Source organism: Marinimicrobium sp. (genome assembly GCF_002695945.1).
Classification (GTDB): Bacteria; Pseudomonadota; Gammaproteobacteria; order Pseudomonadales; family Cellvibrionaceae; genus Marinimicrobium; species Marinimicrobium koreense.
The window spans coordinates 1-57671 of record NZ_NZQP01000064.1 but is presented as its reverse complement, the minus strand read 5'-3'; the positions used below and the strand labels follow the sequence as shown (position 1 = coordinate 57671).

The 57671-nt window shown below is 60.0% G+C and carries 42 protein-coding genes (1 of these 42 running past the window's edge); 19 read left to right on the top strand and 23 right to left on the bottom strand.

The features are described 5' to 3' along the window. Positions 1 to 210, bottom strand: the start of a protein-coding gene (gene prlC / locus CMG77_RS14825) for an oligopeptidase A (protein WP_286805807.1). It extends 1848 nt beyond the left edge of the window; the window shows 210 of its 2058 coding nt (coding positions 1-210); it begins with the start codon at positions 208 to 210; its stop codon lies beyond the left edge, outside the window. A gap of 169 nt (positions 211 to 379) precedes the next feature. Here prlC and CMG77_RS14820 point away from each other — a divergent pair, with 169 nt between their 5' ends. The 4 genes from CMG77_RS14820 (at position 380) to CMG77_RS14805 (ending at position 4167) form a co-directional block, all read left to right on the top strand. Beyond that, positions 380 to 943, top strand: coding sequence for a gamma carbonic anhydrase family protein (locus CMG77_RS14820; protein WP_123638806.1), 564 nt, complete (start codon positions 380 to 382; stop codon positions 941 to 943). Positions 944 to 978: 35 nt separating this feature from the next. Next, positions 979 to 1203, top strand: a complete 225-nt coding sequence (locus CMG77_RS14815) for a putative signal transducing protein (RefSeq protein ID WP_024461832.1) — start codon at positions 979 to 981, stop codon at positions 1201 to 1203. Positions 1204 to 1444: 241 nt separating this feature from the next. Then, a complete protein-coding gene (locus CMG77_RS14810; protein ID WP_286905017.1) occupies positions 1445 to 2833 on the top strand; it encodes an alanine/glycine:cation symporter family protein in 1389 nt (462 codons plus the stop codon). Between the two features lie 1037 nt (positions 2834 to 3870). Further along, positions 3871 to 4167 carry a c-type cytochrome gene (locus CMG77_RS14805; RefSeq protein ID WP_502691957.1) on the top strand — a complete coding sequence of 99 codons (297 nt, stop codon included), beginning with the start codon at positions 3871 to 3873 and terminating at the stop codon, positions 4165 to 4167. A 68-nt stretch (positions 4168 to 4235) separates the two neighbouring features. Here the strand turns inward: CMG77_RS14805 and rep are convergent, their stop codons facing one another. Further along, positions 4236 to 6245: a DNA helicase Rep gene (gene rep, locus CMG77_RS14800; RefSeq protein WP_286905013.1), complete on the bottom strand. Its 2010-nt coding sequence runs from the start codon at positions 6243 to 6245 to the stop codon at positions 4236 to 4238. A gap of 312 nt (positions 6246 to 6557) precedes the next feature. Between rep and CMG77_RS14795 the strand changes: the two genes are divergently transcribed. The 5 genes from CMG77_RS14795 (at position 6558) to CMG77_RS14775 (ending at position 17773) form a co-directional block, all read left to right on the top strand. Further along, positions 6558 to 8300, top strand: a complete 1743-nt coding sequence (locus CMG77_RS14795; RefSeq protein WP_502691953.1) for a putative bifunctional diguanylate cyclase/phosphodiesterase — start codon at positions 6558 to 6560, stop codon at positions 8298 to 8300. A gap of 74 nt (positions 8301 to 8374) precedes the next feature. Beyond that, positions 8375 to 8611: an accessory factor UbiK family protein gene (locus CMG77_RS14790; RefSeq protein ID WP_265366503.1), complete on the top strand. Its 237-nt coding sequence runs from the start codon at positions 8375 to 8377 to the stop codon at positions 8609 to 8611. A gap of 479 nt (positions 8612 to 9090) precedes the next feature. Next, a complete protein-coding gene (locus CMG77_RS14785) occupies positions 9091 to 14757 on the top strand; it encodes a PQQ-dependent sugar dehydrogenase (RefSeq protein ID WP_286805797.1) in 5667 nt (1888 codons plus the stop codon). Positions 14758 to 14772: 15 nt separating this feature from the next. Further along, positions 14773 to 16161: a DUF1552 domain-containing protein gene (locus CMG77_RS14780; protein WP_286805796.1), complete on the top strand. Its 1389-nt coding sequence runs from the start codon at positions 14773 to 14775 to the stop codon at positions 16159 to 16161. A gap of 106 nt (positions 16162 to 16267) precedes the next feature. Next, on the top strand, positions 16268 to 17773 hold the full coding sequence (locus tag CMG77_RS14775; protein WP_286905008.1) for a YifB family Mg chelatase-like AAA ATPase: 1506 nt from the start codon (positions 16268 to 16270) through the stop codon (positions 17771 to 17773). Between the two features lie 128 nt (positions 17774 to 17901). Here CMG77_RS14775 and CMG77_RS14770 read toward each other — a convergent pair whose 3' ends face one another. The 8 genes from CMG77_RS14770 to hemF all read right to left on the bottom strand — a co-directional run bounded on the left by CMG77_RS14770 (position 17902) and on the right by hemF (position 25812). Beyond that, the gene (locus CMG77_RS14770; RefSeq protein WP_286905007.1) at positions 17902 to 18756 is read right to left on the bottom strand and encodes an SMP-30/gluconolactonase/LRE family protein; all 855 of its coding nucleotides are present in this window, start codon (positions 18754 to 18756) and stop codon (positions 17902 to 17904) included. 60 nt (positions 18757 to 18816) lie between these two features. Continuing rightward, positions 18817 to 20391 carry a sodium/sugar symporter gene (locus CMG77_RS14765; protein WP_286905005.1) on the bottom strand — a complete coding sequence of 525 codons (1575 nt, stop codon included), beginning with the start codon at positions 20389 to 20391 and terminating at the stop codon, positions 18817 to 18819. A gap of 289 nt (positions 20392 to 20680) precedes the next feature. Next, positions 20681 to 21448: an SDR family NAD(P)-dependent oxidoreductase gene (locus tag CMG77_RS14760; protein ID WP_286905003.1), complete on the bottom strand. Its 768-nt coding sequence runs from the start codon at positions 21446 to 21448 to the stop codon at positions 20681 to 20683. After that, positions 21448 to 22155, bottom strand: a complete 708-nt coding sequence (locus CMG77_RS14755) for an IlvD/Edd family dehydratase (RefSeq protein ID WP_286905001.1) — start codon at positions 22153 to 22155, stop codon at positions 21448 to 21450. The genes CMG77_RS14760 and CMG77_RS14755 overlap by 1 nt, the downstream gene beginning before the upstream one ends. Then, entirely contained in the window at positions 22152 to 23189 is a 1038-nt protein-coding gene (locus CMG77_RS14750; RefSeq protein ID WP_286905000.1) for a dihydroxy-acid dehydratase, read from the bottom strand. The genes CMG77_RS14755 and CMG77_RS14750 overlap by 4 nt, the downstream gene beginning before the upstream one ends. Before the next feature lie 27 nt (positions 23190 to 23216). Beyond that, a complete protein-coding gene (locus CMG77_RS14745) occupies positions 23217 to 23942 on the bottom strand; it encodes a FadR/GntR family transcriptional regulator (protein WP_286804342.1) in 726 nt (241 codons plus the stop codon). Between the two features lie 94 nt (positions 23943 to 24036). Further along, positions 24037 to 24873: a shikimate dehydrogenase gene (gene aroE, locus CMG77_RS14740; RefSeq protein ID WP_286804343.1), complete on the bottom strand. Its 837-nt coding sequence runs from the start codon at positions 24871 to 24873 to the stop codon at positions 24037 to 24039. An 18-nt stretch (positions 24874 to 24891) separates the two neighbouring features. Beyond that, on the bottom strand, positions 24892 to 25812 hold the full coding sequence (hemF, locus tag CMG77_RS14735; protein ID WP_286804344.1) for an oxygen-dependent coproporphyrinogen oxidase: 921 nt from the start codon (positions 25810 to 25812) through the stop codon (positions 24892 to 24894). A 412-nt stretch (positions 25813 to 26224) separates the two neighbouring features. Here hemF and CMG77_RS14730 point away from each other — a divergent pair, with 412 nt between their 5' ends. Further along, positions 26225 to 27328, top strand: coding sequence for a Gfo/Idh/MocA family protein (locus tag CMG77_RS14730; RefSeq protein WP_286804345.1), 1104 nt, complete (start codon positions 26225 to 26227; stop codon positions 27326 to 27328). 172 nt (positions 27329 to 27500) lie between these two features. Here CMG77_RS14730 and CMG77_RS14725 read toward each other — a convergent pair whose 3' ends face one another. The 3 genes from CMG77_RS14725 to tsaC form a co-directional block, all read right to left on the bottom strand. Then, on the bottom strand, positions 27501 to 31082 hold the full coding sequence (locus CMG77_RS14725) for a 3-keto-alpha-glucoside-1,2-lyase-like domain-containing protein (RefSeq protein WP_286804346.1): 3582 nt from the start codon (positions 31080 to 31082) through the stop codon (positions 27501 to 27503). 248 nt (positions 31083 to 31330) lie between these two features. After that, positions 31331 to 31930: an outer membrane beta-barrel protein gene (locus CMG77_RS14720; protein WP_286804347.1), complete on the bottom strand. Its 600-nt coding sequence runs from the start codon at positions 31928 to 31930 to the stop codon at positions 31331 to 31333. An 87-nt stretch (positions 31931 to 32017) separates the two neighbouring features. Continuing rightward, positions 32018 to 32590, bottom strand: coding sequence for an L-threonylcarbamoyladenylate synthase type 1 TsaC (tsaC, locus tag CMG77_RS14715; protein ID WP_286804348.1), 573 nt, complete (start codon positions 32588 to 32590; stop codon positions 32018 to 32020). Between the two features lie 603 nt (positions 32591 to 33193). On the opposite strand from tsaC, the gene CMG77_RS14710 reads away from it, so the two are divergent. After that, on the top strand, positions 33194 to 33502 hold the full coding sequence (locus CMG77_RS14710) for a type II toxin-antitoxin system RelE/ParE family toxin (RefSeq protein ID WP_286904997.1): 309 nt from the start codon (positions 33194 to 33196) through the stop codon (positions 33500 to 33502). 73 nt (positions 33503 to 33575) lie between these two features. Here the strand turns inward: CMG77_RS14710 and dprA are convergent, their stop codons facing one another. Next, positions 33576 to 34706 (bottom strand): DNA-processing protein DprA, encoded by a 1131-nt coding sequence (gene dprA, locus CMG77_RS14705; RefSeq protein WP_286904995.1) that lies wholly within the window; start codon positions 34704 to 34706, stop codon positions 33576 to 33578. An 87-nt stretch (positions 34707 to 34793) separates the two neighbouring features. Next, positions 34794 to 35828 carry a LysM peptidoglycan-binding domain-containing protein gene (locus tag CMG77_RS14700; RefSeq protein ID WP_286904994.1) on the bottom strand — a complete coding sequence of 345 codons (1035 nt, stop codon included), beginning with the start codon at positions 35826 to 35828 and terminating at the stop codon, positions 34794 to 34796. A gap of 284 nt (positions 35829 to 36112) precedes the next feature. On the opposite strand from CMG77_RS14700, the gene def reads away from it, so the two are divergent. The 5 genes from def to CMG77_RS14675 all read left to right on the top strand — a co-directional run bounded on the left by def (position 36113) and on the right by CMG77_RS14675 (position 41886). Next, the gene (gene def, locus CMG77_RS14695) at positions 36113 to 36622 is read left to right on the top strand and encodes a peptide deformylase (RefSeq protein WP_286904992.1); all 510 of its coding nucleotides are present in this window, start codon (positions 36113 to 36115) and stop codon (positions 36620 to 36622) included. Between the two features lie 30 nt (positions 36623 to 36652). Continuing rightward, a complete protein-coding gene (gene fmt, locus CMG77_RS14690) occupies positions 36653 to 37639 on the top strand; it encodes a methionyl-tRNA formyltransferase (RefSeq protein WP_286904990.1) in 987 nt (328 codons plus the stop codon). Then, on the top strand, positions 37636 to 38952 hold the full coding sequence (gene rsmB, locus CMG77_RS14685; RefSeq protein ID WP_286904989.1) for a 16S rRNA (cytosine(967)-C(5))-methyltransferase RsmB: 1317 nt from the start codon (positions 37636 to 37638) through the stop codon (positions 38950 to 38952). The genes fmt and rsmB overlap by 4 nt, the downstream gene beginning before the upstream one ends. Positions 38953 to 39038: 86 nt before the next feature. Beyond that, positions 39039 to 40427, top strand: coding sequence for a Trk system potassium transporter TrkA (gene trkA, locus CMG77_RS14680; RefSeq protein WP_286904987.1), 1389 nt, complete (start codon positions 39039 to 39041; stop codon positions 40425 to 40427). Between the two features lie 13 nt (positions 40428 to 40440). Further along, positions 40441 to 41886: a TrkH family potassium uptake protein gene (locus CMG77_RS14675; protein WP_286904986.1), complete on the top strand. Its 1446-nt coding sequence runs from the start codon at positions 40441 to 40443 to the stop codon at positions 41884 to 41886. Here the strand turns inward: CMG77_RS14675 and CMG77_RS14670 are convergent. Further along, a complete protein-coding gene (locus tag CMG77_RS14670; RefSeq protein ID WP_286804355.1) occupies positions 41861 to 43237 on the bottom strand; it encodes a GGDEF domain-containing protein in 1377 nt (458 codons plus the stop codon). The two genes, CMG77_RS14675 and CMG77_RS14670, sit on opposite strands and share 26 nt — an antisense overlap. 88 nt (positions 43238 to 43325) lie before the next feature. Here CMG77_RS14670 and CMG77_RS14665 point away from each other — a divergent pair, with 88 nt between their 5' ends. After that, the gene (locus tag CMG77_RS14665) at positions 43326 to 44267 is read left to right on the top strand and encodes a carboxylesterase family protein (protein ID WP_024461799.1); all 942 of its coding nucleotides are present in this window, start codon (positions 43326 to 43328) and stop codon (positions 44265 to 44267) included. On the opposite strand, the gene CMG77_RS14660 is transcribed toward CMG77_RS14665, so the two are convergent. Both CMG77_RS14660 and CMG77_RS14655 read right to left on the bottom strand, forming a co-directional pair. Then, positions 44256 to 44807 carry a gluconate 2-dehydrogenase subunit 3 family protein gene (locus CMG77_RS14660; protein ID WP_024461798.1) on the bottom strand — a complete coding sequence of 184 codons (552 nt, stop codon included), beginning with the start codon at positions 44805 to 44807 and terminating at the stop codon, positions 44256 to 44258. The genes CMG77_RS14665 and CMG77_RS14660 overlap by 12 nt on opposite strands. A gap of 9 nt (positions 44808 to 44816) precedes the next feature. Then, on the bottom strand, positions 44817 to 46538 hold the full coding sequence (locus tag CMG77_RS14655; protein ID WP_286875564.1) for a GMC oxidoreductase: 1722 nt from the start codon (positions 46536 to 46538) through the stop codon (positions 44817 to 44819). 157 nt (positions 46539 to 46695) lie between these two features. Here CMG77_RS14655 and CMG77_RS14650 point away from each other — a divergent pair, with 157 nt between their 5' ends. Beyond that, positions 46696 to 47619 carry a sugar phosphate isomerase/epimerase family protein gene (locus CMG77_RS14650; RefSeq protein ID WP_286805788.1) on the top strand — a complete coding sequence of 308 codons (924 nt, stop codon included), beginning with the start codon at positions 46696 to 46698 and terminating at the stop codon, positions 47617 to 47619. A gap of 111 nt (positions 47620 to 47730) precedes the next feature. Here CMG77_RS14650 and CMG77_RS14645 read toward each other — a convergent pair whose 3' ends face one another. The 4 genes from CMG77_RS14645 to leuA all read right to left on the bottom strand — a co-directional run bounded on the left by CMG77_RS14645 (position 47731) and on the right by leuA (position 54647). After that, positions 47731 to 47985, bottom strand: coding sequence for a YidH family protein (locus CMG77_RS14645; protein ID WP_286805786.1), 255 nt, complete (start codon positions 47983 to 47985; stop codon positions 47731 to 47733). A gap of 51 nt (positions 47986 to 48036) precedes the next feature. After that, complete coding sequence (locus tag CMG77_RS14640) at positions 48037 to 49755, bottom strand: sensor domain-containing diguanylate cyclase (protein ID WP_286805784.1); 1719 nt, start codon at positions 49753 to 49755, stop codon at positions 48037 to 48039. 171 nt (positions 49756 to 49926) lie between these two features. Next, positions 49927 to 52647, bottom strand: coding sequence for a TonB-dependent receptor (locus tag CMG77_RS14635; protein WP_502691956.1), 2721 nt, complete (start codon positions 52645 to 52647; stop codon positions 49927 to 49929). Positions 52648 to 52979: 332 nt separating this feature from the next. Continuing rightward, positions 52980 to 54647 carry a 2-isopropylmalate synthase gene (leuA, locus tag CMG77_RS14630; protein WP_286904982.1) on the bottom strand — a complete coding sequence of 556 codons (1668 nt, stop codon included), beginning with the start codon at positions 54645 to 54647 and terminating at the stop codon, positions 52980 to 52982. A 295-nt stretch (positions 54648 to 54942) separates the two neighbouring features. Here leuA and CMG77_RS14625 point away from each other — a divergent pair, with 295 nt between their 5' ends. Beyond that, on the top strand, positions 54943 to 55413 hold the full coding sequence (locus CMG77_RS14625) for an Lrp/AsnC family transcriptional regulator (protein ID WP_286904980.1): 471 nt from the start codon (positions 54943 to 54945) through the stop codon (positions 55411 to 55413). 17 nt (positions 55414 to 55430) lie between these two features. Here the strand turns inward: CMG77_RS14625 and CMG77_RS16250 are convergent, their stop codons facing one another. Further along, positions 55431 to 56141, bottom strand: a complete 711-nt coding sequence (locus CMG77_RS16250) for a sialate O-acetylesterase (protein ID WP_502691955.1) — start codon at positions 56139 to 56141, stop codon at positions 55431 to 55433. Positions 56142 to 57671: the final 1530 nt, after the last annotated feature.

The window sequence follows — 57671 nt, the reverse complement described above, 5'->3', positions numbered from 1 at the left end:
GACCGGGGACCAGGCCTGCTCCAGGCGGTCCTCTTCGGCTTCCAGCGGAGCGACGAAATTGTCCCAGGTCGGTTGATCCAGCCCGTCCAGCAGCCGCTCGCGATGGGCGCGGTTTTCGTCGATCAACTGCCGAATGGCCGGTTCCACGTGCTCCGGCTTGATGGCTGAAAACGGGGGCAATTCGTGGGTTTCCAGCAGGGGGTTGGCCATAAGGTTATCGCTCCAAAACTCTGTGTCTGTGACTCAAAAAACGGGGTTATCGCGTTGAACATTCGCGCTCGGCGGCCCGGGACGCTACCATGATACATCGTTACGCGGCGGCGGGTAGACGCCCGCTCCAGCCGACGCTCCGTGTCCGATGCCCTGTATGAGGTAACCCATGACCGCATCTGCTCCCTCTTCGCCCGCTCTGCGCCGCTACCAGGGCGTCGCCCCGACGTTGGGCGAGCGCGTCTACGTTGACCCGGCCGCCGTGGTAATCGGCGACGTGACCCTGGGCAGTGATACGTCCGTCTGGCCCTGTGCGGTCATTCGCGGCGACATGCACCGTATACGTATAGGCGAAAGGACCAGTATTCAAGACAACAGCTGCCTGCACATCACCCACGCCGGCCCCTTCAACCCGGAAGGCTACCCGCTGACCATCGGCGACGACGTCACCGTAGGCCACTCGGTCACCCTGCACGGCTGCACCCTGGGCAACCGCATCCTGGTGGGCATCGGCTCCACCATACTGGACGGCGCCGTGGTGGAAGACGAAGTGGTAATCGGCGCCGGCACCCTGGTACCGCCGGGCAAACGCCTGGAAAGCGGCTACCTCTATATGGGCTCACCCTGCAAACAGGCCCGCCCGCTCAAAGACAGCGAGCGGGAATTCTTCAAATACTCCGCCAGCAACTACGTGGCGCTGAAAGACCAGTATCTCCAAGAACAACAGAGCTGATCGCCCAACCACCAACACCCACGAGGCACTCCGCCATGCAAGAAGTCTATTTGCCGGAAAACAACATTGAGGCGCACCTGGTACAAGGGTTGCTCGAATCCGAGGGGATTGATTGCGAAATCCGCGGTGAATATTTGCCCGGAGCCGCGGGGGAGTTGCCGGCGGGAAGCACGGTGTCGTTGTGGGTGCACGAAGCGCAGTTTGAAGACGCCAAGCGGGTTTTGGCGCGGTATGAGGCGGGGGAGTTTGCGGCCGAGTAGCGTTTTAATTTTAGGATCGATTCAATCTTTACCTTTGGTTACGGCGGATGCGCGCTTTGCGCTTATCCGCCCTACGCGAGCTGCGGACGTGAATCAGACTATGAGGCCGGGATAGGGGTTCACCCTTTCAAGACCGTGGAGCGGGGGACCCGCGATGCGAGCCCCCAGGGATGGGTTTACGGCGTGTCTTGAAAGGGTGAACCCCTATCCCGGCCGGACTCAGACAAACATTAGAGGATCTATGGAAGCGGCATTTACAGCGTTTGCGAATTTTATGTGGGGCATGCCCCTGGTGATACTGCTGGTGGGAGGTGGCGTCTTCTTCGTCGCCTACTCCCGTGGCCTCCCCTACCGACACTTCAAACACGCCCTGCAGATCCTCAGTGGCCGCTACGACCACCACGACGACGAAGGCGACATNCCCCACGCCCAGGCACTGAGCACCGCCCTCTCCGGCACCCTNGGCCTCGGCAACATCGCCGGCGTCGCCCTGGCGCTCACCATGGGCGGCCCCGGCGCCATCTTCTGGATGTGGGTCACCGCCGTCATCGGCGTCGCCACCAAATTCTATACCTGCTCCCTCGCCGTCATGTTCCGGGGCAAAGACAGCCTCGGTCGGCTGCANGGCGGCCCCATGTACGTCGTTCGCGAAGGCCTGGGAAAACGCTGGTGGCCGCTCGCCGCATTGTTCGCCGTCGCCGGTTTGATGGGCACCATGCCCGCCTTTCAGGTCAACCAACTCGTACAGATTGTGCGTGATGTGGTGGCCATCCCCGCCGGGNTCGCCAGCGAAAGCAACCACTTCGCCTTTGACCTCACGCTCGGGCTGATCATCGCCGCCCTGGTGCTGCTGGTCATTACCGGACACGTCCAGCGNGTTGGTAAAGTGACTTTGAGAATGGTGCCGGTCATGGTCCTGCTCTATTTGGGGATGACCCTNCTGTTGNTGNTCCAGTACNTGGGCGAAATTCCGGCCGCACTNCACCTGATCGTCACCGACGCCTTCAGCGGCCAGGCCGCCGCCGGTGGCGCCATCGGNACCGTCATACTGATGGGCGTGCGCCGGGGCGCCTTCTCCAATGANGCGGGNATCGGCACCGAATCNATGGCCCACGGCGCCGCCAAAACCAAGGAGCCCATTCGCGAGGGCCTGGTGGCCATGATGGGCCCGGTGATCGATACCCTTCTGGTCTGTACCTGCACGGCACTGGCCATACTGGTGACCGACGCTTGGCAGGTGGACGGAAGTATNGACGGAGTGACCCTCACCGCCCGGGCCTTCGAAACCGCCTTCCCCAACGTCGGCGCCTANCTGTTGGTGCTGGTGGTGGCCCTGCTNTCGCTGAGTACCGTGTTCACCTTCTGGTATTACGGCAGCAAATGCCTGGGCTTTCTGATCGGGGCTCANCATCAACATCACTACATCTGGATTTACGCCACTCTGGTNGTGCTCGGTAGCGTGGTGAGCCTGCGCGCGGTGGTGGGTNTGGTGGACGGGCTCTATGCCACCATGGCCATTCCCACCATGGTATCCGCCCTGNTGCTCGCNCCCCGGGTGAACCGGGCNGCNCGNGATTANTTCGCCCGGCACCGCNAGGGCGACCATGAACCGGCTTCTACAAATTCATAACGGTTTTTTACGCAACNATACCACCCGGGCGACGTCTAACCGACGTAGTATGGCGTATTCACNGTTANGCGATTGGGGAGGTCTNNATGACACATCNGCGCGTTATCTCACTCCGTTTCTGGNCGAGGGCCGCNCTNCTGGCCNTNGNGACNTTNTGGCTGGCNGCCTGCGCNCAGCANTCGCCCCTNCCGCTGGCNGANGANTCANTGCGCCCGGCTCAGCCNGGCAACTTNGANCATGTNTTTCTNCCCCCNGGCGANCGNCTGCCCCGGATCACCACACTTTATATCGAACCGNNCCAGGTCGCCCTGAGCGATTACTNGCTGCGCGACCGAAGGGCTGATTACACCCAACGGGACCTGGATCGCATCTACGAGGATTACGGTCGCTTCCTCGACGAAGCGCTCCGTGAGGGGCTGAGTGAGCAAACCGGNGTTACNCTCACCGAGAACCGCGAAGAGNCGGACATGATTTTNCGCCCTACCCTGCGCAANCTGAACATCTACGCNCCGGACCTGAGCCGGCCGGGNATCACCCGCNACTACACGCGNGANGCCGGAAACGCCACCTTTGACCTGGTACTGGAAGACCCNANCGGCAAGGTACTGGCGCAGTTCATCGACCACCGGGAAACCCAGAACCTGACCGGACAGGCNATGGANTGGACCAACCGGGTCACNAACTACCGNCACTTNAGNCGCNTGATGGACCGCTGGACCCGCAACCTGGCCGTTTACCTGCTGATTGCCGGGGCCGTGCCCGAGCCCGCCGANTGACGGGCTTTGGTTCACCTGAGCGACGGTTTGTGGCTATAATGCGCCCTCGCGGTTGGCGGGCTACGCCCGNTGATCGCCCCAAATAGTCCAAAGAGGCACTGCCTCTCACAACGAGGATGAAGCACCGTGAGTCTAGTCAAGAAACGCATCGGCCTGTTGTTGGCTGCCAGTCTGGGTCTGCTCTCCGCTCTGGCGGTGGCTCAGTCCAGTAACGTGTCCAAAGAAATCGANAACCGCCTGGCCCCGGTAGGCAAGGTGTGCATGGCCGGTGACGATTGCGCGGCAGCGCCCGTGGCCAGNGCCAGCAGCGGTGANCCGCGCTCCGGTGAAGAAATTTACGGCTCGGCCTGCGCCACCTGCCACGATGCTGGCGTGTCCGGTGCGCCGATGCTCGGTTCCGTGGACGACTGGGCAAGCCGCATTGAGAAGGGCTCCGAGACACTGTACGACCACGCTATCAACGGTTTCAATGCCATGCCGGCCATGGGCTTGTGCAGCGACTGCTCTGATGAAGAGATTCAGGCGACCGTCGATTATATGGTTGAAGAGAGCAGTTAATCGTTTAGCGGAAGGTTACGGCGGATGCGGCCTGCGGCCTTATCCGCCCTACGCGCCACTAGGGCGATCTAATCAAACATCCCCANCANACTGCTCAGCGTCTCTTCGCCCTTGGCNACATTTTTCTCCGGACTGAGCTCACCGAATCCTTCACTCTCCACATCCTCCGGCGGTAANTCCTCCAGAAACCGACTGGGCGTGGTTTCAAAGATTTCCCCNAACTGCTTGCGCTTGTGGGCCANNGTCATGGTCAGGGTTTTCTGGGCGCGGGTGATGCCCACGTAGGTCAGGCGCCGCTCTTCCTCGATATTGCCATCTTCGATACTGTTCCGGTGGGGCANCAGGTCTTCTTCCANNCCCACCATGAACACGTGNGGAAACTCCAGCCCCTTGGACGCGTGNAGGGTNAGCAGCTGCACCTGNTCCAGNTCGTCCTCNTCTTCCTGNCGCTCGAGCAAGTCCCGCAGNACCAGCTTGGCAATGGCTTCCTTGATGGTGGTCTCATCGTCGTCATCCCCCGGCGCCAGAGTCTTGCCCAGGGAGTCCACCAGGTACTGAACGTTTTCCCAGCGCCGCTCGGCNGCCTTGGGGGTACTGGCGTTCTGNTGCAGCCAGGCCTCGTANTCCATGTCTTCGAGCATTTCCCGAATCGCGCCGATCGGGTTGTCGCCGTGGGAGCGCTGATGCACGCCCTCCATCCAGTGCACAAACCGGCGNAGGCGTTCGAGCGCCTTGTCGTTGAGCTGNCTCTCCANCCCAAGTTCATTCACCGCGCTGAACAGCCCGATATGCCGCTCNGTGGCGTAACGCCCGAGGGCTTCCAGGGTACTGGTGCCGATCTGCCGGCGCGGGGTGTTGATCACCCGCAAAAAGGCGTTGTCGTCGTCCGGGTTTACCAGCAGGCGTAAATACGCCATCACATCCTTGATTTCGGTTTTGGAGAAGAAGGACGAGCCGCCGCTGATTTTGTAGGGAATCTGGTGTTGCTGCAGTTTGATTTCCAGCAGCCGGGCCTGGTGGTTGCCCCGGTACAGTACCGCGTAGTCGCGGAACTTGCGCTGGTAGCGCAGCCGGCTGGTGAGAATTTCCGTGGCCACCCGCTCGGCCTCCGCCTCTTCATTGGCGCAGCGGATCACCCGGATCGGGTCGCCCANGCCCATTTCACTCCACAATGCCTTGTCGAATTCGTGGGGGTTGTGGGCAATCAGGTGGTTGGCCACTTTCAGNATGCGNCTGGTGGAGCGGTAGTTCTGCTCCAGCTTGATCACATTCAGGGCCGGGAAGTCCTGCTTGAGCAGGCTCATGTTCTCCGGCCGGGCGCCGCGCCAGGCGTAGATCGACTGGTCGTCATCCCCCACCACGGTGAGCGAGCCGCGCACGCCCACGATCAGCTTGACCAGCAGGTACTGGCTGGAGTTGGTGTCCTGGTACTCGTCCACCAGCAGGTAGCGGATTTTGCGCTGCCAGCGGGCGAGAATGTCCGGATGGTCCTGGAACAGGCGTACNGGAATCAGGATCAGGTCGTCGAAATCCACGGCGTTGTAGGCCTTGAGNGCCTGGTTGTAGCGCTCGTACACCCGGGCGATGGTCTGCTCGCCCGGGCTNTGGGCCATGGCCAATACCTCGGCCGGATCGGTCAGGTCGTTCTTCCAGTTGGAAATCTGATGCTGAACCCGGTTCAGGTGGTCGNTGTCCAGCTCGCCGTCTTTGAGCAACAGNTCCTTGAGCAGGGCNCGGGCATCTTCGGCGTCAAATATCGAAAATCCGGGTTTGAAGCCCAGGGCTTTATACTCCCGACGTATGATATTCAGGCCCAGATTGTGAAAGGTCGAGACCGTCAGCCCCTTGGCGGCGCTGCCTTTGACCAGCGAGCTGACCCGCTCCTTCATCTCCCGGGCGGCCTTGTTGGTAAAGGTCAGGGCGGCGATATGGCGAGCCGGCAGGTCGCACTGCTCGATCAGATAGGCAATCTTGCGGGTGATCACACTGGTTTTGCCACTNCCCGCCCCGGCCAGCACCAGGCAGGGGCCATCAATATAGTGTACGGCTTCTCGCTGACGGGGATTGAGCTTGGGCACAGTACCTCACCAATTCAGTGCGTGGCGTCATCAGGCGTGGCTGACACAGGGGGCCGGCATTGTAGCAGGGCGCCAAGGGCACGCAAGCACCCGCACAGACGCACGTGTCACTGCCCGACCAGCGGCCATTGGCACCCCGCGAAAGTGGTTTATTATGGGGTATAGGTGGTGTAAAGTCCTCAACTGGCGCGGATTTCTTCATGCTGTGTGGTCCGTCAAGGTNGATGAGTATTGGGTCATAAACAACGAGAACCGGATCGCCTCGNGCGGCCGGGTCGGCGGCGTCAAGGTTGAGCGCACTGAAGCCCTGCGATGCCCCCAACGATACCAAAGGAACCATGGAATCGGGCAATGGACAGAATCGTAAAGATCCTCTTTATTGACGGCGAGGAAGGCGAGTACCTGNTNCTGGCCGACCTGTTGTCAAAGATTCACCACACCGACTATCAGCTGGTCTGGCACGACCGGCTGGATGGCGCTTTGCCCGCCATTTTTGGNGANGACTACGACCTGGTGCTGCTGGACTATTACTGGGGTANTGGCCANACCGCTCAGGACCTGCTGACCGCCGCCAAAACCCAGGCNTGCACCACCCCGATCGTGGTCATGACCAGCGAGATGGAAACNGAGGTGGACCGGGAAGCCATTCGCGCCGGCGCCGCCGACTACCTGATCAAGGGCCATATCGATACCCAGCTGCTCGAGCGCACCCTGCGCTATGCCATCGAGCGTAAGCGCACCGAGCAACACCTGAGTCGCCTGGCGCACTACGACACCCTCACCGACATCCCCAACCGCATTCTCTTTCGCGACCGGCTCGAACACGCCATCCGCCTGGCGGACCGGGATCAGGGCCAGTTCGCACTGATGTTCATAGACCTTAACGGCTTCAANCAGGTGAATGACAGCTTCGGCCACGACACCGGCGACACCATGATCCGGGTGTGCGCGGACCGCCTCAAGGAATGCATGCGCCGCAGCGACTCGGTTGCCCGCATGGGNGGCGATGAATTTACNNTGNTGCTGGAAAACACCGATAATGGCGCCAACATCGCCCATATNGCCGAGAAAATCATCGAACGTATCGGTGCACCCTATCATATCGGCGGCTACGAAATGCGCATCGGCTGCAGCATCGGCATCGCGGTNTACCCGGANGNCGGCCGCGATGCCGANAGTCTGCTCAAGAACGCCGATATGGCNATGTATCAGGCCAAGCAACAGGACGACAGTAGCTACCGCTTTTTTACCGAGGCCATGAACAAGGCCGTGCGCCTGCAACTGCGAATGGAGTCCGACCTGCGGGCCGCCCTGCGTCTGAATCAGCTCAGCCTGGAATACCAACCCCGCATCGACCTCAATACCGGGGACATTGTCGCCATGGAGGCACTGCTGCGCTGGCAGCACCCGGAGCGCGGCCTGCTCGATGCCAAAGAATTCATCAGTGTTGCCGAAGATACCGGCCTGATCAACGACATTGGCTACTGGATTGTGGAGTGCGCCTGCCAGGACCTGCGCCTGCTGCAGCGCGAGTGTCACTTGGAATTGCGTATGGCGGTCAATCTGTCAGTGCGCCAGTTCCGGGATGAACAGTTGGTGCACCGGCTGGCGGGGACCCTGAATGAGCTCGATGTGCCCGGCCGGAATCTGGAGTTTGAGCTCACCGAAGCCAGCCTGATGGACAACCTCGATCTGGTCAGCCTGTGCATGCGGCCACTATCGCACCTGGGCCTGGAATTCTCCCTGGACCAGTTTGGCAGTGGTAGCTGCTCCTTCCTGCACCTGCAGCGCCTGCCCATCCGCGCGGTTAAAATTGATTCCCGGTTTTTGGCCGCTCTGAACCACAGCGTGGACGACCAACGCCTGGTCACCGCCATGATCAACCTCGCACATAATCTGGGCAAAGTGGTGATCGCCGAAAGCGTGGAAACCCAGGAACAGAGAGATTGGCTGCAGGCCGCCGGCTGCGACCAGATGCAGGGCTATCTGTTCTGCGCCCCCCAACCGGTGGACAAGGTGTGTCGCACCATCAAGCAATGGCACAGTATCGCCTGAACCCCCAGTAACCACTGACAAGGATATCCCGGCGCGCTACACTGGGGTTTTCCCCAGCATGATCGAGTGCCCCTATGATTAACGACTTTGCCCAGAAATTCTTTCAGGAAATTGACCGCAAATTGCCGGGCTTGCAGGACATGCTTCCCAAGCAGGAAATCAAAGCCGCCGTACAGTCCGCGCTCGGCAAAATGGATCTGGTCACCCGAGAAGAGTTCGACGCCCAAACCGCCGTACTCCAGCGCACCCGCGAGCGTCTGGAACAACTGGAAAAACAACTCGCCGAGCTGGAAAATTCCTCCCGTAGGTAGGATCGGTCCGATGCTTTGGAATGAAGCGTAATCCAACAATCCCGCCAAACTCCGCCACCGGGGATCCAGGGCGTGCTCGCTCCGAAACCCGGAGATTCTCCGATCTAAGCTCCCATTAACACTGTGATTCACTCCCGCCTTTATGACAATTCGGCGGTGCTGCATACGTATTCATATTGCCACCGTCATGAATCCGTCTCTAGACTTCCTCCAAACATCAGTTGATGTAAATACGTAAACAACGCCGAATGTGAAGTCTCTGATAGTCGCGTTCCCAAAGAACGCCACTCCCTCCAAACGCGGTATCGGCGCCGGGCTTGCAACCCATTTCAAATAATAAACCGATGCGGTATCGCCCACTCCCGGGCAAACGGTTCTGACCCTGTGGGCAAGATGCCAACACGTTTTTCAGTCAGACACGGACGAAAAATTCACACTAACGATAATGATTTTTTACCGTCAAAAACGGAAAGACTTTTATGTTCAGCATCCATAGACTTGTGATAAACAAGGTGATGGCGCTCGGTATTGGCGCTCTGCTTTTCGGCAGCTTTCACCCCGCACTCGCCCAGGAGTGGTCCGACGCCTATTTTCGCGGCACGCCCAATGACTGGGGGCTCACCCCCATGACCTACAATCCGGACAGCGGCCACTGGGAAACCACCCAGACCTTCGACGATGACAATCCCCGCTTCAAAATCAGCCGTTACGACAACTGGAGCCAAGCCTACCCGGCCGAGGACTATCCGATCGTCGATGGCGCGGGCACCTACGATATCGCGTTCGACGATACCGATCATTCCATTGAGGTCAGCATTGCCGACACCACGTCCGACGATACCAGCTCCGAAAATACCCGACTCTGTTTCGACAATGCCCAGGGATACAGCGAACCGCATCTGTACTACTGGAATGCATCCCCTGCCGATGCGCTGAACGAGGGCACCGATTGGCCTGGTCTGGCAATGAACAAAGAGAAGGGCTTTTATTGTGTCGACCTTGTCAATCGATTGAACAGCAATCAGTTGCCAGACTCTCTCAACGTTATTTTCAACGATAACGGTGCGGCACAAACCGCCGACCTGCTGTTTGACGGAGCGCCCTGCTTCGCCGGCGATCAATGGCAGAGCCTTACCGATTGTGGACTTGATGAGCATCCGGACGACGCCCCGCCGCCCATCGGGCAAACCCCCGATGATCTTGATCAACGCCCCACGCTGAACGAGCCCCACGCCCTGCCAGTGGAAGGTAATGTGTCCGAGGGCAATTATCGTTTTGAGATCGCCTACCCCGGATTGATCGATCAGTTTGCCTCGCCGGTGATGACCCTGCCCGACCCGGTCAGTGGCCTGATGATGGTGGTCGACAAGTCCGGGCAGGTCTACGCTTTTCCCGACGATCCCGAGGTAGCGCCCGATCAGGTTCGCTCTCTGATCGACATTGAAGATCAGGTCAAGAATTATCACGAACAGGGTCTGCTCAGCATGGCTCTGGATCCGGATTACGCCAGCAACGGTTTTATCTACCTGTATTACATTCAGGGCGCCGACGATAACGAACGTACCCCCGACGGTCAGTACGGCGATGCCGTGCTTGAGCGCTGGACCATCGACAATCCAGCCAACCCCGCTGCCGTGCTGGATGACTCCGCCCGGGAACTACTGCGCGTTGAACAACCCGGTCCAGATCACAAGGGCGGCATGATGCAGTTTCATCCCGAAGAAGGCTATCTGTATTTGGGCATCGGCGACGGCGCTTACGGACATAGCGCCACCACCTCGTTCGACGAAGATCCGCGTACCAACAACAATGCTCAGGTCACCAGCAACCTGCTCGGCACGTTCATTCGGATCGAGCCATTGACCGAAGCTGAAAACGGAAAATACTATCGCGTACCCGATGACAATCCATTTGTGGATCAATCTGGTTACCGCCCGGAAATCTGGTCCTACGGGCACCGCAACCCCTGGCGTTGGGCGTTTGACACCGAAGCGCCCTACACCTTGTGGGAAACCGAAGTCGGCCAATCCGGTTACGAAGAGGTCAACCGTGTGGAACCCGGAAAGAATTACGGCTGGCCGGTGTGCGAAGGGTTGAACAACCGGGGCGAACTCGGGGGCGACCCACTCAAAGACTGCACCACGGCTTTTGAACCGCCCATCGAAGGGTACGAGCACCCAACCGGTTACTCCATCATTGGTGGTCTGGTTTATCGGGGCAACCAGTTGCCGGGCCTCAATGGACGCTTTGTGTTCGGTGACTACGTCACCAAGAAAATCTGGGCCGTGGCCGAGGGCGAAGAGAAAACCGTGGTCAGCGACGCCTTCCCGGAAAACATCGCCTCCTTCGGCACCGACCTGTCCGGCGACGAATTGTTGGTATCCACCTACGGTGTCGAGTTCGGAGGCAACTCCACCATCTACCGCCTGGTGGACGATGACGCTGACAGCGCCGCCTTGCCGGACACCTTATCAGCCACCGGGTTGTTTCAGAGTCTTTCGCCCCTGGTACCGGAAAGTGGCGTCATCCCCTATAAGGTCAACACCGAAGGCTGGTTCGACGGCGCGACGGTACAACACTTCTTACACATCCCCAACGACGAAACCATCGCCTTTGCCGACACCGAACAGTGGGATCTGCCCACCGGTTCGGTGCTGATCAAACATAAATGCATCACCGACGCTGATGGCGAAGAACGTCCCTTTACCACGGAAATTCTCTTCCGCCAGGCGAACGGAACCTGGCAGGCGGTGAATTACCACTGGAACGCCGAGGGCACTGAGGCCACACGAGTGACCGAAACCCTGACCCTCGACAATACCGATGCCGAAGGACGCACCCGCACGGTACGATCCTCGGCCGATTGCGGCTCCTGTCATGTGGGCAATGGCAGTCGCGAACCCCTGGCGTTGCACTCCCGCCAGTTAAACCGTTCGTTCAGTGAGCAAGGTGAGAACCAGTTGGATATTTTCAACCGGATCGGGCTGTTCGATACCAACATTGGTGCCGCCGAGCAGTACACCGCCTTTGCGTCTCTGGAAGACGAGAACACATCGCTTGAGGCGCGTGCCAGAGCCTATCTGGATACCAACTGCGCGCACTGCCACAACAGCGATTTCATGAACCTGCGCTACGACCAGCCGCTGGAGGACATGCGCCTGCTCAACGTTCAAACCACCGGCGGCAAATACCGGATCAAACCCTTTGATCACGGCGAAAGCCTGATTCATCTCTATCAGGTCACCGACGGCAACCGTATGCCCAAAGGCACCCGTTACACCAACCCCGCGGCAGACACCCTGTTCGCCGAATGGATCGACGCCGTCGACGCTCAACCGACCGATTTGCGCCTGCTTGGCGACACCCGGGTCAACCCGGATGATACGTTTACGCTCAGCGTCGAGGCACGCTACGACAATGGCTTCACCGCACCGGTGTCGAGCATCGACAGCGTCAATAGCAGTGACGAATCGGTGCTTTCGGTAGAAGCCATCGAAGGCAACCAGGTCACCCTTAACGCCCTCAGCGCCGGTGCCGCCAACGTCACCCTCAGCAGCAACGGGCAATCGACCAGTCTGGAGATCGAGGTGGTGTCTATCGACACCTCCCTGACCGGGCTGGCCATCTCCCCGGAGACCACCGCACTCACCGATCAGCAACAACTGGTGGCCTACGGTCTGGGTCCCAACAACACCAAAATTCATGTTCATTCGGAGGTTCAATGGCAAGTGATCAGCGGCGGCGACGTCGTGTCGGTATCGGACACCGGCCTGGTGCAACGTCTGGCCCCGGGTGAGGCCACCGTGCGCGCCACTCTGGACGAATTCAGTGCGCAAACCACCCTCACCGAGGCGGACGCCGCCCTGTCCCTGCGCTACGACAACCCTGACGACTGGGACGCCGTCAACATCTACCTTTGGACCAGCGGTGCGGGAGAAGACCAACCGCTGCACGACTGGCCCGGTGAGCCGATGGACGGACCGGATGACAGCGGTTGGTGGGTCTACCATCAAGATCCGGACGCCCTGCCCGAGGGGCAGCTGAACGTGATTTTCAACAACGGCGCCGGCGCCCAGACCGATGACCTCAACGACATCCAGGAATCCGCCAGCTACAGCGACGGCCAATGGGAACCCTGGAATGCCCACGGCGACACCGGCGGCGAAACCTATCGCCTGTCGGTAATTGGTGGCAGCACCGAGAACGCCGAGCGCGATTTCACCCCCGGCACGGTGGTTTCCATCGCCGCCCACGAGGCGCCTCTCGGGACCGAGTTTTCCGGGTGGCAGGGCGAAGGCCGCGCCTATGTAGTCGGCAACCCCGCCGCGGCCACTATCGAGCTGGTGATGCCCGCTCACAACGTCTCGATCCAGGCGCTGTTTGCCGGCCAGGAAGACGACTATCAAGCCGGCCGGGATTTCTATGGCCAACACTGCCAGAGCTGTCATGGCGACAACGGTGAAGGCGGCGTGGCCGGTGCCATCAATGCCCTGGACGACACCTGGAACCAGAATCTTCTGGCCAGCTACATCGCCGACTTTATGCCCATGGACAATCCCGGCGCCTGCGACGGCGAACAGAGCGGTGACTGCGCCTTCGAAATCGCCCGCCTGGTGCTCGCCGACGCCTGGCAGCCCTCTCTGTGCACCGACGGCAACTGCGGCGAGGGCACTCTGGATAGCCGAAACCTGCGCCTGCTCACCAAAGAGGAATACCTCAACAGCGTGCGCGATGTGTTCAATATCAACTTCTCGGCGGCGCTGATGGATACCGTCCCCGCCGATGGTCGCTACCGCAATTTCACCACCGCCTCCTATCTCTCGGCGGGCTACGACCGCACCCTGGGCTATCAATTGGTGGCCAGTGAGATCGCCGAGCAGGCGATCACCCGCTACACCTTTATGGGACTGGCCGAACAGTGTGACGACGCTGCCTGCGCCGTCGAGGCGTTCGGCAAGCGACTGTTCCGTCGTCCGCTGACCCAGACCGAAGTGGACAACTACGCCGCCCTTTACGACAACGACGACGGCGGTCGTCGGGCCCTGCAGGCGCTGTTGATGTCACCGCACTTCATGTACCGCTCCGAGCTGGGCGAGCTGGACGGTGAAACCGGCCTCTTTGCATTGGATGCCTACGAAACGGTGACCTCTCTGGCCTACATTTTCTGGGCCACCACTCCGGATGACACCTTACTCGCCATGGCCGCGGATGAGGACTTCAGCCGGTCCGAGGCGGTCAATCACGTACTGAGTGATCCGCGCTCGGAGCGCGGCCTGCGCCGCTTTATCAGCGGCTGGCTGATCAACAATCAGTACGGCTTCCCGGGCATCGACAACCCGGATCTGGTCGAAGCGCTGAAAGAGGAAACCGTGCGCTTTGTACTCGCCAACATTGAGTCCAACGCCCCCTACGCCGAACTGCTGCTCGCGCCCTACACCCAGGCCAATGATCTGGTGGCCGAGCACTACGGTCTTCCGGACACCACCAGCGGCGGCTGGTCCGAGCGCGCCTACGACGGCTCGGATCCTCGCCTGGGTGCTGGCCTGCTCGGCCACGCCAGCTTCCTGGCCTCGCGCACTAACACCGTCAATCCCTCGCCCATCAAGCGCGGCGTCTATGTGCGGGAAAGTCTGATGTGCCAGGAGTTTCCGCCACCGGCCGCGGCGGACTTCAACGTCGAATTTGAAGACTCCGACAGCAACCGGGACGCCACCGAGCGGCACACCAACGACCCGGCCTGCGCCGCCTGCCACCAGTTTATCGATGGTGTGGGTTTTGGCTTTGAGCGGTTCGACAGCCAGGGCCTGTACCGGGCCATGGAGACCCTGGGCAACGGTGAGACCGAAGAGATCGACGCCTCCGGCTCCATCAAAAGCCTCTATTCGCCGGAGACGACTCTTGACCCGGACAGCGAGGCGGTAACCTACCACTCGATACCCGAGCTGGCCCAACTGATTGCCGAAAGCGGTCAGGGTGAGGCCTGTTTTGCCCGGCAGTTCTACCGCTACGTGGTGGGCCGGGAGGAGTCCGGCGATAGCGACGAGCTCAATATCCAGACTTTTAGTCAGGACCTGCGCAACGGCGGTGGCATGCGTGACATGCTGCGCGACCTGGTGCTGTCCGACAGTTTCATTCAGCGTCGATAAGAGGGAGTGACCACCATGAACACACTGACCAATCGATCGCGTCGCCGGTTTCTGATGTCCCTGGCCAAAGGCGGATTGTTGTTACCCTTTGCCAGCCAACTGTTCGGCCAGAAAGTCCTCGCCGCCTCGGGCTTGGCACAGCGGGTACTGTTTCTTTACTACCCCAACGGCGTGGTGCCTTACAACTGGCGCCCGACCCAGGGCGAGGGCAGTATCGCCGGCTCCCAGGAACTGAGCTTTGGCCTGGGACCACTTTCGCCCTGGCACCAGAACCTGACCGTGCTGCAAAATATGACCCTGGACATCGGTCAGGGCGCTGGCGCCCACTACAATGACATGCGCGGCATCCTCACCGGCAACAACCAGATCGGCACCGACAGTGCCAGCATCGACCACCTGATTGCCGAACAGCTCGGCGATGAAGGGGTCCTGAGCCTGGGTGTGCGTACCGGTCCTAAATCCGACATCATGATCTCCAAGCCTCGGGGTTACGCAACCACGCAAAGGCCTATCCCCAACAACGACCCGAAAGACGTCGCCGAGAAACTGGCACTGCGGGTGGGGGACGGCGGTGGCGGCGAACCGAACCCGCAACTGCAGGCCATGTACGACACCCTGCTGTCGGATTTTGACCAGTTGGAAGACGCCACCCTGTCCCAGGCGCGGCAGGATAAACTTACTCGCCACCGCGAAGCGCTGGTGCGCCTGAAAAACCTCGCGGGAACGCAACTGGGCGACTGCGCCCTCAGCACCGACAAACCCGCCGACCCCTACGCCATGGCGGAACAGCAATTGTCAGCAGATGAGTGGCAACAGTTTCCAACCCTGTGCCGGGCCCAGATCGACAATGTGGTGGGCGCCTTCTCCTGTGGCCTGCACCGGGTCGCCACCCTGCAACTGTCCAAGGGCGATGAAAACGGCAACCTGGTCAACTATTCCTTCGATGAGTGTTGGCAGATGGCCCAGCAGGCCATGGACCAGGGCATCAAGGCCACCGAGAACGGCGGCGAGGTCACCCCGATCACCCGTTGGTACAACGAGTTCTCCAGTCACAGCGCTTCCCACCGCCCGGGGGACGTGCCCCACACTGCCCAAGTACGTTGGTACCACTCCCTGCTGGCCTACACATTGGAACAACTGGATGCGGCCGGTTTGCTGAGCGATACCCTGGTGGTGATGTTCTCCGAAGTGGGCGACGGCTCCAAACACGGCGGCGGCGCTGGTGCGGTGACGCTCGCGGGCGGCGCCGGCGGGGCGCTGTCCATGGGCAGGGTGATCAACTGCGGCGACGGCATCAACAACGGCTACCGCCGCTTTGGCACCCACAACCTGTTCGGCGATGTGGCGCGGTTGATGGGTGTAAACAGTTTACCCGAGCCGCATTGGAGCGGTGGCGTGGTGTAACGCTCCAGTGTATCGCCACCCCAAAACGGAACCCGGTTCCTTTTTCAACGACGCTCGATAAGGTATATTTCTTCTCGAAATACACCCACCCACGCAAGGATTGCTCATGTCGCTCGCCGTTGTCTATTCACGCGCAAAACTCGGAGTCCAGGCTCCGCTGGTCACCGTCGAAGTTCATCTCTCCAACGGCCTGCCCGCCCTGAATATGGTGGGCCTGCCGGAAACCGCCGTGAAGGAAAGCAAGGACCGGGTGCGCAGTGCCATCCTCAACAGTCACCTGGAATTTCCCGCCCGGCGGATTACCGTCAACCTCGCGCCCGCCGATTTGCCCAAAGAAGGCGGACGGTTTGACTTGCCGATTGCCCTGGGCATTCTGGCCGCCTCCGGTCAAATTCCCGAAGACAGCCTGAGCGGTTGTGAATTTATGGGTGAGCTGGCCCTGTCCGGCGAGCTGCGCCCGGTCACCGGTGCCCTGCCTGCGGCGTTGGCCGCCAGCGATGCCAAACGGCATCTGGTGGTCGCCGCCGACAACGCCGAAGAGGCCGCGCTGTGTGATTCCACTGCCGTGTTCTCCGCAAAAAACCTGCTTTCAGTGTGCGCGCACCTGCATCAGCGGGAGCGCTTACCCCAGGCCGAAGGGCCGTTCGATGCCACCGACGAACCGACCCTGGATTTTGACCTCAGTGATGTCAAAGGCCAGGTACAGGCCAAACGGGCTCTTGAGGTCGCGGCCAGCGGCGGCCATAACCTGTTGATGTATGGGCCGCCGGGGACTGGCAAAACCATGCTCGCCAGTCGCCTGCCCGGCATACTGCCCCCGCTGGAAAATCGTGAGCGGTTGGATGTGGCGGCGGTGTATTCAGTAGCCCCCGGTGCCGGCAGTCACAGCAATCGGGTACGGCCTTTCCGGTCACCCCACCACACCGCCTCGGCCATTGCATTGGTGGGCGGCGGCTCCAATCCGCGCCCGGGGGAGATTTCTCTGGCCCACAGCGGCGTACTGTTTCTGGATGAGTTACCGGAATTTCACCGGCATGTATTGGAGGTGTTGCGCGAGCCATTGGAGAGTGGTGAGGTACGCATCTCTCGCGCAAAGGCCCAAGCGGTCTACCCGGCCCGCTTCCAGTTGGTTGCGGCCATGAACCCCTGCCCGTGCGGTTACCACGGTGCGGCCGAAGGCGACTGCACCTGCACGCCGGATCAGATTCGTCGCTACCGGGACAAAATTTCCGGTCCGCTATTGGATCGCATTGATATGCACGTACCGGTTCGGTTACTGAAACGCGGGGAGCTGCAGAGTAAAGGTGAAGGCGAGCGCAGTACCGTTGTGCGCGAACGGGTGATTGCCGCCCGGCAGCGGCAGCTGGACCGGCAGGGCAAAGCCAACCATCAGTTGAGTGTGCCTGAGCTGGAGCGGGTGTGTGCGCTGACGCCGGCCAATAAGAACCTGCTGGAGGATGCGATTGAAAAGCTCGGGTTATCGAGCCGGGCGTATCATCGCGTTTTGAAAGTGGCGCGGACGCTGGCTGACATGTCGGGGAGTGAGTCCCTGGAAACGGTGCATATCAGTGAGGCGTTGGGGTATCGGACGTTGGATCGGCGGAAGGGATGAAGCGTTGTGGCAACTTTGGGTTGGGTGACGGCGGATGCGGCCTTCGGCCTTATCCGCCCTACGGATAGCATGCCAGTTCGCGTAGGGCGGATAAGCCGAAGGCGCATCCGCCGTAAGTACCCGCAAACCTACCCCCGAAAGAAATCCACCGGCAACCCCTTCACATCGGTCTGATAAATTAACAGGTTTCCCGCCTCGGGCTCTCGGGCCAACTGCGCTTCGGACAGATTTTCCCGCGCGGTGGTAATACACAACCAGGACAGATCCGGACCACCAAAAGCCACACAGGTGGGCTGACTGACCGGAACCTCCAGCTCCAACAACACCTCGCCCTCGGGGGAGTAACACACCACTTGGCCGCCACCGAACAGGGCNTTCCAGACATTGCCNTCGGCATCNACACAACTGCCNTCNTGNCCAGTGCCCTCAGGGGCCANGGCAAACACNCGNCGGTTGCTGAAACTGCCACTGTGGGCGTCGAAGTCATAGGCGTAATAGACCCCCCGGGCGGAATCAGACAGATAAGCGGTGCGACTGTCCGGGCTCCAGCACAAACCATTGCTGATGCCCAGGCCGCGTAAATGCGGCTGCACATCGCCGTCAGCCGTCCAGCAGTAGAGCGCGGCGCCATCCTCATCCNCCAGCGGGTCCCCGGCTTCCACCATNGTGCCGGCCCAGAANCGGCCCTGCCGNTCAACCTTGCCATCGTTGAACCGATTGCCCGGTTTGTGCGCTTCGGGGTGGGCCAACCAGTGACAGTCGCCGGTTTCTGGCGTGTACAGAGCAAAGCCCTTGTCAAAGCTGGCGATCAGGGTCTGGGGGGCTTGTGAGATAGCTTGCGAAGGCGCCACAAACCCGAAGGCGGTGAGCCGTTCGGGTGTGGACCACTCGGTCAGGGANTCCGAGTCGGGGTGATAGCGGTAAAGACGACAACCGANGATATCGGTCCACCAGAGGGATTGCTGGTCGGGGTGCCAGAGCACCCCTTCTCCCAGAACATTCCCGACTGGCAGGCTNTTAANACACTCGGGCTGCCGCACGNTTTACCACCAGACGCTNTACAGCGCGACCAGGATCAGAACNACACCNATGCTCANCACATTGAAGCTGGTACGGGTGCTGAAATCGATGTTGTCCAGGTGAATGGCATTGCTCTGCTCTTTGGCACCGCTGATCAGGGTAATCACGACGGCCAGCACCACACAGGCAATAAACACGATACCCACCCGATCAATAAACGGCAGGCCGGGCATGAACTTCCAGAACAGCGCGGAGAGCACGACCGAGGCAATGGCCGCGACCAGTGCTGACGTCGCGGTTGCGCGCTTCCAGAAAAAGCCCAGCAGGAAGATCGTGACGATACCCGGAGTGAAGAAACCGGTGAATTCCTGAATAAACTGGAACGCCTGGGGGAAGTTACCCAGCAGCGGGCGGGCGATGATCACGGCAATCAACATCGCCAGGCAGGCGACGGAGCGGCCAATAATGACCTTTTTATGCTCGGTGGCNTTCTGGTTGATCATCTTGCTGTAGATGTCCATCGTGAAGATGGTGGAAATACTGTTCACCATGGAACCCAGGGACGAGGCAATCGCGGCCACCAGGGCGGCGAAGGTGATGCCGAGCAGGCCTTGCGGTACCAGCTTCATCATTTCCGGGTACGCCTGGTCCGGCTGGGCCAGANCCGGCTTGAGCATGGCCGCGGCCATACCGGGCAGCACCACAATCAGTGGCATCAGGATTTTCAGGTAGGCGGCAAAGGCGATGCCCTTCTGCGCTTCGGCCAGGCTCTTGGCAGCCAGGGTGCGCTGGGTGATGTACTGGTTAAAGCCCCAGTAAGACAGGTTCATGATCCACAGGCCACCGACCAGCACGGAAATGCCCGGCAGGCTGATGTAGTGCTCGTTGCTCGGGTCCAGAATCATGTCGAACTTCTCGGGAATCTCCGCCAGCATGATGGAGAAGCCCTGGAAAGCACCGGAACCGCCGGCATTTTCGGCGATCTGGTCCAGCGCCANGAAGGACACCATCAGGCCACCGATGATCAGCAGCACCACCTGGATGATGTCGGTCAGCGCGACCGCCTTGAGGCCACCGTAGATGGAGTAACCGATGGAGAACACCGCCAGGAAGCNCANGCCATAGACCAGGTCCAGCCCGGTGATAGCATTGATCGCCAGAGCACCCAACCACAGAATGGAGGTCAGGTTCACAAAGGTATAGAGGGCAAGCCAGAAAATCGCCATGACCGTGCGCACCCGGCTGTCATAGCGCTGCTCCAGAAACTGGGGCATGGTGCTGATGCCTTTCTCCAGGAAGATCGGCAGGAAGTACTTACCGATGATCAGCAGGGTGATGGCTGCCATCCACTCGTAGGAGGCGATGCCCAGGCCGATGGCGAAGCCGGAGCCGGACATACCGATGATCTGCTCGGCGGAAATGTTCGCCGCAATCAGCGAGGCGCCGATGGCCCACCAAGGCAAGGATTTACCCGCCAGAAAGTAGTCCGTGGAGTTTTTTTCGTGGCCGGCTTTTTCCCGGGAAACCCACCAGGCAATGCCGACCAGCAGCACGCAGTAAACGGCAAAGGTGGTTATATCAAGTGGTGACAAGCTCATGTTGCACTCCATATTATGTGATTATTGTCCGGCGGGTGCGGTGTGGACGCCCCTACGCCCGCTTCGCCGCCCTGCGTTCTATTGGGAGGTACGCCGAAGAGTATTGCCGATGAATGCACGGATTCCGCCGGAATTTTTCGAGCGGCTATTATGCGGATAATCCGCATCGACTGCGAGTGCCGATGTAGGGATTTCAGGGGGAAAAGTGGGAATTGGGTGTGTTTACGGCGGATACCACGGCAGCTCNCGTAGGGCGGATAAGCCGAAGGCGCATCCGCCGCGTACTCAGCTACAACCGNCCACCATCGATNACGAACTTCTGNCCGGTGATCATCCGGGCGTCGTCCGAGGCGAGAAACAGNGTCAAGTTGGCGACATCTTCCGGCAGAATCCGCTCNTTCAGGCACACCTGATCCATCCACCAGGCTTCCGCCTCCGGCGTGAGCCACTTGTTGAGCTGGCGCTCNGTGATCACCCAGCCGGGCACAATCGCGTTCACCCGGATCTTGTCCGAGCCGAAATCCCGGGCCAGGGACTTGGTCAGNCCCAGCAGGGCCGCCTTGGCGGTGTTGTAACTGGGCAGCTTNCTCGGCCCGAACAGNGCGTTGATGGAACTGAANTTGATGATCACCCCGCCGCCCTGCCGGGCCATCAGGGGCTGNATCGTCTGGGCGGCGAAAAACGCCGGGTGCAGGTTGACCGCCAGACTGTTGTACCAGGCCTGCTCAGACAGATAACGGGGGTCGTAGCGCTGATCATTGGCGACGTTGTTCACCAGTACGGTGAAGTCGCCACACTGATCCGCGAGGGCGCGAATGGCGGCGCGCAGCTCGTCGATTCGGGTGACATCGCAGCGGCGGAATACCACCTGGGCGTCGTGTNCGGCACGCACCCGCTCGGCCAGCTCATTCCCCGCCTCTTCATTGAGGTCGACGAAGGCGACATTGCTGCCCTGGGCGGCAAAGGCCTCGACCAGGCAAGCGCCTATTCCGGTCGCCCCGCCGGTAATGAATACCGAGCGGTGAGCAAGACTGGCATAGCGGGTGTATTCAGTCATTAATGCGATTCCCGGTCCACCTGGTCGCCGCTGGCGCCCCTCAAAAAGTCCAGATCGACGCCCTGATCGGCCTGGAGCACGGTATCAATATATAACTTGGCATAGCCGCGAGTGTATTCTGACTCCGGCCGACTATCCTGCCATTCGGCCAGCCGTTGCGCCAGCTCGGCGTCGCTGATCCTGAGCGATAGACTACGGTTTTTGCCACTGAATGCAATCTCATCGCCATTGCGCACCANNGCCANGGGGCCNCCGGCACTGGATTCGGGCGCAACGTGGAGAATCACCGAGCCGAACGCGGTTCCGCTCATACGCGCATCCGAGATACGCAGCATGTCCCGCACGCCCTTTTCGAGCAGTTTTTTCGGTAGGGCCATATTGCCCACTTCCGGCATGCCGGGGTAGCCCTTGGGGCCACACCCCTTGAGNACCAGTACCGAGTGTTCGTCCACGTCCAGATCCGGNTCGTCGATGCGCGCCTTGTAGTCCTCGATGCTCTCGAACACCACAGCCCGNCCGGTGTGNTCCAACNGCGCNGGNGTCGCCGCGTTGGGNTTGATNATGGCNCCCTTGGGNCACAGGTTNCCCTTGAGNACCCANATGCCNGAATCCGGNTTNACCGGATTGTCCAGCNNNCGNATGANGTCGTNATTGTAACATTGCGCGNCAGCAATCTGGTCCCCCAGAGCNGCACCCGAGACGGTCACCGNATNGTTGTGTGCAACCNGNCCTTGATACGCGCCATGACGGCAGGCAGGCCACCGGCGTAGTGGAAATCTTCCATCAGGAAACGCCCCGAGGGCATCAGGTCCACCAGCAGTGGAATGTCCCGGCTGAGCCGGTCGAAATCATCCAGTGCCAGCTCGATCCCCAGCCGCCCGGCAATGGCCAGCAGATGCACCACCACGTTGGTGGACCCGCCAATGGCGGCATTGACCACAATCGCGTTTTCCAGCGCTTCCCGGGTCAGGATGTCGGCGAGGCGGACATCCTGCTTGACCAGCTCGACAATGCGCCGCCCGGTAAGGTGCGCCAGCGCCTGACGGCGGGCATCCACAGCGGGAAGCGTACCGTTCAAGGGCAGGCTCAGCCCCATGGCCTCGGTCAGGCTGGACACGGTGGAGGCGGTGCCCATGGTCATGCATACGCCCCGGCTGCGGGACATGCCGCTTTCGGCGGCGATGAAATCATCAATGCTCATCAGCCCGGCGCGTACCGCCTCGGAGTACTTCCAGACATCGGTGCCCGAGCCAATGTCCTGGCCGCGGAATTTGCCGTTGAGCATGGGGCCGGAGGACACCACCATGGTCGGGAGATTGACACTGGCGGCGCCCATGATCTGGGCCGGGGTGGTTTTATCGCAGCCCCCGAGCAGCACCACCCCATCAATGGGGTTGCCGCGAATGGACTCTTCCACTTCCATGGCCAGCAGGTTGCGGAACAGCATGGCGGTCGGGCGCATCTGGGTTTCCCCCAGGCTCATGGCGGGAAACTCCAGCGGCAGTCCGCCCGCTTCCCAGACGCCCCGTTTGACGTACTCGGCCAGTTCCCGCAGGCCCGTATTGCAGGGGGTGAGCTCCGACCAGGTGTTGCAAATGCCAATCACCGGCCGACCGTCGAACACATGATCCGGCAACCCCTGATTTTTCATCCAGGAACGGTGGATAAAGCCATCCTTATCCAGTTTGCCGTAACTCTGTGTGCTGCGCCGAGGCTTGCCCGGCGTGTCGGAATCAGACATGGGGAGGGGTTCCTGCAGCCATGAAAATCAGGCGGTTTCGGTGCGACGAGCCGCAATCGCGGCGTCGATCAGTTGAAGCGCTTCCTCCAACAAGGCTACGGCGGCCTTGCCCGCGCCCTCCACATCACCGCGCGCAATCGCCTCGTACACCGTCCGGTGGTCGGCTTCGCTGGCCACGGTAACGCCTTTCATCTGGTTGGTGGAGGCAATACTGACCCGCAGCGCGGTCTGAATGAAATTGCGCAGTTGGATGAAGAAGCGGTTTTCGCTGGCCAGCAGAATGGCCGAGTGGAAGGCAATGTCCGCCTCCAGAGGGTCATCATGGCCCCGCTCGGCGGCTTCCATGCGCAAGAGCGCTTTTTCGATATCGGCAATCCGCTCCCGGCTCTGCTTCCGGGCGGCGAGAATGGCCGCTTCGGGCTCGATGCCGATGCGCAGCTCAGTGAACTCGCGCAGCAGCGACAGGGAGGGGCGGCTGCTCAGGGTCCACTCCAGAACGTCCTCATCAAACATGTTCCAGCGATGGTTGGGTTGCACCCGAATGCCCTGGCGGGGCCGGGAAGAAATCAGCCCCTTGGCGGTGAGCATTTTCACCGCTTCACGCACTACGCTGCGACTGATATCAAACTGCTCGCACAAGTCCGCCTCGGTGGGCAGGGGATCATTGACACTGTACTCCCCGCGCACAATGGCTGCGCCCAGTTGGTAGGTCACCTGATGGGTCAGGTTGCGGCCGCCCTCTAGTCTGCTCATTACCTTGCTCGCTGTGGTTGGAAAGCCGGATATACGCGCCGACGCGCCTTACCGACCATAAATGCTATTTATCTTACAGCAAAGCCGACAGGGCTTACGCCCCTTTTTTGGCAGACAGGCTCCGGCGCAGCGCGGTAATCACCGGGACCACTTCCGGGCGCACCTGGCGCCAGAGATAGAAGGACTCCGCCGCCTGTCCCACCAGCATGCCCAGGCCATCGGTCAGTCGGGCAGCGCCGTGGGCTTCGGCCCACTGCAGAAACAGTGTCGGTTCGGCGGCGTACATCATGTCGTAACAGGCAGCACCTTCGGCCAGCAGCTCCTCGGGCAGGGGCGGCAGTTCGCCGCCGAAGCCGGCGGAGGTGCCATTGATCACCAGGTCAAACTGACGTCCGCTCAAGGCCTCGTACCCCAACGGTTCAATCACGCCCAGGTCGGCAAACCCTTTGGCCAGTTGCTCGGCCTTGTGCACGGTGCGGTTGGCGATGGTCAGTGAGCCGGGCTCCTGCTCCATCAGCGGTTGAAGTACGCCGCGCACCGCCCCCCCGGCACCCAGGATCAGCAGCCGCTTGCCGGCAATCTCCCAGCCGAGGTTGTGCATGTCGTTTACCATGCCGATCCCATCGGTGGTGTCGCCCAGCAGGGTACCGTCCGCTCGCTTTACCAGGGTGTTCACCGCACCGGCGCGGCGGGCACGCGGTGTCAGGCGGGCCGCATAACCATAGGCGGCCAGTTTGTCCGGGGCAGTGATGTTCAGGCCTTTGCCGCCACTGGCGAAAAACGCATCGGCGGCCTGCTCGAAGTCTTTTTCGGCCACCTGTTGTTTGGTGTAGGCGATATCTTCCCCGGTCTGCTCGGCAAACTGACGGTGGATATAGGGGGACTTACTCTGGGCGATGGGATCGCCGAATACGGCGTAAGCGTCTGTCATACAACCTTCCAGCTCTTGTTATTCGATCCAGTCTCTGGCCTGCAGATAGTGCTCAGTGAGCGCCGCTTCGGCGCTGCCCGGCTCCGGTTGCCAGTCGTAATCCCAGCGCACCAGGGGCGGCAGAGACATCAATATCGACTCCGTGCGCCCCCCAGTCTGCAGACCAAAGAGGGTGCCGCGATCATACACCAAATTGAATTCGACATAACGCCCTCGCCGGTAAAGCTGGAAGTTGCGCTCGCGTTCGCCGTATTCGGTGTCCTTGCGCCGGGCGAGGATCGGGCGGTAGGCGGGCAGGTAGCTGTCGCCCACGGCGCGCATCACCGCGAAGCTGCGCTCGAAGCCCAGTTCGTTGAAGTCGTCGAAGAAAAGGCCGCCAACGCCCCGGGGTTCGTCGCGATGTTTCAGGAAAAAGTAGTCATCGCACCATTTCTTGAAAAACGGATAGAGATTGTCGCCGTGGGGGTCCAGGGCGTCTTTGGCGGTGCGGTGCCAGTGACGGCAGTCGTCGTCGCTGCCGTAGTAGGGGGTCAGGTCGTAGCCGCCCCCAAACCACCAGACGGGTTCGGCGCCGGGTTTTTCGGCGATGAAGAAGCGCACGTTGGCGTGGCTGGTGGGGGCGTAAGGGTTGTTAGGGTGGATGACCAGGGAGACACCCATGGCTTCGAAGGAGCGCCCGGCCAGTTCGGGCCGGTGGGCGGTCGCCGAGGCGGGCATCTGGTCGCCAAAGACGTGGGAGAAGTTGACGCCGCCTTTTTCGATGGCGTTGCCTTCGGTCAGCACCCGGGAGCGGCCACCCCCGCCCTGTTCGCGCTGCCATTCGTCCTGTAGGAATCGGGCACCGCCGTCTTCGGTTTCCAGCTCGGCGCAGATGCGGTCCTGGAGTCCGAGCAGGTAGTCTTTGACGGCCTGTTTGTCGGGGGCGTTTTCGGTGGGCATGGTGAGTCTCGCGCTGTCGATTGAGGGCGTATTGTACGCGCCCGAACCCACCGAGGCGAAATTCATGGCCAGAGTGATCTAAACTGGGTTATGGTCAGAATGATTATGACGTCCCGCTGAGACAAAGCGTTTTAGTATCCAGCTATTTTTGTTGCTTCAAGCCCGGGTCGCTGCGAGGTGAACCCTTTCAAGACACGCCGTGAATACGGTCCCTTCGCGCTCCCAGCGCTTCGGGACACTTCCCACATCCATGTGGGTCGTCCACGGGGCTCGCATCGCGGGTCCCCCCGCTCCACGGTTTTGAAACGGTATACCCCACCGCAAACCTCCGTGCCACATTCTGCGTTACTTTGCGTAGGGCGGGTAAGGCCAAAGGCCGCACCCGCCGTAACCCAACCCGGAGGTTCCCACAATGCCCCACCCCAACTTCAACCGCCGCCGCTTCCTACAAGGCCTCGGCGCGTCAACCGCCCTGCTCTCGTCCGGCTGGTCCCCCCACCTGCTGGGGAGCCCCTCTCGAAAATTGGGCGTCGCCCTGGTCGGTCTCGGTGGCTACAGCACCAACCAGCTCGCGCCGGCACTGCAACTGACCCAACACTGTGAGCTGCGCGGGATTGTCACCGGTAGCCCGGAGAAGATTCCGGTATGGCAGGAAAAATACGGTATCAAGGACGCCAATGTGTACAACTACGAGAACATGCACACCATCGCGGATAATCCGGATATTGATGTGATTTATGTGGTGACGCCCACGAGTCTGCATAAGAAGTTTTCGGTGATTGGCGCCAATGCGGGGAAGCATGTGTGGTGTGAGAAGCCGATGGCGATGGATGAGGCGGAGTGTCAGGAGATTATTGATGCCTGCCGTAAAAACAACGTGAAGCTGAGCATCGGCTACCGGATGCAGCATGAGCCGAATACCCAGACGGTGATGCAGTTCGCCAAGGACAAACCCTACGGGGCGATTGAGCGCATTGATGCGGTGGCGGCATACTCCGGTGGCGAAAATCGCTCGCCGGACAACTGGCGGATGCGTGCCGATATGGGCGGTGGCGCCATGTACGATATGGGCGTCTACCCGCTTAATGGGTCTCGTTATGCCGCCGGTGAGGAGCCGGTAGCGGTGTCCGGTCGACATGAAATTACCCACCCCGAAGCCTTCACCGAAGTGGATTCCACCACCCACTTTACCCTGGAGTTCCCCAGTGGTGCGGTGGCCGAATGTATGACCAGTTTTGTGAAGCCGGGCAATAAGCTGGAGGTGACCTGCGCTGAGGGTTCCTATTACCTGCGGCCCATGTCCAATTACAACGGTGTGCAGGGCGCCACCAGCGATGGCAGGAAACTGGACAAACCCATCGCCAACCAGCAGGCCGCGCAGATGGACGACGATGCCCGGGCCATTTTGCAGGACATGCCGGTCATGGTGCCCGGCGAGGAAGGCTTGAGGGATATTCGCATTGTCCAGGCGATTTTCAAGTCCGCCCGGGAGGATGGTAAGCGGATTGAGTTATAACTCACTTGCTAGTTCCCGAAACGTTACATAGGCACTGCGGAGGCTGGGTATACCCTTGTGAGACCGTCACCCGCCTGGATGGCGGGTGATCGAGCCCCCATGGATGGGTTTACGGCGCGTCTCACAAGGGTATACCCAGGCGGAGCATTACCTACGAAGTCGCTTGTCCACCTTACGGTAATTTCCGCAACTTGATGTTGCGGAACCACACCGGGTCATCGTGATCCTGGAGCACCACATGCCCCTCCGGGGTCGCCGCAAAGGCCTCCCAGTCGGCAAACTTGCTCTCGGCGATCATCGCCTCCCATTCCGGAGTGCCCATCTCGGCTTCCACCACTTTAAAGCCATTGAGCCAGTGCTCGATCCGCCCGTTATCCACCACCAGACGGGTGCGGTTCCACTCGCCGGCCGGATTCACGGTGACCGGCGTGGCGGCAATCAGGTCGTACAGGTCCGCCGCCCGATGGGTGTAGATCTCACTGTCCGGGTGGCCGATATTATCCAGCAGTTGGTACTCCGGGCCACTCATATAGGGCGCCTCCAGCTCCGGCGACTCATCCACGCTGTAGATGATGCCGCTATTGCCGTTGCGCGCCAGCTTCCACTCCAGGTACAGCTCGAAGCGGGTCAGGGGTTCGTCGGTAATCACCAGATCCCCACCGGGGCGACCATCGTTGGGCTGCATATGCAGGGCACCATCGTCTATGACCCAGCGCTCACCCAGGGTATCGGCGTTGTAGTTGCGCAAGCCGTTGAGGGTTTTGCCATCAAAGAGCAGCTTCCAGCCTTCGGCCTGCTCGATATCAGTCAGTTGATTGTGCTGGGGCTGACGACCTTCAAGCGCCACCGGTTGGTCTTCCGGAATGGCGTTGAGGGTGTACCATGCTTCTGTGGTCCACAGGCTGTTGCCGGTCTCACTGACAAAGGGCCGGGCGATGCGGAAATACACCACATGGTCGGGCTTGAGTCCGCCGAGCTTGAAGCTCACCCGCTTGCGGTCCTCCGACAGGGCAAAGCCTTCCACCGGCAACTCGGTGACGTTCTTTTTCGGACCGCCATACTCGGCGGTGGGCTCGTAATACCACTGAAGAATCTCAAAATCTTCGGGGCTGATATTCTGGCCCGCCTTCACCGGCTCGGTAAACTCGATCACAAAGCCGTCGGAGCGGGCGCTGACGCTGAGCATCTCAAAGGCGGTCTCGCCGTTGTAGACCAGACGTTCCAGTCCGTACCACTGTTTTTCACCATCGGCCCAGTTGCCCGGGTTGCCGACACCACCGACGATCAGTGAACCATCCGGCGCCCAGTCGAGGCGGTTGACGCCGGCTTCCAGCCCCTGGATAAAGCGGAACACGGCGCCCTGCAGACGGCCGTTCACCCGCTCGGCGTACACCCGTTTGATGCCGCCGTGGGTCACTTCGCCGTGGATCATCTGGTTCTGGTAGGGGCCGACGTTCAGCGGCGCCGGCTCACTGGGGGAATTGCCGATTTCGTCCTGGGGCAGCCAGACCACCGGTTTGGTTTCGGTCAGGTCGGCGGTGCCTTCGAAGTCCACCGAACGCGAGCCGTACCAGGCCCCCGGCGTCAGTTCGACGATTTTGCTGGCGGGCAACCAGTCGCCCTGGTTATCGGCAATAAACAGCTCGCCGTCCACACCAAAGCCAATGCCGTTCGGCGTGCGCAGGCCCTGGGCAACGAACTCCACCTGCCCGTCGGTTTTACGGATTTTGATGGCCTTGCCACGATCCGGCGCCTGGGGGTCGGCGCTGGCACCGCCTGCCAAAATCGCCGTCGCCAGCGCACCATAGAAGTAACCGTCCTGGTATTCCAGGCCAAAGGCGAACTCGTGGAAGTTGTCGGTCACGGACCAGTCCGCGGATACCGAGTGATAAACGTCGATGACCTCATCGCCATTCACATCTTCCAGGCGGGTCAGTTCCTGTTTCTGCAGCACGTAGATATCACCGTCCACGACCTTCACGCCGAGCGGTTCGGCCAGGCCCCGGGCGATACGTTTGACGCTGGCCTGTTCCGGGCCCTTGTCGTAGTCACTGACGATATACACCGAGCCTTCCGGATCCCAGGTAGTGATGACCATCCGGCCATCGGGCAGAAAATCAATGCCCCCGACCATGGGTTCAAACTCGTCCGGACGGGCCTGGAAGCGATCGAAGGCCGGATGTACACCGGCGACTTTGGTCTGGTCTCCGGGAATGGTTTTGACCCGTTCCGGATCGGTAATCACCGGCACCACGTCCCGGCGATCGGCCGCCTGGATCTGCAACATCTCCGCCGGAATGATTTCAAATTCGCCGGTTTCGGGATTGCGCCACTGCATCGACAGGGTCGCACCGCCGTGACTCTGGAAGTGGATCACCTCCAGTGAGTGGAGCCCCGGCTCAAGGGTAACGCTGGCATCTTCCGGCTCAGGACCATGGAAGCCCCAGCTGTCGATCAGCAGCTCGTCGTTCAGGTACACCACCGCGCCATCATCACTGATCAGGCGCAGCTCGGTCTCCAGCGTCTCGTCCACTTTCAGGTGGGTTTTTACCTGCAGGGCGAAGCGCAAATCCAACGGCTTGAAAGAGGCCTTGTCCGGGAAGTGAATGCGCGACACCCGGGCCACTTCGGATGGGGCCGTGCCACGCAGGCTTTCAATATTGGGTTGATCGCCACTGAAAAGGTGGCGGTATACCAGCGCACCATCTCCCGTGGCCTCGGCCGGGGTCTCAGCCACCAACTCCAGTGTGTCGGTGGCCGGCTGGTCGAGATTCCAGCGGGTTTCTCCCTCCGTTTCTTCCTGCAGGGAGAAGATGTAGTCGACCATCTGCTCAGCATCTTCCTGGCTGAGGTCCGGGTGCGGACTCATGGGCACCTCACCCCAGTTGCCGGCGCCCCCGAGAATGATCTTCTTAGCCAGCATGGCCCGGTTGTCCGGAGTATTGTCGTAGCGTTCGGCAATGGACTGGTAGGAGGGGCCGACCGTCTTGATTTCCGGGTTGTGACAGGCGGCGCAGTCACTGCCCTCAACCAGGGTCTGGCCGGGGTGGTCGCCTTCGCCCGCTTCATCCGGTCGCTCGACCCGAGTCGGATCGGTAAAGGTGCGCTGCACCCGGGTCACGCCGTTTTTCAGCCGCAAGGTCTGACTGCCCTGCCATTCACCGCTGCCGACCAATGACTGGTCCGCTGCCTCGGCCAGGCCGGTCAGGGTCAAGCCCAGCCCTTTGGGCAGGCCATTGACCGCGAACTCCCGGGTGATGATCAGGCTCTGCTCCTCCAGCCGGGCGCTGGGCTTTTCCCAGACCGTCGCCTTCCAGCCATCCGCTTCAACGTCGTAACGCAGTGCCAGCTGATCGCCGGAATAACGATGACCGCCATACTGAACGCTGGCCCCTTCGGTCTGCCACCGGGCATCCTGGGTCAGGTAGAGGTCGCCCTCGGAGACGGGCTGGGGGCCGTGTCGGGTATCGAAGACCGCGCCGGTAAAGTGCACCGTGCCCCGCCAGGCCTGGTGCAGGTTGCCGGTTTCCACGTCGTACGCCAGCTTGATGTCATCGGGCTGACGCACGGTCAGCATGCGAGCCCGGTTATCCAGCGTGGAGCGAAAGGCAATCATGTCGCCCTCCAGCGTCGCCGGGCTGGCGGCCTGGAATTCAGGCGCCGGTTCAGTTTTCTGGCAGGCCTGGGTGAGCAGCAGGCTGCCCAGGGCCGTGGCCAGCAATGCGGTGCGATGGAGGGTATAAGGGCGTTTCATGGGGCGCTCCGTTTACGTTATTCGATCGATCGGCGACGCCCGGAGGGAGCGGGCCGAATTCGGGGAAAGTGGCCGAAAATACCACAATACACCTTTTGCAATCGATTGAATACGTATGCAGGCGCCAAGCTGGGTGAAAGAACGGAAAACGTTCTGCGCGGTGCTGGAGTTAACAGATAATACGAATGGCCGTTAAGACAGAGAGAAATACCACTCCGGGGCCGACGCCCGGCCCCGGAGTGAGTCGATCAAAAATAGACGGAAAGACTGATGCTGGTGGTGTCCACATCGTCTGCCATCACGTGGCCTAATCCGATCGACACCGTGTCGGTAAAAAAGTAGTCAGCGCCGACTGCAACAGAGGTTTCTGATTCATCGTCAATATTGACATAACCGAGTGAGCCGCTAATCTCAAACGACTCAGACAGCATTGAGCGGAAACCACCTGTCAATCCGTAACCGTTGTCACTGGCACTGCCGGACTCTCCCATGTAAGCAGCGTCAACCTCTATATCCTCATAGCTCACGATAGCAAACAGATCCGTATTCACTGACAGTCCATGACGAAAACCCAACCCAAGGGAAACCGTATTAAGGTCCATTTCCAAAGTATCGCCGAACAATTCAACATCGTCCGAGAGCTGGGAAAACGCCCCAGCCACAAAAATATTCTCCGACAGCAGCGCAGAGCCACCCAAACCAAAGCCGGTCAAAGTTTCACCCTCAACGTCCGCTGATTGATAGGCGACTGACACCTGATTCCACTGAGGACGCTGATCCGCCTGCACCGCGCCCGCTGCACATACCAAGGCCGAAGCCAAAATCACTTTTTTCATATTGATCTCCATAAAACCAATCCTGGTCATTGATTCACCAGCGCCATCTAGTGTGCGCTGAGGGCGCAGTCTAGCATGGCAGAAATCAGCAAAGCTCGATTAACGGAGAACTTCCCCGGTGATCAAGTCGCGAATCTGGGAGGGTTGAGTTCGGTTACCGACACGCCCGGGAGTCACATCGTCCAGCCGGTCTTTGAAATAGCGGCGCACCTCCAGAGCGGTGCGGGCGGAGGGTTTGCCTGCCGGGTTCGCGGAGGTGGACACGATCGGGCCGCCGAAAGCGAGGCTCAGGCCAGCGGCCACGGGGTGATCAGTTACTCTCAGCGCCACCGACTCAAAGCGTCCGCTGATCCACTCGGGCACCAGGCCGGCGGTGGGCACCAACCAGGTCACGGGCCCCGGCCAGCTCTCCCGCAACTGTTGCTGAAGCCCTTTGTCCAGTCGCTCCACCAGAGGCACAAACTGCTCAATGCGGGCCGCGACCAGAATCAGACCCTTTTCCCAGGGGCGGCTCTTCAGGGCCAATAGCCGCGCCACCGCCTCGGCATTGTTGGGATCGCAACCCAAGCCCCAGACCGCCTCGGTGGGATAGGCGACCACGCCGCCAGCGCGCATGCGCTTGGCAGCACGCTGAATGCGGGGGTTGGTGCTCCAGGGAAAAGTGGTGCTCATCGGGGGCGAATCCTCTCAACAGGGGCAATAAAAGGGCGTAGTTTACTGAAAAGGGGCCTAATCGCACAGATTCGTCAAATAGGCGCTGCTCAGTTCCATCCGCTGGGTAAAAATGTACCCGGCCGGTCGGGNNGNAGGGTTGNNGGGTTGGAGGGTATTGAACCCCCGGTTGGCGTCCATCTCATGGGGCTTCGGGGGTTTACTGACCGCTTGCACGAAGCACTTTCCCTGCTCCCTGAGCATGGTATATTGGCCGTTATACCATTGAGGGCACAAAGCGGTTACCGGTTATAAGGGGTTCCTCANGCAAGTACAGCGCCATGAGATCAGGTGCAGCACAACCAACCCGCTATAATTGACACCGGCAAGGCGGCACACATTGGCAACGATACAAGGTTAACTCATTGAGGTATGTATGAACGCTAAAGAGTCGGCACAGCACATTATTAACCAGTTGCCAGAACAAGCCTCCTGGAACGACATCATGTATGAGCTGTATGTGAAGCAAAAGATCGAGGCTGGTTTAAAAGCCGTTGAGGAAGGCCGCACCGTCCCGCACGATCAAGTCAAAGCCCGCATCANGGCACGGCACCAAAAGCACACATGAAGATCGAATGGACAGAGTCTGCCGAACTGGATTTAGGCGACATTTATGCGTATATNGCCCGTGATGTGCCCATCTATGCCGAGCAATTCATTGATCGGATTATCGAGACCACTTTCCTGTTACATGAGCAACCGCTGCTCGGGCGAGAGGTGCCCGAAGCTGAACGCAACGATGTGCGTGAGCTGATTTTCCAGAGCTACCGCATTATCTACCTGGTGGCAACCGACTCTCTGTATATCCTCGCGGTTATACATGGTAGTCGGGATTTGACTAAGACAGAGAACAAGCCCTGGGAAGTCGTGTAAATGGATGCCGAAAGGTCGCGGATATCCTAATAACGGATCGGACAGCGATCTCATCCTCTAATGCGAAAAATCTTTAGGAGTTCGCCAAGGCCGTACGCTCAAAGCCCGCTGCGGTTTCGGTGATCGCGCCCTTCAGTTGCANACCAATCAGCAGTGCCGAGAGCTCCCCCACCTCCAAGTCACTGTCGTCCGCCAGTGAATCAAGATCTCTNGGNTCGTGNCCCAGCGCTTCGAGCACCCGTTGTTCTTTGTCNGTCANNTCNANAGANGCTTNCGACGANGNGCTGAANAGGTCGCTCTGATACCCCANGTAACCGCCNANCTGCTCGACAATATCCCGNGCNGTTTCCACCAGGGTTGCGCCCTCGCGGATCAGGCGGTGACAGCCCCGGGCCAGGGGGTTATGGATGGAGCCGGGGATNGCGAAGACTTCCCGGTTCTGTTGCAGGGCGTAGCGGGCGGTGATCAGGGAGCCGCTTTTNAGGGCGGCNTCCACCACCAGNGTGCCACCACTCAGGCCGCTGATGATNCGGTTGCGCTGGGGAAAGTTCGAAGGCTGGGGACTGGCCCGCAGGGGGAATTCCGATACGACGGCACCGCCGTTGGCGACAATNTCTTCCGCCAATTGACGGTGCCGGGCCGGGTAGACGCGATCAATTCCCGTGCCGACCACNCCGATGGTAACGCCCTCCACATCCAGNGCGCCGGCATGGGCGAANCCATCAACCCCCATGGCCAGGCCGCTGGTGATGGCAAAGCCCCGCCCCGCCAGAAAGGCGGCGAACTGGCGGGCNTTATCGCGCCCACCNGTGGATGGATTCCGGCTCCCCACCATNGCGATCTGCGGCATNCTCAGGGCGGTCACGGAACCGCGGACAAACAGCAGCGGGGGTGCCCGGCGAATNTCCCGAAGCAGCGGTGGGTAATCTTCATCCTCCAGGCTGAGNACCTGGACTTCGGGATGCTCGGCGAGCCAATCCAGATCCTTTCGCGCACTTCGTGCCAGAGNACAACCACTGGGGTTTCGCTGGTAATCGCCCAGCGCCGCGCANGCTTCNGGGTCCAGCCAGCCTTTGAGCACGTCGGGGGAGGCTTCAATGACCGCTCCNGCGGAGCCGAAGTGCTCCAGCANGCGAGCGCGNTTGGCGGCGCCNGCGCCGGGTAGTCGTTGCAATAANAGNTGGGAAAAATGNTGTTCTTCCATGAGGTCCTCGTGTCNTCCATGAGGCGCGGCCCGGGAGGNGGGCCGCGCGGTCTAACAATCCCAGATCTGATTGANCCAGGGGTTAAATCAGGGGTTGAGCAGTTTGTCGTTTACGGCCAGCGGNCGCTCGGCTTCCAGTACCAGAGCCAGGCTCATTTTTTCAAAGGTGCGGAAAATCATCACCAGGCCNGCACGCTCGTCCGGCAGNGTAATCCGCTCCCCGGTCACGGGGTCGCGGGTGACTTCGCCGCGCTTGTACACCGCCAGCACGTTACCCACCAGCAGCCCTTCGCGATCGCCCTTGTTCACCATGACCACNTCCAGTTTGCCNACCTGGCTNAGGCCGCCTTCAACGGCNAGAATTAGGGCATTGATNTCATCATCCGGAGCNCTGGGNTAGAAATTGGANTCNATNGTNCGCTCNTCNCTGGGCANCAACCGATCNCCCATACGGATTTCTTCNCGNGAGGTCAGCACCTGGACACGGGTAATGTCCTCGTCGGTATTCCCNACGCGAACCGTNCCGATGTTCTGCGCGTGAGTGCCCAGATATTCGCCAGTGATCGGGTCGCGGAAGTGCTCCTCTTTGCGGTANACCCCATAATTGGNCATGTCNGTTTCGAAGTCGCCACGCCCGTAGGCGTAATCNCCCTCGCCCACAATAATCCGCTTCTCGGGGCCCGCCACCATGTAGGGCGCCGCCTCAAGCTCCTCTTCCGAGACAATCCGGCTGCGCGAGAGGAAGCTGTTGATCCGGTCGAGNGGGATGGTGCTGATGGCCTCGTCGCGGGGCAGCACCCGGACACTCGGNCTGAGCTTGGTCTCGCCCGGAGCCAGCTTCACCGGGCGATCCACGGTCAGTCGGGGCTCGCCNTCGATGTATACCAGAGAGATGACATCGCCCGGGTAGATCAGGTGAGGATTCTGAATTTGCTGGTTTACGTGCCAGATTTCCGGCCATAACCAGGGGGTCTGGAGGAATCGGTTGGAAATATCCCAGAGCGTATCGCCCTTCTGGACAATGTATTCGTCCGGATGGTCACTCCGGAACGCGGCCTCGTCCGCCCAACTCAACATGGCGAACAGCGGGACCAGCAGGAGCCCCAGCATCAACTTTTTCATAGAAACCGATCCTGTATTGTTAGGCCCGGGAGTGCATTGGAACCCTTCAGCCCGCTTCAATGATCCCCTGGGGACCCTCGAGGCGTATTGGTACCTATTGAATTAGGGTAAAAAGGCCCATACCGGTTATAATCCTGACACAGAGCTGACAACACGCGTAGCGGCTGTCGTCATTATTGGCGGCGCAAACCCGCGCGCTACCCGAAGCATAGCAAGTAAACGCTGTGCGATCATCATGTTAGCAACGCTTTTTCTTCTTTTACTAGAGGTTTGTCACAAAGATTATGGCGAAACTCGAGATTCTGGAATTTCCCGATCCTCGTCTGCGCACCGTGGCCAAGCCGGTCGCCCAGGTGGACGACCGCATCCGCCAGTTGGTGGACGACATGTTCGAGACCATGTANGCCGCNCCCGGCGTGGGTCTGGCGGCNTCTCAGGTGAACGTACACGAGCGNGTCGTGGTCATCGATGTGAGCGAAGATCAGAGCCAGCCGATGGTGTTCATCAACCCGGAAGTCACGGTGTTGGATGAAGAGACCCTGCGCCCCTATGACGAGGGCTGCCTGTCCATTCCCGGCTTTTACGAGACCGTGGAGCGCCCGGAAAANGTGCGNGTCAACGCGCTNGATCGTGATGGCAAGCCGTTTGAGCTGGAGCCNGATGGCCTGCTGGCGGTGTGCATTCAGCACGAGCTGGACCACCTGAACGGCAANCTGTTCGTGGACTACATCTCCCCGGTCAAGCGTCAGCGCATTCGCAAGAAGCTGGAAAAACAACACCGTNTGCGGGCCTGATTGCGGTCCGCCCCAACCTCATCGAGCCTCATGTCCGACTCTGATTCCCCCGGCGGCCTGCGGATTGTCTTCGCAGGCACCCCCGATTTTGCCGCTCATCACCTGCGCACNCTNCTGGCNGGGCCACACCAGTTAGTGGGNGTTTACACACAGCCCGACCGGCCCGCCGGGCGAGGNAAGAANTTNCAGGCCAGNCCGGTCAAAGCCCTGGCCCTGGANCACCACTTACCGGTATTCCAGCCGGAAACCCTGAAATCCGAGCCGGCCCAGGCCGAGCTGGCCGCCCTGAACGCGGACATCATGGTGGTAGTGGCCTACGGCCTGCTGCTGCCGAAAGCCGTGCTCGACACGCCGCGTCTGGGTTGCATCAATGTGCACGCCTCGCTGTTGCCCCGCTGGCGGGGTGCGGCGCCCATTCAGCGCGCTATTGAGGCCGGCGATGCCGAATCCGGCGTCACCATCATGCAGATGGATGTGGGCCTGGACACCGGCGACATGCTGGTCAAAGCCCACTGCCCCATCGGTCCCGATGACACCGCCGGGGCACTGCACGACCGGCTGGCCGAGCTCGGCGGCCCCGCGCTGATGACNGCTCTGGAACAGTTAGCCCAGGGCTGNGCCNANCCAGAGGCACAGGATGACGCCCAAAGCACCTACGCCCCCAAAATCACCAAGGCCGAAGCGGCGNTGGACTGGGCNCGCCCGGCCNNCGAGCTGGCCCGACANGTGCGNGCNTTCAATCCCTTCCCNATNTGCCATACCCNCCGCGCCGANTCNANCGACAGNTTTCGGGTCTGGGAAGCCANGGCACTCGCCCACGACGGCCCGGAAGCTCCCGGAACCGTGCTGTCGGTGAGCGAAGCCGGTATCGGCGTGGCCTGCGGGGAAGGCCAACTGCAGCTGACCCGCCTGCAATTACCCGGGAAAAAAGCNCTGCCGGTGGCCGAACTNCTGCGCGGCCGGGCCGATCTGTTTACCCCCGGCGAAGTACTNGCCCGACCGGAGCCCGGCGTATGAAGGTGCGCACGGCGGCCGCCAAGTTACTGGCCGACCTGTTGCGCCAGCAGGGCTCCCTGGCGAGCCTNNTNCCNGATTACCAGAGCCGGGTNCCNGAGCGCGACGCCCCGCTGNTNCAGGAACTCACNTACGGGACCTGCCGCTGGTATCCNCGCCTGAANGCCTACCTGGGTCAATTGCTGGACAANCCGCTCAAACCCAAAGANGGGGACNTTCAGGCNCTGCTGCTGCTCGGGCTNTACCANCAGNTNTACACCCGNATNCCCGATCATGCGGCGATCGGTGCCACNGTGGANAGCACCCGNGANCTGAAAAAGCCCTGGGCCAANGGCCTGGTCAATGGCGTCCTGCGGCGTTTTCAGCGCGAGCGAGAAGCACTGGATGGNGCNCTCGCGNACGATGACCGCTTTATCACCGCCCATCCCAACTGGCTGCTGAAACGCCTGCGCCATCACTGGCCCGAGCAGGCGGAGGCTGTGGTTGCGGCCNATAACGGTCACCCTCCCCTGACCCTTCGGGTGAACCCGGCCTACGCCGCCCGTGAAGATTACCTGGCGCAGTTGCGCGAACAGGACATCGAGGCCAGCCTCACCCCCTTCAGCCCGGTCGGGATCACCCTCCANACGCCNTGTCAGGTAACGGCCTTACCCGGTTTTGAGGACGGTGGCGTCAGCGTCCAGGACGAAGCGGCCCAGCTCAGTGCCGAACTGCTGGAACTGGCACCCGGACAGCGGGTGCTGGANGCCTGCAGCGCCCCCGGCGGNAAAACCGGACACATNCTNGAAACCGAACCGGGCCTGGCCGAGGTNGTCGCCCTGGACAGCGACGCGCGCCGGTTGAACCGGGTGCAGGAGAATCTCGACCGCCTCCGCAAGCAGGCCACCCTGCGCTGNGGCGATGCCGGCCAACCGGACNANTGGTGGGACGGCACCGCCTTCGACCGCATTCTGCTCGATGCCCCCTGCTCGGCCACCGGCATCATCCGGCGTCAGCCGGATATTAAAGTGCTGCGCTCGGCCGCCGACATCGACCGACTGAGTGCTTTGCAGGGNCGCCTNCTNANCGCGCTATGGTCCACCCTGAAGCCCGGCGGCGTGCTGGTCTATGCCACCTGTTCGATTCTGCCGGAGGAAAACACCCGGGTCGTGGAGGCGTTTGTACAGCAACATCCGGACGCCCGGTGCGATACGNTCGAGGTGGACTGGGGGCTCNCANAACCCTGCGGTCGCCAGCTTTTACCACAGGACAATGGCCACGACGGTTTCTATTACGCCCGACTGCGCAAGATCGGGGAGAAAAACCACAGCGTTTAAGGCAGAATACGGCTTTCGGTCACACTGCCTGAACGCGTGATCGCGCCGAATCACGACGCGCGACGCNAGGGGACTCAAGCTAGCCTATGAAAATCATTATTCTCGGCGCCGGACAGGTCGGCGGCAGCCTGGCAGAACACCTNGCCAGCGAAGCCAACGACATCACGGTGATCGACACCAACGACGTGCGCTTGCGCGAATTGCGCGACCGGATCGATATCGGNGTGGTGACCGGTGAAGGNTCTCACCCGGACGTGCTGGTGCAGGCGGGTATCGAAGATGCCGACCTGCTGGTGGCNGTCACCAGTAATGATGAAATCAANATGGTCGCCTGCCAGGTGGCNCACAGTCTGTTCCGCACGCCCACCAAAATTGCCCGGGTGCGCTCCAACGCCTACCTGACNTACGACAANCTCTTTACCGACACCGCCATCCCCATCGANGTNNTGATCAGNCCGGANCAACTGGTCTCGGATTACATCTTCCGGCTGATCGANCAGCCCGGCGCCCTGCAGGTNCTCGACTTTGCCAANGGCAAGGCCCAGTTGGTGGCNGTCAAGGCGTATCACGGCGGNCCNCTGGTCGGNCANGAGNTGCGCTTTCTGCGTCAGCANATGCCCAANGTGGANACNCGNGTGGCGGCCATCTATCGNCGCAATCGCGCGATTGTGCCCCACGGTTCCACCGTCATNGAGGCGGANGANGAAGTCTTTTTCATCGCCGGGAAAAACGACATTCGCNCGGTGATGAGTGANCTGCGCCGGCTGGAAACCGCCTANAAGCGNGTGATGATCGCCGGCGGNGGNAANATCGGTTTGCGGCTGGCCAAAAANCTNGAGGGNCGNTANAGCGTTCGGGTGGTGGAGCACAATGAGCGGCGCTGCCGCCAGCTNTCCGANCAGCTNGANCGCAGCATCGTGCTNCAGGGCAACGCCTCGGATCAGGACCTGCTGCTCGATGAAAACATTGAAGANACCGATGTGTTTCTNGCCCTGACCAACGANGATGANGCCAACATCATGTCCTCCATGCTGGCCAAACGCCTCGGTGCCCGNAANGTCATGGCGNTGATCAATAACCCCGCCTACGTGGACCTGGTCCAGGGCGGGGANATNGATATCGCCATCTCGCCCCAGACCACCACCATCGGNAGCCTGCTCACNCACGTGCGCCGGGGCGACATGGTCAACGTGCACTCCCTGCGCCGTGGCGCGGCGGAAGCCATTGAGCTGATCGCTCACGGCGACAGTCAGTCGTCCAAAGTGGTGGGTCGGGCACTGGAAGACATCGACCTGCCCGAAGGGGCCAACATCGGGGCCATCGTGCGGGAGAAAGACGATGAAACCAGTGAAGTANTGATTGCCCACGACCACCTGGTGGTGGAGCCGGGCGATCATGTAATTGTGTTCCTGCTGCACAAGCAGCATATTCGCGACCTGGAAAAGCTCTTCCAGGTCGGTTTTACTTTCTTCTAGCGTCGGGACGGCCATGCAATTTGCCACCATCGCACGGGTTCTGGGCGTACTGCTGATGCTGTTCAGCCTGACGNTGTTGGTGCCCATCAGCGTCTCGCTCTGGTTCCACGATCAGAATTATCTGACCTTCCTGATCGGNTTNGTCATCACCTTTGGCGCCGGCGCCGCCACCTGGTTGCCGGTGCGCGGNCGNCGNCAGGAGCTNCGCACNCGCGANGGCTTTCTGATTACCGCCTTGTTCTGGTTTGTTCTCGGCGCCTTCGGTGCCATTCCCCTGTACTTTTCCATGGGACTGGATCTGTCGTTTACCGATGCGATTTTCGAATCCCTTTCAGGGCTGACCACCACCGGGGCGACANTCATCAGTGGGCTGGACGCCCTNCCCCCGTCCATTCTGTTTTATCGNCATCAACTGCAGTGGTTGGGNGGCATCGGGATTATTGTGATNGCGGTGGCNATNCTGCCGCTGTTGGGCATNGGGGGNATGCAGCTGTACCGGGCCGAGGCGCCCGGNCCGGTCAAGGACAACAAGCTCACCCCCCGNATCACNGAAACGGCCAAGGCGCTGTTNCTGATTTATCTGGGCTTTACGGTCACCTGCTTTNTTGCCTACAAGCTGGCGGGTATGAGCTGGTTCGAAGCCCTGGGACACAGTTTTTCCACCGTGGCCAACGGTGGCTTTTCCAGNCACGATGANAGCCTGCGCTACTACGACAGCCCGGCCATCCTGTTGATCTGTTCGGTGTTCATGGTGCTGGCCGGTGCCAACTTCGCNCTGCACTTTATTGCCTGGCGCGACAANAGNTTATGGCACTACATGCAGGACGCGGAGTTCCGCTTTTACTTCGGCTGGATNGTNTTNGGCAGCNTCGTTACGGTGTCCTACCTGTATGNGTCAGAGACCCTCGCNTTCANCGACAGCCTGGTGCTCGGNATTTACAACCTGGCGTCGACGCTGACCACCGCNGGNTTCGCGTCGGACTTCAACCTGTGGCCATCNTTTCTGCCCTACATGCTGTTTCTGCTCGCCTTCCTCGGTGGCTGCGCCAGCTCTACCGGCGGCGGCATGAAAATGATTCGGGTACTGCTGCTGTATAAACAGGGCGTACGGGAGGTCAACCGACTGATTCACCCCAACGCCGTCATTCCGGTCAAGGTCGGAAAGATCAGTGTACCCGATCGGGTCATTGAAGCGGTGTGGGGATTTTTTGCGATGTATGTGGTGACTTACATCGTCATGTTTCTAGCACTGCTGATGACCGGGCTGGATCTGGAAACCGCTTTTTCGGCGGTGGGCGCCTGCATCACCAACCTGGGTCCCGGCATGGGGGACGTGGCCAGTAACTACGGCGCGATCAGCGACCCGGCCAAATGGATTCTGACGTTTGCCATGCTCCTGGGGCGTCTGGAAGTTTTTACTCTGCTGGTGCTGTTCAGCCCGATGTTCTGGCGCCGGTGAACGTGGCCTCCGGGCACAACATCACCCGGTTACGCCCCTGGTCCTTGGCCTGATACAGCGCCCGATCGGTTCGGACAAAGGCATCGATATAGGGCTCACCGGCACGGATCTGACAGACTCCGAAACTGGCGGTCAAACGTACCTGCTCGTCCATTTCAATCCGGGCCTCGGAAACCAGTTGCCGGATCTTTTCCGCCAGAACCACCGCACTTTTGGCATCTGTGTTGGGGCACAGGAGCAGAAATTCCTCACCGCCCCAGCGACAGAGCACATCCTGCTTGCGGGTGTACTGATCCAACAGGTTCACCAACTGGCGCAGAACCTTGTCCCCGGCATCATGACCGTAGGTATCGTTGAAGGTTTTGAAATGGTCCACATCCAGCAGGATCAATGAGATGGGCTGGAATTCGTTCTGGTGAATCATCTGGGACAGACGCTGTTCAAAACCGTAACGATTGTAGGCCCCGGTAAGCGGGTCGCGGGTGGACAGTTGCTTGTAGCGGTCGGTTTCCTCTTTCAACTGCGCATTGCGATTGGAGAGGATATCCAGTTGCCGACGGTGGCGCCGGGTAATCCGGGACAGGAGAACCAACCGATGGGTGCCCCAGGCACCCAGCCCTACCAGCCAGATCAGCAGAATGCTCAGGTACCAGGTGGCGGCCGAGATCCACTCACCGACGAAACTCGCCTCCTTGATGATCACATCATAGTGTCCCGGCTCCAGCGCCTGCGCATAACCGATACCGATGGCGATCACATTGTGAAACGCGGGACGCCTTAGCTCTCGCGGCAGGTCTCGAGCACTGCTCCACCAATCTGCCAGAGACAGCTCATCAAAACCGATTCTCAGGGTTCCCCCCAACTCTCCGGCCTTGATGTCGAACTTGTTGAATTGGGCACTGTTGTTATCGTCCGGGTTGGAGTAACGCTCATCGTAATGGCGCATAAAGAACTGCACGTCCTGGTTATGACCCGGGGTTTCCAGCTGTAGCTCGAAGGCCTCAAAGTCGGTCAGATCCAACCCGTGCAGATTGTCTTCGGACAACAAGAGGTTGATGCCGCAGAACACGTAATCGCCCTCCGGCTCGACCCGGCAGCGCCAGTGGTAGTCCTCTTGCGGCCCGACCCACTCCGAATGGCTCGGCCCGCCCTGCATGGCGTCACCGTAGGGTGCGAGAATGATGGTACTGTCGGCGTGGGGTACCAATGAGTGCTGCCGCTCGGGAATCAGCGGGTGTGCGGCCACAGCCAGCAGGGTAATGGCAATGGCCACCAGCAAAAAATGCAAGGAGCGACTGGGAGACATGGCGGCGCCGTTTTTGTTGAATATTGCGCCAATTGTAGCAAGCAAGCTACTTCTTTGGGCGACTTCCCGGGCCATTTATCAGATTATTCTGCTATGGTTAGCCGGTAGTTATAACCATAAACGAGGTCATACCATGCGACTCATAACTCTGTCTTTCTGTGTTTGGCTGCTGACGGCCTGCAGCCTCCAACCCCACGGCCAATCCGAAGGTTCCGAACCGCAATTGGAACGCCTGAGTTTTACCAGCGCTCTGGATGGCAGCGAGCGGCAGTTTTTCGTGTATTTGCCCAGAGGCTATGAAACTCAAACCGGGAAGGACTGGCCGGTGCTTTTGTTTCTGCACGGCAACGGTGAGCGAGGCAATGGCCGGGACGAGCTGGACTATGTACTGGCCCATGGGCCGCTGTACGAAGCCTGGATCCAGAAGCGGGACCTGCCGTTCATCATGATCGTGCCCCAGCTCCCCATGTTCGGAATGGATGAGCACGCGGATTACCTGCGCAACCGGGACCCGTCTCAAATACCCCAACGATTGGCCGATGGGGTTCCACCCCGCCCGGCGGATTTCCCGACGCCCGAGCCCATGAATGGCGTGCCTGCACCCGCCTCCATGGACGACATTCCCCCCACCCTGCCCAACGGCTGGGATCGCATTGAAGACGACCTGATCATGATGCTCGACCGGATCGAGGCCAACTACCGGGTGGATCAACAACGGGTCTATCTCAGTGGCCTGAGCTACGGTGGCTTCGGTACCTGGTATATGGCCAGCCAGCACCCGGAGCGCTTTGCGGCCATCAGCCCGGTGGTGGGCTGGGGCCATCCGGACCTGATGGCACCCATCGCGGAACACCAGCTCCCCCTATGGGCGTTCGCTGCCGGACGTGATCCGGTCGTCACCATTGAGCATTTTTACCCCGGGCTGAACGAGTTGGAAAAGCTCGGACACCCCGCGGTGCGCTTTACCAACCACGAGGACATGGGCCACGACGCCTGGACCCGGGTGTACCGCAGCGAAGACCTGTACCGCTGGTTGTTGGGGCATTCCCGGGCGGACGAACCCTCAGGGGAGTAAGTTGGCCCAGGCCTTGGTGCCAGGATCAATTTTTACATCTCCCTCATGACGGCCGGGAATGGGTGCAAAGCGCAAGGCCTGCTTGGCACCCACTTCCGAGGCAAAGTAGCCCCAGAGGGTCAGTTGCTTGATCATCCGGTAATAATCGGCGTCGCTGTCCTGCTCCAGCGCCAATAACAATTGCTCTCGTTGACCCGGTGTCAGTGACCGAACATCGGTGTTGAACTGAGCCTGGCTGCGCTGCTGCAGATCGGCCAATCCTCGCAGAAAAACCTGTTGTTCCGCCGGCGTGTAGTAACCGCTGACCATCGCCTGCATAAAAGCGCCGATACCGGCGGCTTTGGCACCGGGTGAATCCTCGGTGCTGGGCAGAATGGTCTCACCAACGTCACTGAGCAGTGCCACCTCCGGTTCGGCCAGCACGGGTTGAACGGCCGTAGGCAATGCGCCGCTTAAAAAGGCGGACGCACCGAACACCTGCGTGGCCGATACCAGACCCAGCGCACCCATCATCGTGTGTAATGCCTGTCTGCGATTCATCTCGCCCCCTTACAGATTGCGTTTATTGAGTTGATCCACCGCGTAATGCGCGGCCCGGGCCGTCAATGCCATATAGGTCAGGGACGGATTCTGGCAGGCGGACGAGGTCATGCAGGCGCCGTCGGTCACAAACACGTTGGGCACCGCATGCAGCTGGTTGTGACCATTGAGCATGGAGGTTTTGGGGTCACGCCCCATGCGGGCGGTGCCCATTTCATGAATGGCGAGCCCCGGGGCCTGCTCACTGTCAACGGTCTGAATGTTCTTGTAGCCGGCTTTTTCCAGCATCTCGGCGGCGCTGTCACGAATGTCCCGGGTCATATGGTGCTCGTTGTCCGAGTAATCACAGTCCATATTCAGCAGTGGCATGCCCCAGGCATCGGTCTGGTCCTTGCTCAGGGTCACTTTGTTGTCAAAGCGCGGCAGAAACTCCCCCATACCGGTCATATTGATCCGCCAGGGGCCCACCTCACTCATCTTGTGTTTGAACTCGGCACCCAAAGGGGCATCCCCTCCATCAACGTTGCCCTGGGCCCGATAGGCACCCACCGAGTAGGAGAAACCGCCGATGTACTGATCCTGCTTGTCGTCAAAAATATTCCGGAACCGGGGCAGATAAGTGCCGGTGGGGCGACGGCCGTAATAGTAACGGTCTTCCAGCCCCTCCACCTCGGCACTCGCCCGGGCGCGATAATTGTGATCCATCAGGTAGTGACCCAGCACCCCACTGTCGTTACCCAGACCGTTGGGGAAGCGCTCGGAGGTGGAGTTTTTCAGAATCAGCGTTGTGTTCAGGGTGCTCGCATTAACGAAAATGATGCGCGCGAAATATTCGGTCACCGCCTTGGTTTCGGCATCGATCACCCGGACGCCAGTGGCACGCTGTTTCTGCTCGTCGTAAATGATGGAGTGCACCACCGAGTGTGGACGCATGGTCAGGTTGCCGGTGGCCGCGGCAGCCGGCAGGGTTACCCCGTTGCTGCTGAAATAACCGGTAAACGGGCAGCCCCGGGCGCAACGGGCCCGGTACATGCAGGGCCCGCGTCCATTGTGATGTTGCGACAGGTTGGCGGTGCGGGACATCACCAGATGGCGATTGGGGAACTGGCTTTCGATGGACTGCTTGAAGTGTTTCTCCACCGCATTCATTTCCATCGGTGGCAGGAACTCCCCATCGGGAATCTGCGGCAGGCCGTCGCGGTTGCCACTGATACCGGCAAACTTTTCCACGTGGCTGTACCAGGGGGCAAGGTCCTGATAGCGGATGGGCCAGTCCACACCGACGCCGTTGCGGGCGTTGCTCTCAAAGTCGAAATCGCTCCAGCGCTGCACCCAGCGAGCCCACATCAGCGACTTGCCACCGACCTGATAACCGCGAATCCAGTCAAAGGGTTTGCTTTGCTGGTAGGGGTGCTCGGCGTCTTTGACAAAGTGATGGGCGGTCGCCTGATTGACCGCGTAGCAGCGCGACAACACCGGGTTGGCGGCTCTGAACTCCGCGGACATCTCCCCGAACAGGGGCAGGTCCCAGGCCTCTTTGTGGGCGGTGGGGTAATCTTCAATGTGCTCGATGTGCCCGCCCCGCTCCAATACCAGCGTCCGCAGGCCCTGCTCACACAGCTCCTTGGCCGCCCAACCCCCGGAAATACCGGAGCCGATGACGATGGCATCGTAGGTATGCGATTGCTTGCCCGCTCCCAGAATGGTCGCGCTGACCTTGGTTGTCGCCATAACCACACCTTATCGTTATTGATCAATTTCGGGGTACACTGCCCCCACTGGCGAGCCATTATTACCCACCTGTGCAACAAATGAAACCGGTTGCACGGTCAAAAAATGCTCGCTAGACTGACCCAACCATTCAAAATCGACAATAAAGTGAGGACTTATGGACCGGATACCGCTAGGACGACGCCATTTCCTGAAAGGCGCCGCCACCCTCGGTGCCGCCGTGGCGGCGGCCTCTACTCTGCCCGGATGTGGCAGCCTGATCGGCAAGCGCAATACCTTCGATATTTCCCTGGCGCAGTGGTCCCTGCACCGCCGCTTCTTCAGCGGAGACGCCAACCCCATGGACTTCGCGGCCATTACCCGGCAGGAATTCGAGATTGGCGGTGTCGAGTACGTCAATCAGTTCTACAAGGACAACCTCTCCGACGCCCTGGTCCAGGACCTGCGCCAGCGGGCGGACAATGAGGGCGTGCGCAGCCTGTTGATCATGATCGACGGCGAAGGCGCCTTGGGTGCCCCCACCGAAGCCGATCGGAAACAGACTGTGGACAACCACAAAAAATGGGCCGACGCCGCCCACGCCCTGGGTTGCCATTCCATCCGGGTAAACGCCCAAAGCCAGGGCAGTTACGACGAACAGCGCGAGCGCGCGGCCGACGGCCTGGTCAAGCTGGCGGAGTACTGCGAACCCCTGGGCCTGAACGTACTGGTGGAAAACCACGGCGGCCTGTCCTCCAACGCCCGTTGGCTGAGCCAGGTGATGGAAACCGCCAACCACCCACGGGTGGGCACCCTACCGGATTTCGGCAACTTCACCATCAATCGCGAGACCGGCGAGAGCTACGACAAGTATCAGGGCGTGCGCGAGCTGATGCCTTATGCCAAAGCGGTGAGCGCGAAGAGCTATGCCTTTGATGCTCAGGGTAATGAAACCAGCATCGACTTTCACCGGATGATGGATATCGTCATGGCCGTGGGTTACAGCGGCTGGGTGGGCGTTGAGTACGAGGGCGATAAGCACTCGGAAGCGGAAGGGATTATTCTGACGCGGGATTTGTTGCGGTCTATCAAGGCTGGTTGATTTTCGTTGGGCCATAGAAACTCCTAGTTTTTATGGCCCAACTTTTACTTTTTGACCTCCTGAACCTCAACACTGAGCTCGGCTAAAAACTTAAAATCACGACTGTCGTCCTTAGGACTGTACCCTGGGAATCTCGCGGCGGACCTTGAGAAAACGGTAGACGCCAATCCCCGCCATGACCAATCCACCAAAAATGGCGACCCAGGCCAGCACGTTCAGAACCGGTTGTTCCGGTAGAAACTGCAGTACCACACCACCACCGATGATGACGGACAGCGCCGTGCGTATGTAGGACAGCAGGGTACGCTCGTTGGCCAGGTGGGTGCGCTCAACCGCAAGGTGGTCGCGCAGATCGGTATCACTCACTAAGAACCTCCATAGGGGTTTCTCGCAGATAGTCAGTCATGGCTCAGGGTCTCATTGAATAGTCTGTAATGAGGGATTCGACAGGCTGTCACGATAGATGACCGTGCAATTGCGTCCTGCCGCTTTGCCTTCATACAGCGCCTGATCGGCGTGTTTCATCATTTCATTGACGCTCAGCGCCTGGCCATGACGTTGCACCGGGGTCACACCACAACTGAGTGTGTGTGCGATGGAGTGCCCCTCGTAGAGGGTCGGTGTTCGGGCAAACTCTTCCCGGATACGCTCGGCAATAGCGCGTGCCGACTGTACTCCGTCGGTTCGCACCAACAAGGCGAACTCCTCACCACCGTAGCGGATGCAGACATCGGTGTCCCGGCAATGCGCCCTAAGTAATCGGGCCACTTCTCTCAGCACCTGGTCTCCAGCATCGTGGCCGTATTGATCATTGATCTGTTTGAAATAATCCAGGTCGATCATGATCAGGTACATGGGTTTTCGGTGGGCGGAACCGCTCTCGATAAAGCCTTCGTACTCACTCTGTAACAGCCGTCGGTTACCCAGACCAGTCAGTGGGTCCTGATTGGCCAGCGCCAACGCCTTGCGCCGTTCAGTTTCGAGATTCAGGAGACGCTCTGTTAACGCGACGGTCAGAAATACCGCCTCAAGCAGGCTTCCGACCTGCAACAGTATCAGTGCGTACATACCATTGGGAACAATGCTCAGGTAAGCACTGGCCAGCGTCAGAAGCAAGCTGACGCAATACAGCAGCCAGGCGAGAAAATACCAGCGCGCGTACCGCAGGCCGCTATACCACGCGTGAGCACCGATGACTGGCAGCACGAATGCAATCACTGCCAGGGTGATAAACGCGATGTGTAACGCCGGCTCGTAGGCGCCCATCAGGCGCACAGCAATCCCCACCAGAGCCACAAACTGGATTACCTGTAAAAGACGATGGTCCAGCGGGAAATGAACACGGGTATTCAGAAATGACTTGGAGAACTGGGTCGCGCAAAGTGCGAACAATAAGAACGCGATATGGAAGCCTTCGTTGTGTCCATAAACACTGTTGGGCCAGAGGTATTGAAAGCCAAAGCCGTTCAACAGCGTCCACTTCCAGCCCGTGGCCAGTAGCAATGCCGCATAGATGAAAACGCTGGGGCGACGCAGCAGGGTTCCAATGATCAAGGCAAGAAACAACATTACGGCCAGGGCGCCGTAATAGGCACCAAACCATAGATTTTCGTACTGTACCGCCTGAGTGAATGCTTCCGGAGAATACAGGGTAAACTGAAGACTGACCGAGTCCGGCTTGTCGTAATAGACCTTCAAATAAATATCCGTGTAACTCTCACCCGCTGTTTGACCTGGAAACGCCAGGGTGCGGTAATCAATCGGGCGTTCATGAAAAGAGACCCGGTCGGACAGGTGCGCTTGCTCGAACTTCGAATCGGCTGTATCACGAGTATAAAGCTCGATGTGATCTAGGTAGGACGTCTTGTGGACCAGAATCCAGGAAACGGACTTATTGTGAGAGTTAACCAACCGGGTGCGTAACCAGTAGGCCTGGCCCGATATCCCCTGATTGATGTCGGCCCGGCGCAACGGCCGGAACCCCGCGCCGGTTCGGACCTCCTGAAAGGTCAAATCCGGTGCCGCAGACCGAAATTCGACTTGATCCACCAGAGACTGTTGAGTAAGCCCCTCAAGCTCAATGACAGGCTCCCGAGCGTGGGTTGCCGTGCTGACCAGCAGCAGGACAAGCAACAAAAGAAGCGCCCGCGGCCCGAGCGTTGCCACGGTTGTCGTAGTACGGTCTGTAATCATTCAGGGGCCAGGTTCGCAGTGCCGATACCGGGAGTATAGGCGAAAAAAAAGCGCCACCCCAGTGGGTGGCGCTCATCAGCTACAGCCCGGCTCGCAAGCGCGAGCCGTCGAGGGTCAGTAGGTGTAACGCAGGCCGAGGTAAACCTCTCGGCCAGTGGTGTTGTACTCACGCACCAGGTTCATGTCGCCCAGCGGACCGGTGGTGTACAACCGCTCGGTCTCGTTGGTCATGTTGATGCCTTCCAACGTCACCTTCAGGTCATCGGTGATGTTGTAGAACGCCGACATGTCCAGACGGGTTGGACCGGTGGTCGCTTCCTGGGCGTTGCCGTTGCTGCCATTCGGGCTGGTGATGTAGTCATCCCGGCCGTTGATGGAGCCACGGATGCCGTAGCGATCGGTCTCGTAGTACAGCGTGAAGTTGTAGCTTTCTTCCGACAGGCCCGGCAACGTGCTCACCACCGAACCGAAGTTCGCCTCGGAGCTCACGTAGGTGTAGTTGGCAATCATACCCAGGTTGTCGAACGGTGCCGGCAGGAAGGTGAACGGCTGCTGATACGCGATCTCCACCCCATCGAGCTGAGCGCCATCGCCGTTGACCGGCTGGGAGGTAAACCAGGCCGAGCCGTTGATATCCACCGCGTTGGGCTCAAACAGCGGAGAATCCGGGTCGTAGGCCGGGTAGTTGGACACGATCTGGCGCAGCTCCGGGGTGAGCGGTCCTTCCACTTCGTCACCGCTGATGAAGCTTTCGATGTCTTTGTGGAACAGGGTCACCGCCAGCAGCGCTTCGCTGTCGAAGTACCACTCCAGGCCCAGATCCACGGCGCTGGCGCGCATCGGGTCGAGGTTCGGATTACCGCGGCTGATGTTGCCGTTGATCGGGGTTACGCCGGTCACGGTGGGTGACAGGCTGCCCAGTCCCGGACGGGTGATGTTGCGGGAGATGTTGGCGCGCAACAGCAGGTCTTCTTCAATTTCCCACACGATGTTGGTCGAGGGCAGCACGTCGGTGTAGGCGTTGTCCTCGGACAGCAGGATCGCCTCACCGGTGACCGGATCTTCGGTAGCACCGCTGGAGGTCATGAACGTCCGGGCGATACGCAGGCCGGTGTTTACCCGGAAGGGACGGTCAAACACGCTGGTTTCAAAGTCCACTTCACCGTACAGGCCCATGGTCTCTTCCTGTACGTTCCAGGAGGAGGCGTCGACCGGCACCGGGGTGAATTGACCCGCACCGTAGGCGGCAATGGTGTTGTCGAAGTGGGCGATCAGGAAGTCGCGGGGAAAGCCGCCGGGCGCATCCAGGCCGCTGGCAAAGTCATCGATACCGATACCGGTCAGTGAGGTGGCCAGATCCGAGGTCACTTCATCCGGTGCATCGATGGTGCCTTCGGTCGGGTTGTAGCGCAGAGAGTCCACTTCCCGGTCGTTGTAGATAAAACCGGTTTTGAACACGGCGCCGCCCTGNTCGGTTTCCAGATCCAGGCGGAAGGTGGTGTTGTCACGATCCACCACGTCTTTGCGCAGCGTCGGGCCGGAGAAGAAGTANTTCGACGGNTCNAGAATNTCGAACCCGTAGCTCATNTCCGCAATGTNGGAATNNGCACCGAANTCGAAGNTGAAGTCGTGNCCTTCCGANGCGGTCAGGTTGAAGCGGTACTGTTCTTCATCGTGNTCGGAGTTGGCGTTACCCAGCATGAAGCTCAGTTCGGTGCGATCGCTCAGATCGTACTTACCGGAGAANACGGTCTGCAGGAAAGTGGTTTCCGAGAACTGGCCGCGNCTTTCCGAACGCGGGGTCACGTTNTGGAAGGTACCGGCCACGATCTGACGNCCGGCGGCNTCCAGGGTCACACTGGTGGGTGTGATTTCATCGAAGGTGTTNCGGAACTGGGCGAANTAGTTGTAGGACTCGCGGTCGTTCGACAGNTCGGAACCGACGATGTCCANACCCANNTCCAGGCGATCATTGGGGCGGAACTGGAANGCGGCGGTCACNCCGGTGCGATCCTGGGTGTTGCCGAAGTAGTCCATCCNNGGCAGGCGCGGGGTCCACATGTANTCGAGCGGATCGTCACCTTGAGTGTATTCGGGGTGGTTGGTNTCCGGNTCGGGNGTGCCGTTGATGGTGGTACCACTGGTGTCCGCCCAGCTCTGGCCNTTGGCAAACGGCGAGGTATAGCGCACGGTGCCNAANCCTTCCTGACGCACGGTNCGGGTNGANTGNGCNACCGANAACAGCACNCCGACGGTGTCGTCCATAAAGGTGTTGCTCACCAGCGCNGCGAANCGCGGNTCGGCTTCGTCGGCGACGTTATCCACGGTGAACTGNCCGCTGACGCTGGCGTTCAGGCCGGGGTTATCAAACGGCTTGGCGGTAAACANCTCCACGGTACTGGCCAGACCGCCCTCTTCCACCGACGCCTTGGGCGANTTGTGAATGTCGATGCGGTTGAACAGTTCCGAGGCGAAGATGTTGAAGTCCATGGAGCGGCCGCGGTTGACGCCGCCGGAGGAGTCCAGGCCGCCGGCACTGCCGGGNACTTCCATACCGTTCAGGGTACTGCGGGTGAAATCCGGNCTCAGGCCGCGCACGGTNATGCTGCGNCCTTCACCGCCNTCGCGGGTGATGGCCACACCGGGNACCCGTTGCAGGGACTCGGCCAGGTTGAGGTCGGGCATTTTACCCATGTCTTCAGCGACAATGGTTTCGACGTTGTTGGCGGAATCGCGTTTGATNTCCAGCGCGCGTTCCAGACTCTGGCGGAAGCCGGTGACCACCACNTCTTCCAGNGCGCCAGCACCTTCGTCTTGGGCGTGGGCAGCGGGCATGGCAGCAGCAGCGAGCGCCAGGGCGAGCGGGCTCAGGTGGAATACTTTCATTCTCAAACTCCCTCAATGTTTATTGTTAGAACAGGGTTCTTGTATTGGAATGGCAACNNAATGGTTGCGCAATCAAATAATGGCACAGGTGTTACATGGGGTAAAGGGTTCGACGCAAAATAGACGACTTTACTTGAGTTAAGTCACAAAATACGGCTACTAAGGCATTTTGGCGCATGTAACAGCATTTTATAAATGCCAAAGGCATAAAAAAGCCAGGCCGTTATTTCAACCTGGCTTTACGGGTGTTGCTAGTGGTGTAAGAAGAACGCCGATCGATCTTAGNCGCTCATTCCCAGATCCCGGTTCACACCATTGATCAGCGCTTTGATGGCGGCCGCGACAATGTTCTTNTCCTGCCCGACGCCAAACACCGGCTTGTGATCACCCACTTTCACTTCGACATAGCATACCGCCGCCACATCGGAGCCGGCNCCCAGGCCGTGCTCGTGGTAATCCACCACCGTAATGGTCTGACCGGCGTGCTCACCNAGGGCCTNGGCGGCGGCATCAATCGGGCCATTGCCGGTACCGGTCANCTCCACTTCCTGNCCCTGGNACTTGCCCAGGATCAGGGTGTTCACCACGCCGTCTTCGCCATCACTGACCCGACTNCTGGTGTACACATAAGGCGCGTTGACCTGCAGNTACTCCTGATCAAACANNTTGTAGATATCGCCACTGGCNACCTCTTTGCCCGAGGTGTCACTGACTTTCTGGACCACGCCNCTGAACTCGATCTGCAGACGACGGGGCAATTCATANCCNGCCTGCTGCTGAAGCAGGAAGCTGACACCGCCCTTGCCGGACTGACTGTTCACCCGCACCACGGCATCGTAGCTGCGGTTGAGGTCNGCCGGGTCAATNGGCAGATAAGGGACTTCCCAATAGCCCTCCGGGTCCTGCACCGCAAAGCCCTTCTTGATTGCATCCTGGTGTGAGCCGGAAAAGGCGGTGAANACCAACTCACCCGCATAGGGATGGCGCGGATGAACCGGAAGCTGGGTGCACTCTTCGGCCAACTGGCGGATCTGATCAATGTCGGTGAAATCCAGNCCCGGGTGAANGCCCTGNGAGTAGAGGTTCATGGCCANNGTCACCAGNTCCACATTACCGGTGCGTTCGCCGTTGCCGAACAGACAACCTTCNACCCGGTCAGCCCCGGCCATCACCGCCAGCTCGGCGGCCGCCACGGCGGTACCCCGATCGTTGTGCGGGTGCACACTCAGAATGATGCTCTCGCGATTGTTGAGGTTGCGGTGCATCCACTCGATCTGGTCGGCGTAAGTGTTGGGCGTGGACATTTCCACGGTCGCCGGCAGGTTGAAAATCATCTTGCGTTCGGGTGTCGGCTGCCAGATGGCCGAGACCGCATCGCACACCTCTTTGGCGAACTCCACTTCGGTGCTGGAGAACACTTCCGGCGAATACTGGTACACCCATTCGGTGCCCGGTTGAGCTTCGGTGAGCTCTTTCACCCAGCGGGTGCCGCGCTCGGCAATCTCTTTGACNCCGGCCTTGTCGGTCTTGTAGACGATCCGGCGGAACGCCGGCGCNACGGGGTTGTACATATGCACGATGGCCCGGCGCGCGCCTTTGAGCGATTCCACGGTGCGGGCGATCAGATCCTGGCGCGCCTGGGTGAGCACCTCGACAGTGACGTCATCGGGAATGTGATCTTCCTCGATCAGGCGACGTACAAAGTTGAAATCGGTGTCGGAGGCCGACGGAAAGCCCACTTCAATTTCCTTGAAGCCGATCGACACCAGGGCTTTGAACAGGCGCAACTTGGTGTCCACATTCATCGGATCGATCAGGGCCTGATTGCCATCGCGCAGGTCGGTGCTCATCCAGATCGGCGCCTGATCAATGACCTTGTTGGGCCACTGACGGTCCGGGAGCTGAATGGGCTCGAAACGACGGTATTTCTTGGCGGGGTTGGCAATCATGGCTCGGCTCCGTTGGCNCAAACTTCGGTTTAAGGCACAAACATGGGTTTAAAAGGTTGCCCGAGGAGAGCGGTGACGTTCAGCCGGGTAGGCTGTTCAGTGGGGAGCAGAACGCTGCGGGTAGCAGTGAGAGACATCCCCGGGGTGGGCTTGTGGCCCGCCGCTCATCCGTTATCAGGCATTGGGGATAGTATATGGCTTACAGGCCGCCAATAAATTGCTAAGATGACTCAGATAACGCCGGTATTGGCAATTTATGCCAACAATTTAACCGTAATCAGAATATTGTATCCCCATGACCACTAAACTCGATCGTTACGACCGCATGATCCTCGACACCCTGCAGCATCGGGGGCGGATTACCAACCAGGAACTGGCCGAAGCCATCAGCCTTTCACCCTCCCCCTGCCTACGCCGGGTGAAACAGATGGAGGAAGANGGACTGATCGATGGCTATGTGGCGCTGTTGAACGCCCGCAAGNTGGGGCTGAACCTGATGGCGTTTATTGAAATCAGCATGGACAAGCACACCCCGGACCGGTTCAGCGCCTTTGAAGATACGATTGCGACTTATCCGGAAGTGCTCGAATGTCACCTGATCACCGGCCANTCTGCCGACTACCTGCTCAAGGTGATTGTGCGGGATATGGATGCCTATCAGCAGTTTCTGTTGCAGAAGCTGACCCGGATCGAGGGGGTGAGCGGTGTGCATTCGTCCTTCGTATTGAAAAGTCCGATTAACAGCACCGCCCTCCCCGTCGACTGATTANNGATAGTGAGCAATCACTTCCGAGGCCANTCGTCGGTCCGGAAGGGAGTCGCCGGCAGGCCCTCGCGATTGCACAGGTTGGCCTGATCCGGGTTGTCCGCCCAGGCATAGCGTACCGCCGTCGGCCGGCGAACTTCAGCGCTCTGTACCANCACGGAATCGCCTTCGATGCGCGCATCGGCCCAGACAAAATCGCGGTCTTCGCCGGCGATGGCAAATTCGGCCAAGGGTTNACCGTTNCAGGAGGCCAGCCCCGAGCNGGTATGCTCAAAGCTCAGGCGGACCTGGCGTCCATCCACTTCCATCCCGGTANAGATCGGACCAAAGGCCACCAGGTCTTCATCATAANCCACCGCCTGCGCGGCCAGGGCCAGCCGTTCACCCACGGTCTGCTTATCCAGCGGGTGAATATCGTTCCACTCGCCGACGTCTATGGCCACCGCCATACCGGTGTGGGGGACACGCAAGGTATTCAGTTGNGCTTCGCGCAGGCGGGCCCAGTCNCTGTCCACCGGCTCATCCCGGGTTTNCAGGTANTTGGCCAGNTGCACAAAAATNAACGGNTGATCGGGCTGCGCCCACTGGCGACGCCACTCGTTGATCACCGCCGGGAAGGATTCGTTGTACTCCGCCTCGCGACCNACATTGGATTCGCCCTGGTACCAGATGACNCCCTTGATGGCNTAATCGGTCAGCGGTGCAATCATGCCGTTGTACAACCCCATGGGTTTCCAGCGGATGAAGGTGGGCGGATCCAGGTTGTCCAATTGCGCACCCTGCTTGACCTTCCACTCACCGGTCAGATCGANGGCTTCATCCTCCCGACGCAGCTCATAGGGCTTGTCTTCCACAAAACCCGGTCGACCATTCTCACTGGTCAGGCGCACGGTCAATACATTTTCACCCGCCTTGAGCAGGCCTTCGGGCACCTCGTACCAGCGCGGCGGGTATTGGTAGCCNGTTTNTCCNACGCGCTCNCCATTCAGGTAGGTCACATCNGCGTCCACCAGGCGGCCCACTTCCAGAAAGGCCGCTTNANCGGCCCAGTCNTCCGGCAGNGTNATGGTTTTNCGCANCCACCAGACACCGTTGGCCTTGCCCTCNTCNCCCCAGNAACCGGGCAGNGTCACCGTNTCCCANTCGCTGTCNTCNANNTCCGGCTTGGCCCAGAGGGCNTCNCCGTNCTTGAANCCGGGGTCCAGTTCNTCCCGACGCTCNCGCCANTGNTGACCCCGNGCGNTATCCGCCGAGCTCACCTGCTCNATCANGTCATCATCCCGCCAGCGCTTGGCCTCTTCCAGGTGGTGCGGGAAGGCTTTCAGGGCGGACTCACTCAACCAGGCTTCCGACGGTGATCCCCCCAGNGCGGCATTGATCACACCCANCGGCACGTCGTATTGCTGATGCAGGTCCTTGGCGAAAAAGTACCCCACCGCGGAAATACCCGGCAGGGTTTCGGGAGTCACCGACAGCCATTCACCACCGTCCAGGTCCGGCTCGGGGTGTTTGAATTGATAGCGGTCAGGGACTTCAAAAAAGCGGATCTCGGGATAATTGGCTTCGGCCATTTCCTCGGCGTAAAGCGGTTTGGTCCGGGCCATGGTCAGCTCCATATTGGACTGACCGGAGGCGAGCCACACGTCCCCCACCAGAACATTCTCCAGGGTAAGGGTGTTCTCACCTTTAACCGTCAGCTCATAGGGGCCGCCGGCTTTCATTTCTGGCAAGGTCAGCTGCCAGCGCCCGTCATCGGCGGTCACGGTTTGCCACGTGAAACCCTGAAAGTGAACACTCACTGCCTCGTCCGGATCGGCCCAACCCCATACCCGGATTTCCGTGTCTCGTTGAAGTACCATGCCATCGCTGATCAAGCGCGGCAGGGTGACTTCGGCCTGAACGGCGGCACAACTGAGCGCCGCCCCCATCATCAATGCTCCAACCCGGTATTTCATCGTTATTAAACTCTCTTTGAATTAAAGGTGGCGCCGGTACACGTCAGGAACCAGGCTGTTATAGTCGTACTGATTATAACAATCCTGTGCTCATACTCCACCTCAAAACCCTCAGCGTGAAGAAGTGCCGTAGTCACCTTTTGGATAACTTTATATTCATGTTGACAACAATAAGCGGAGCGAATTTACTCACTCCCTAGAACCCTTTGTCTAACGTCAATTACTTTGTCCGGTCCGCGTCAATTATCCTGGCCGGTTGAGCTGTCGCCGGTTTAAGTGGCGGCGGTTTGCTGCAATTGCTGC

Bases quoted from the DNA above. Each gene is read 5' to 3' on its own strand.
- CMG77_RS14775 (WP_286905008.1), top strand. From the start codon at position 16,268: ATGTCGCTCGCCGTTGTCTATTCACGCGCAAAACTCGGAGTCCAGGCT.
- CMG77_RS14720 (WP_286804347.1), bottom strand. From the start codon at position 31,930: ATGGAGATCAATATGAAAAAAGTGATTTTGGCTTCGGCCTTGGTATGT.
- CMG77_RS14780 (WP_286805796.1), top strand. From the start codon at position 14,773: ATGAACACACTGACCAATCGATCGCGTCGCCGGTTTCTGATGTCCCTG.
- CMG77_RS14790 (WP_265366503.1), top strand. From the start codon at position 8,375: ATGATTAACGACTTTGCCCAGAAATTCTTTCAGGAAATTGACCGCAAA.
- CMG77_RS14820 (WP_123638806.1), top strand. From the start codon at position 380: ATGACCGCATCTGCTCCCTCTTCGCCCGCTCTGCGCCGCTACCAGGGC.
- CMG77_RS14745 (WP_286804342.1), bottom strand. From the start codon at position 23,942: ATGAGCAGACTAGAGGGCGGCCGCAACCTGACCCATCAGGTGACCTAC.
- aroE (WP_286804343.1), bottom strand. From the start codon at position 24,873: ATGACAGACGCTTACGCCGTATTCGGCGATCCCATCGCCCAGAGTAAG.
- CMG77_RS14730 (WP_286804345.1), top strand. From the start codon at position 26,225: ATGCCCCACCCCAACTTCAACCGCCGCCGCTTCCTACAAGGCCTCGGC.
- CMG77_RS14650 (WP_286805788.1), top strand. From the start codon at position 46,696: ATGGACCGGATACCGCTAGGACGACGCCATTTCCTGAAAGGCGCCGCC.
- CMG77_RS14815 (WP_024461832.1), top strand. From the start codon at position 979: ATGCAAGAAGTCTATTTGCCGGAAAACAACATTGAGGCGCACCTGGTA.
- hemF (WP_286804344.1), bottom strand. From the start codon at position 25,812: ATGCCCACCGAAAACGCCCCCGACAAACAGGCCGTCAAAGACTACCTG.
- CMG77_RS14665 (WP_024461799.1), top strand. From the start codon at position 43,326: ATGCGACTCATAACTCTGTCTTTCTGTGTTTGGCTGCTGACGGCCTGC.
- CMG77_RS14725 (WP_286804346.1), bottom strand. From the start codon at position 31,082: ATGAAACGCCCTTATACCCTCCATCGCACCGCATTGCTGGCCACGGCC.
- CMG77_RS14655 (WP_286875564.1), bottom strand. From the start codon at position 46,538: ATGGCGACAACCAAGGTCAGCGCGACCATTCTGGGAGCGGGCAAGCAA.
- CMG77_RS14785 (WP_286805797.1), top strand. From the start codon at position 9,091: ATGTTCAGCATCCATAGACTTGTGATAAACAAGGTGATGGCGCTCGGT.
- CMG77_RS14660 (WP_024461798.1), bottom strand. From the start codon at position 44,807: ATGAATCGCAGACAGGCATTACACACGATGATGGGTGCGCTGGGTCTG.
- tsaC (WP_286804348.1), bottom strand. From the start codon at position 32,590: ATGAGCACCACTTTTCCCTGGAGCACCAACCCCCGCATTCAGCGTGCT.